Source organism: Pseudomonas sp. FW215-R2 (assembly GCF_058789255.1).
This window is the reverse complement of record NZ_JBYTBO010000008.1, coordinates 1-56,867: the sequence shown is the minus strand read 5'-3', so window position 1 is coordinate 56,867 and position 56,867 is coordinate 1. Positions and strand designations below refer to the sequence as shown.

The following is a 56,867-nucleotide window of genomic DNA, read 5'->3' as shown; positions in this document are numbered from 1 at the left end:
GTGACCAAGGCCTGCAACCAGATGATCGTCGCGTGCAATGCGCTGATGATTGCCGAAGTGGTCGCGCTGGCCGAGCAGTCCGGGGTCGACGCCAGTCTGATCGCCGAGGCACTGGCCGGTGGTTTCGCCGATTCGAAGCCGCTGCAGATCCTCGCCCCGCAAATGGCCGAAAGCCGTTTCGAACCGGTGAAATGGCACGTGCGCACGCTGCTCAAGGATCTCGACACGGCGGTGAAGTTTTCTCGCGAAGTGGGCTCGGCCACGCCGATCAGCGGATTGGCCGCACAACTGATGCGCCTGCATGGGGCGCAGGGCTTTTTGGCGAAAGATCCATCAACACTGGTGAAAATGTACCGCGAGCCAGCGTCAGCGGATTGACCGTGTGGGAGTGTTTGCGCTGATTGATCTCTTCCAGGACCGGGCGCAGTTCGTCCAGCGGCACCGGACGGCTGAGCAGGTAGCCCTGAATGAAGTCGCAGCCCGAACGTTCGAGGAATTCGTATTGCTCCAGGCTTTCCACGCCTTCGGTGACCACCTGCAAGTGCAGGGTGTGGGCCATGACAATGATCGCCTGGACGATTTCCATGTCGGCGGTGGCTTTGGGAATATCGAGGATAAATGAGCGGTCGACTTTCAGTGTGTTGAGCGGCAGTCGCTTGAGGTAGGCCAGCGACGAATAACCGGTGCCGAAATCATCGATCGACAACGACACGCCCAGGGCGCGGATCTGCCGCAACAGCACCAGCGTGTTGGCGATGTTGCCCATCAGGGCGTTCTCGGTCACCTCCAGCTCCAGCCGTTCGGGGGAAACGCCGGCGCTGCGCAAGGCGTGTTCGATTTCATTGGCCAGTTCTTCCCGGGCCAGATTCAGCGGTGAGCAGTTCCAGGCGATCTTCAGGTCATCACAGCCATGGCGCGACAATTCGCCAAGGTCTTCACAGGCCTTGCGCAACACCCAGTTGTCCAGTTCGGCGATCAGGCCGTTGTTTTCGGCGATGGCGATAAAGCGATCCGGGGTCAGCAGGCCGTGCACCGGGAGCTGCCAGCGAATCAGCGCTTCAAGCTTGGTGACCTTGCCGGTCTTCAGTTCGAAGATCGGCTGGTAATACAGCATCAGCCCGTTCTCTTCGCGCAGGGCAAGACGTAGTTCTTCTTCCAGTTGCAGCTCCAGGCTTGCGCGGTTTTTCAGGTTGGAATCGAAAAAGTGTACGCCGTTGCGTCCAGCACCTTTGGATTGATAAAGCGCCAGGTCCGCGTGCTTGAGCAGTTCATCACAGGTGGTGCCGTCTTCGGGAAACAGGCTGATGCCGATGCTGGTGGTCATCACCATGCGCCGCCCGGCCAGTTCGATCGGCTCCTTCATCTTGAGCATGATGCGCTGGGCCAGGTTGCGTGCTTCTTCGCGGTCGCGCAGGCCGATCAGGATGCAGAATTCGTCGCCGCCGAAACGGGCGACCACGTCTTCATGGCCGCGCACCGAACCTTTGATGTGCTGGGCGATGACTTTGAGGAGCTCGTCGCCGGCATCATGGCCGAGGCTGTCGTTGATGCGTTTGAAGTGATCGATGTCGAGAAACATCACCGCGAGCATGCCGCCCTCGGTGGATTTCTGGCTGAGCTTTTCAGCGAAGAGCTGGTTGAAACCGCGACGGTTGATCAGGTTGGTCAGGGCGTCGTAATTGGCCGCCTGCTGCAGCGACATCCGCGCCTGATCGAGCTGGCTGAGCAACATGTTGACCCGGCGCAGGTCCTGTTCCTTGTTCTGCAGTTTCTTGTCGGCCAGGGCTGCGCTGATGGCGCTGCCGAGGATCAGCAGGGTGATAAAGGCGACGGTGAGCCCCAGTTGCAGATGGCTGGAGTCGACCTTCAGTGTGGGAATGCTCCCCTCCGGGAGGACCAGATGCAACGCCGCCATGCCGGTAAAGTGCATGCTGATGATGCCGGCCCCGAGAATCAATGTGGCCACATATTTGAGCATCTGGTTGTGCAGGCCGCTGCCTTCACGCAAATTCCCGGCCACCCACAGGGCGGCGAAACTGGCACCGATTGCAATCAGGATCGACAGTCCGAACAGGGTCGGGTCGTAGTAGGCCGTGGCCGCCGATTGCATGGCGGCCATGCCGACGTAGTGCATGCCGGCGATGCCCAGGCCGATGACGATGGCGGTCTTGAGGTATTGCAGCAGACTGGGCTGCGGCTCACTCAGCGTGTGCATGGCCAGCCAGGAGGCCAGCACGGCGATCAGCAGGGAAAACAGGGTGATGGACTGGTCGTACTGGATGTCGATCGGCGTCTGGAACGCCAGCATGCTGATGAAATGCATGGCCCAGATGCCACCGGCCAGGCAGGTGGCCCCGATCCAGCGCCAGATCCTGCGTGATCCGGGGTCTTCGGCATGGCCGACGCGTTCCGCCATGTCGAGGGTAGCGAAGCTTGCGGCGCAGGCCACCAGATAGGCGATCAGCACCAGAAAGGGATTGTGTGTGCAATTGAGAATGACCTGCCCGCTCTCCGGCAGCTCGGCAACAAACTGCAAACCAAGCCACTCCATAGCATGCCCCGTCTCTGAGTGCTTCCTTACTGCGTCATCAACGCAGGCGAATGAATGCAGTATAGAGGCCGATTTCGGGGCGCAAGCGGTGGTGGCACATTGGCTCTAATGATTTTGGCATGAGCGTCATAGCGATTGGCGCTAAGCCTCGCATGCTCGGTAGCTCAGGCGACTTCGTTCCAGTGCGGTTGCAATGGCGGCAGGCCAAAACGGGCACGCGCCTTGTCGCAGTCGGTGTTCTGCTCGCCGTTTTCCCACGACGCCTCGAACTCGCGGCAAGGGCTGGAACGCTTGTCGTAGATCGTGCAGGCCACCGATTTTCCGACGTCGCCTTCCAGCGCGGTGCAGCGCGGCGCCTTGCGGTCGGTACCGATCATCGCGACCCGGCTGGGCGTGATCTGGGTGACCAGTTCATCGGGTACGGTCCCGCCGGAGGATGCGCATTCCCCCCAGAAAAATGAAACACGAAAATGGGAACAGCAGGCACCGCAACTCAGACACGGACTGACTTCGGACATTAGGGGGGCATCAAAGGGATTGATCGGCAGGATCCGGACGGATCCGGCGGCCATTCTAGGCTTTGCCACGGCGTTGGGAAGGGGGGCGTGAAAGTATTTTTTCATTGCCGGATTTTTCCGCAAAACCCCCGGTTTTCGGGGGATTCGAAGCATTTCAAGGGCTTACGTTTCGTTACACGGCCATGGCCCGTCATCAGGCTGACGAATGATCACAGACAGTCCCGACGAGCGTGACTAGATTGCAGGTTCCGGGCTCGGATGCGTCGGCAGTGAAGCCCTATAACAATAAAAGAGACGGACCCATGCAGAACTCGACCCAAGCGGCGAATGCCTGGCGCATTCTGTTCCTGCTGTTCCTCGCCAACCTGTTCAATTTCTTCGATCGCACCATCCCCGCGATCATCATCGAGCCGATCCGCATGGAATGGCACCTCAGCGACTTTCAGCTGGGGATCGTCGGCACCGCATTCACCATCGTCTATGCCATTGCCGGCCTGCCGCTGGGGCGCATGGCCGACACCGGCTCGCGCAGCAAGCTGATGGGCTGGGGGCTGGCGACCTGGAGCGCGTTGACGGCGGTCAACGGCCTGGTCGGCAGTTTCTGGAGTTTCCTGCTGGTACGCATGGGCATCGGCATCGGTGAGGCCAGTTACGCGCCCGCCGCCAACTCGCTGATCGGCGACCTGTTCCCGGCGCACCGTCGCGCGAGGGCCATGGGCATCTTCATGCTGGGCTTGCCGTTGGGCCTGCTGCTGGCGTTTTTCACCATCGGCGCGATGGTCAAGGCGTTCGACAGCTGGCGTGCGCCGTTCTTTATTGCTGCCGTGCCGGGGTTGCTGCTGGCGGTGTTCATGTTTTTCATCAAGGAACCCAAGCGCGGCGCGGCGGAGACCGTGCAAGTGTCGCAGGAGAAAGTCGACAAGCCGATCCGCCGGATTCTCGCGGTGCCGACTTTTCTGTGGCTGGTGATGGCCGGGTTGTGCTTCAACTTCGCCACCTATGCTTGTAACTCGTTTTTGGTGCCGATGCTCCAGCGCTATTTTCTGATGCCGTTGCAGGAAGCGGCAGTGGCCACGGGGCTGATCGTCGGCGTGACCGGACTGATCGGCCTGACGCTCGGCGGCTGGATCGCCGACAAGATCCATCAGCGCGTGGCTAACGGGCGGCTGCTGTTTGCGGCGTTCAGCCTGATCATTTCCACCGTGTGCACCGCTTGGGCACTGCACGCCGGGCGGATCGAGATCGGTGTGTTTGTCGCGCTGTTCAGTGTCGGCTGGCTGTTTGCCTATAACTTCTACACCTGCGTCTACACGGCGATTCAGGACGTGGTCGAACCGCGCCTGCGGGCCACGGCGATGGCGCTGTTCTTTGCCGGGTTGTATTTGCTGGGCGGTGGTCTGGGGCCGGTGGTGGTCGGTGGTTTGTCCGATCACTTTGCCAAGTCGGCCATGATTTCGGCGGGCGCCGAGCAGATGACCGAGGCGTTCAAGGCGGTCGGCCTGCATGACGCGATGTATCTGATCCCGGTGGCACTGTTCCTGACCATGGTGTTTCTGTTTCTGGCGGCGCGGTGTTTTGTGCGGGATGCGAAGCGGATGAAGGAGGGCTTGGTGGCGGTGGTTGAGCCTGAGGGTGCAGCGGTCACGGCCTAAGGTTTGATCGTTCCCACGTCGAGGCGTCGAACCGTCCGCGTGGGAATGCAGCCCGGGACGCTCTGCGTCCCATTCGAGAGCTGGAACGCGGAGCGTCCCTTGAGGCATTCCCACGCGGAGCGTGGGAACGATCGGCGGGGCAGACAAACAAAAAGGCCCGCATCGCTGCGGGCCTTTTCATGTGTGGCGGTGGAGCAGGCTGGATCAGCCCGCTACCAGCACCCGGATCGCTTCCAGTCGCAGCGCCGCCTTGTCGAGCATGGCCAGGCCTTGCTCGCGCTGTTTGCGCAGGGCAACCAGTTCGCTGTCGCGCACGGTCGGGTTGACCGCTTGCAACGCGGTCAGGCGTGCCAGTTCTTCGTCGGTGTCGGCCGCCAGACGACGGCGGGCCTCGGCCACGCGCTCGGCGTGACGCGGGGTGATTTTTTCTTCACCGGCGTTGATCCGTGGCGTCAGCTGATCGCGCTGGGCCTGGATGAACTTGTTGGCGCTGGCGCGTGGCACGCTTTCCAGTTGATCGTTCAGGGTTTCGAACGCCACACGGGCCGACAGGTCGTTGCCATTGGCATCGAGCAGGCAGCGCAGGGCGGCCGGTGGCAGGTAGCGGCCCAGTTGCAGGGCGCGCGGAGCCACCACTTCGCTGACGTACAGCAGTTCCAGCAGGACAGTGCCTGGCTTGAGTGCCTTGTTCTTGATCAGCGCGACGGCGGTGTTGCCCATCGAACCGGACAGCACCAGATCCATGCCACCCTGCACCATCGGGTGTTCCCAGGTGATGAACTGCATGTCTTCGCGCGACAGCGCCTGGTTGCGGTCGTAGGTGATGGTCACGCCTTCGTCGTCGCCCAGCGGGAAGCTGGCGTCGAGCATTTTCTCGCTCGGCTTGAGGATCAGGGCGTTTTCCGAATGGTCTTCGCTGTCGATGCCGAACGCGTCGAACAGGGTTTCCATGTAGATCGGCAGGGCGAACTGATCGTCTTGTTCGAGGATGTCCTCGACCAGCGCTTCACCTTCACCGGCACCGCCGGAGTTGAGTTCCAGCAGGCGGTCACGACCGGTGTGCAGCTCGGCTTCCAGACGCTCACGCTCGGTGCGTGCTTCGTCGATCAGCGTCTGCCACTCGCCATCGTCAGCCTCTTCAAGCAGCGGCAACAGGCGCGGGCCGAACTGATGCTGCAAGGCGTTGCCGGTCGGGCAGGTGTTGAGGAACGCGTTCAGTGCTTCGTGATACCACTGGAACAGACGCTCTTGCGGGCTGGTTTCCAGGTACGGCACGTGCAGTTCGATGATGTGTTTCTGGCCGATCCGGTCCAGACGACCGATGCGCTGCTCCAGCAGGTCCGGGTGCGACGGCAGATCGAACAGCACCAGGTGGTGGGCGAACTGGAAGTTGCGACCTTCACTGCCAATTTCCGAGCAGATCAGCACCTGCGCGCCAAACTCTTCGTCGGCGAAGTAGGCGGCGGCGCGGTCACGCTCAAGGATGTTCATGCCTTCATGGAACACCGTGGCCGGGATGCCGGAACGTACGCGCAGGGCGTCTTCCAGGTCCATCGCGGTTTCGGCGTGGGCGCAGATCACCAGTACCTTGGTGCGCTTGAGCATTTTCAGCTGATCGATCAGCCACTCGACGCGCGGGTCGAATTTCCACCAGCGTTCTTCTTCGCTGGCATCCGGCTGGGCCTGGAAGCTGACTTCCGGGTACAGCTCGGCGTGATCGCCCAGTGGCAGTTCGAGGTATTCGTCCGGGCATGGCAGCGGGTACGGGTGCAGTTTGCGCTCCGGGAAACCCTGCACGGCGGCGCGGGTGTTACGGAACAGCACGCGGCCGGTGCCGTGACGGTCGAGCAGCTCACGCACGAGGCGGGCGCTGGCTTCGGTGTCGCCATCGTTGACGGCGGTCAGCAGGGCTTCACCTTCGTTGCCGAGGAAACCGTGGATGGTCTTGTGTGCGGCAGGCGACAGGCGCCCCTTGTCCAGAAGCTCCTGAACGGCTTCGGCCACCGGGCGATAGTTCTCGCTTTCGGCGCGGAAGGCGGCCAGGTCATGGAAACGGTTCGGGTCGAGCAGGCGCAGACGGGCGAAGTGGCTGTCCTGGCCGAGTTGTTCCGGGGTGGCGGTGAGCAGCAGCACGCCGGGAATGACTTCAGCCAGCTGTTCGACCAGCGAGTATTCCGGGCTGACTTTTTCTTCGTGCCAGACCAGGTGGTGTGCTTCGTCGACGACCAGCAGATCCCAGCCGGCAGCGAACAGGGCGTCCTGGGCCTTTTCGTCGTCGACCAGCCACTCCAGCGCCACGAGGGCAAGCTGGGTGTCTTCAAACGGGTTGACGGCATCGCTTTCGATGAAGCGTTCTTCGTCGAACAGCGCGACCTCAAGGTTGAAGCGGCGGCGCATTTCCACCAGCCACTGGTGCTGGAGGTTTTCCGGCACCAGGATCAGCACGCGACTGGCGCGACCCGACAGCAGTTGGCGATGGATCACCAGGCCGGCTTCGATGGTCTTGCCCAGACCCACTTCGTCCGCCAGCAGAACCCGTGGCGCGATGCGGTCGGCGACTTCACGGGCAATGTGCAACTGGTGAGCGATTGGCTGTGCACGCACGCCACCCAGGCCCCACAGCGCAGACTGCAACTGGCGGCTGGTGTGTTCCAGGGTGTGGTAGCGCAGGGAGAACCACGACAGCGGGTCGATCTGTCCGGCGAACAGACGGTCGCTGGCCAGACGGAACTGAATGAAGTTCGACAGCTGGGTTTCCGGCAGGGTGACGGCTTCGTTCTCGGCGTTCAGACCGTGATAGACGAGCAGGCCATCGGCATCCTCGACTTCGCGCACGGTCATCTTCCAGCCTTCGAAGTGGGTAATGGAGTCGCCCGGCGAGAATCGCACGCGGGTCAGGGGCGCATTCCTTAGCGCGTACTGGCGGGTTTCGCCAGTGGCCGGGTAAAGCACGGTCAACAAGCGGCCGTCCTGTGCCAGAACGGTGCCTAAACCAAGCTCTGCTTCGCTGTCACTGATCCAGCGTTGCCCCGGTTGATACTGCTGCGCCATGCTGCCTGACTCCCACCTTGAAAAAGCGGGCTATCTTAACGGAATGAGGCCCTGAGGCCAAAGGATTAGGCGTCGCGTGCGGCTATTAAATGCCGACGGCCAACTGAAGGAAGATTAGGTCATGCGTCGGTTTTACGAGCGATTGCGGCACAACCGAGTGCCGATCCGGTCACAAGTTTGCGACCGATGGCTCAAGGCGCCGATGCCGCAGCCGATAGCCTGCTGACAGGAGACCCTTCATATGCTGCCACCGATGCTCCCCTTGAGCGCCGTGCCGATCACTTCCCAGCAGGACCCGATCCGCCAGCGGCCGGACATTCCTCCGGTGGTGCCGGTGCAGGAAAGCTCCAACGAAAGCACGATCGACCTGCAAAAGCGCGATCCGGAAGAAGACGGTTATCTGCTGCGCGAAGAGCAGCGCCGCCAGCAGGAGCGTGATCGTCGTCGCCGTGAAGCCGACGACGACCCCGAAGCGCACCTCGCCGTACCGGGCACCGAACTCAATGCCGACAACACCGTGCCGGTAGTGCCGCTGATGGAAGACCAGCCGCGTCAGGGCTTGTGGGTCGACATCGAGATCTGAGGCTGCGCGGCCAGTTCAGCCAGATTCGTCAGCAATATGTCGATTTCTTCTGCGGTATTCAGATAACTCACCGACACCCTCGCAATCGAGTTCAGCCCGCGCGCCTGCATGTCCAGCGGTGTGTAGGCCACGCCATTGGCGCCGATGTTGATTCGCCGCTCGGCCAGCGCCTGCTTCAGCGCCACGCAATCCCAGCCATCCAGAGTGAAGGCGATCAGTCCGGATTGTTCGTTGGCCGACCCCAGATCTAGCAGTGTCAGCCCGGGAATCTCCTTCATACGCCGGCGCAGTGGTTGGCTCAGTTCAACGATCCGCTTTCGGATTGCTGTTGCTCCGATGCGCTGATGCTCCTCCAGCGCATTGGCCAATCCGGCGAGTAGCGCCAATGACACTTCACTGGTTTCAAAGCGGCGGGCGTCGTCGCGCAAGGTAAAGCGCTGGCCATCCCACGGTGCCGACAGCACGTCGCGCTGCACCGGCAACAGTCGTTGCAGGAATTCTGGCCGGATATACATCAACGCCGTACCGCGCGGCCCGCGCAGGAACTTGCGCGCCGCACCCTTGAGCATGTCGCACTGCAAGGCCTGGACGTCACAGGGCAACTGCCCCAGGGCCTGTCCGGCGTCGACGAAATAAGGAATGCCGTGGCGACGGGCTATCGCTCCGATCTGCGCCGCCGGGTTGATCAGGCCACCATTGGCCGGTAGCCAGGTCAGGGCGATCAGGCGCACATGGCGGTCAATCATCTGCGCCAGAGCTTGTGGATCGACGGCGCCACGGGCATCGCAAGGGATCACTTCCAGTCGCGCACCGGCCTTCACCGCTTCGGCCATGCAGGCCAGGTTGCCGGCCCATTCATGGCGACCGACCAGAATCCGCTCGCCCGAGTGCCACGGCCCCAGTGCATTGAATGCCTGACTCCAGGCCGCCGAGCCGCTACTGGCAAAGGCGATGTCTTCGGGTTGGGCGTTGAGCAGGGCGGCTGCGGCACTGCGCGCGCGTTCCTGCACTTGTATGTCCGCCGTCTCCATCGGCCCGCCGAGCGCTTCGCGTTGCAGTTGCCCGATCACCGCGTCGAGGGTGGCCTGACTCGGCAGTGAGGCCCCGGCGTGATTGAAATGGATCACCTGCGCGCAGCCGGGCGTGGCGTCGCGCAGGCGCAGGACTTCGTCGACGTTCACGGCTTGAGCTCGAAGATCGCGTCGACTTCCACCGCCACGCCGGCCGGCAGGCTCGACACCCCGACGGCGGTGCGCACATGGCGGCCCTTGTCGCCGAGGACGTTGACCAGCAGGTTCGAGGCGCCGTTGGCGATCACGCCCTGGCGCGGGAAGTCCGGGGTGCTGGCGATAAACGCGCCGAGCCGGATGATCCGCACCAGTTTTGACAGGTCATCGCCCAAGGCATCGGCGAGTTGGGCCAGCAGGCCTAATGCGGCAAGTTCGGCGGCGTTGACACCTTCTTCGTCGGAGATCGCTTCGCCGAGGCGCCCGAGGAATGCAGGTTTGCCATCGAGCATGGGAATCTGCCCGGCGATGTACAACTGATTCTGACTGATCACGTGGCTGACGTAGTTGGCCACCGGCTGGCTTGGCGCAGGCAGTTGCAGGCCGAGTTGCTGGACGCGTTGTTTGATTGAGTCGCTCATGCGGAGTCCTCCTGAGTGAGGACTCCAGCATGTTGGCGCAGGAGGGTGGGCGACAAACGGATAGATTTGATTCGACGTATCCAAAAAACTCATGCGTCGACGATTTGCTCCAGCCATTGGCTGAACGCCTGTGCCGCGGGGTTTGGTGGGCGCTCCGGAGTGACCAGCCAATAGCCGATTTCGCCGGACATTGGTGGGGTATCGAAGGCCGGCACCAGTGCGCCTTCCTTGAATCGACGATCAATCAGGCATTGGCGACCCATGGCGATGCCCTGGCCGGCCACCGCCGCTTCGACCACGATGTTGTAGTCGTGGAGCATGACGCTGGGCACTTGCGCCAGGTCGATGCCGCTGTGTTGCTGCCAGTCGATCCATTCGAACGGCTGGTGCGACTTGGCCATCAACAGCGGGCCGTTCTGCATGCCGCGGGCCTTGAAGGCCGGGCTGCACACCGGCGTCAGGGTTTCCGTCATGAACCGGCGTGCCTGGACTTTCGGCCAGCCGCCCTTGCCGTAGCGGATTGCCAGGTCCACCTCGCCGCCGTCGACATCGGCCAGTTGCACGGCGGGCAGCAGTTCGACGTGGATGTTCGGGTATTTGGTGTTGAAGTCCGCTAGGCGCGGCGCCAGCCACAAGGTCGCGAAGGAAGCCAGCAGGCCGATGCGCAGGGTGGTGGGGCGCTCGCCGCGCAAGTCGTGGGTGGCGGCGGCAATCGCGGCGAGGGCGGGCTCGATCTGTCGGTAGTATTGTTCGCCGGCCGGCGTCAGGTCGATCGCCCGGGTGCGTCGCACGAACAGCGGCTGATCGAGGAACTCCTCGAGTTTGTGCACCTGATGGCTGATCGCACTTTGCGTCACCGACAGTTCGTCGGCAGCCTTGATGAAGCTCAAGTGACGGGCCACGGCCTCGAAGGCGCGCAGGGCCATCAGCGGCGGCAGATCCTGATGCAAGGGCACGGCAGACATCCTCGGAACAGTGCAAAGCGCAGAGTGTGCGGGCAAAAGCGCTGGCCGGTACACGATTTGTTGTATAGCGCCTGCGTCGATGGCTGGTCAGCGCCGGCGCGAGGCCGCATTATTGGCGCAGTCCTGTCGGTGATCCGGCAGTTGTGATTCAGTCCAAGCGATGCACCGAACGCCATGAGCCAAGACGACAAATTGATCGACCTCAGCACCGAACGCGCCAAGCGGGTTCATGACCTCAACGAGAAGCGCCTGAATGAAGTGCGACAGGCGTTCGAGCAGGCCATGCCGTTGGGTAAACCGAAGAAAAAGTCGAAAAACAAACCGAAAAAGCGTTGATCTCCCCTGCATCCGTTGATGCAGGTCAGTTATTTCCCCTCCTTTCTCCCGCGTGTTGACCGGCATTGATCCCGGTCAATTCCTGCGCCTGCCTGATTGGTTAACTTAGTTCCATCGCAGCAGAGCAGGGGCCAGGAGGCCAGTCATGTTTTTCGATAACGTGGTGTTTGCCGGGGTCCTGACCGTGGGCCTGATGGTTCTGTTTTTTGCAGGGTTTGGATTTTTTATCTGGAAGGATGCGAACAAGCGCAAGAAGCCTTGATTCTTCCGGGTTTGATGAGCACGCAAGGCATTTTGGGCAACTTCGGTTGCCCTTTTTTTTGCCTTCTTGGCGGCCTCTGGGCCGACCATGCTTTGGGTGTTCTTTGTGAATATCCGTTGCTTCGGGTGCTGCCGCTGGCGGTTTCGCCCTTACGGCGAGTCACTTTGGCAAACGCCCCAAAGTAACCAAAACGCTGGGCCCCGGCGTTCGGCACCTCGCTGAGGCTCGGCGTTCCTTCGCTCCGGGATTCATCCGGGGGCATCGCCTCCGGTTTGCTTCGCTGCACCTCCTCTCGATGTGTTCGACTCCGTCGAACGGCGCTACGCGCCCATCCCCGGATAAATCCCTCCACTCAGCCTGCCGAAGGGGCCGGCACGTCAAAAGCGGTACTCGAGCTAACGCTCATCGTGTTGAGTGGTGGGAAGCGGAAGCTAACAGCTTGATCGTTCCCACGCTCTGCGTGGGAATGCAGCCCGGGACGCTCCGCGTTCCATTTCTGGAAGCAACAAAAAAAGGCGTGATCCTCTCGAATCACGCCTTTTTCATTACCACGATCTATCAGCTACCCAGCGCCTTCGACGCCAGCCAGAACAAACCAGCCGACAGGGCCACGGTGGCCGGCAGGGTCAGGACCCAGGCCAGCAGGATGGTTTTCACCGTGCCGCCTTGCAGGCCGCTTTTGTTGGCGACCATGGTGCCGGCCACGCCCGAGGAGAGGACGTGGGTGGTGGACACCGGCAGGCTGAAGATGTTGGCCAGGCCGATCAGGCTGGCGGTGGTGATCTGGGCCGACATGCCTTGCGAGTAGGTCATGCCTTGCTTGCCGATCTTCTCGCCGATGGTCAGTACCACACGTTTCCAGCCAACCATGGTGCCCAGGCCCAGGGCCAGGGCGACCGCCAGAATCACCCAGAATGGGGCGTATTCGGTGGTGGTGGTCAGGTCTTTGCGCAGTTTGTCCAGGTCGGCTTTTTCACGAGCGGCGAGGCCTGGCAGTTTGCTGACTTTCTTCGCGGTGTCGTCCAGGCAGAGCAGGTAGCGACGCACTTCGATGCGGCTTTCCGACGACAGCGAGTGGTAGTCCGCTACACCTTTGAGGGTGTCGAGCAGGGCGTTGATGGTCGGTTCGGTCTGTTGCGGGTTGCAACGGAATTTCTCCGGCAGGTCGCCTTCCACGCTTTTGCCCAGTGCCAGGAATTCGCCCAGGGTATCGGCGTTGCGCTTGTAGAACTGGCTCAGGTGCAGGGTCGCATCGCGAGTACGTTCGATCTGGTAAGTGGTGCTGTTCAGGTCGAGTACGAACTGCGCAGGCACGATACCGATTAGTACCAGCATGATCAGGCCGATGCCTTTCTGGCCGTCGTTGGAACCGTGCACGAAGCTCACGGCCATGGCCGAGATCACCAGGACCAGACGGTTCCAGAACGGTGGGTGCTTCTTGTCGTCGATCTTGCGGCGCTGTTCAGGCGTCTTGTGCATTTTCGACAGCGGGCGCCACCATTTCAGGCCGATCAGGATCAGCGCGGCGATCAGGAAACCGGCCATCGGCGAGAACACCAGCGAGGCGCCGATGTCGATCGCTTTCTGCCAGTTGACGCCGTCGGCCAGTGGAATCTCGTTGATCAGGGCGTTGGCCAGACCGACACCGAGGATCGAACCGATCAGGGTGTGGGAGCTGGAGGCCGGGATACCGAAGTACCAGGTGCCCAGGTTCCAGGCGATGGCGGCGGCGAGCAGCGAGAACACCATTGCCAGACCATGGCCGGTGTTCACATTGATCAGCAGTTCTACCGGCAGCAAGTGGACGATGGCATACGCCACGCCGACACCGCCCAGCAGTACGCCGAGGAAGTTGAACACGCCCGAGAAGAACACCGCCAGGTGAGGCGGCATCGCTTTGGTGTAGATAACAGTGGCTACCGCGTTAGCGGTGTCATGAAATCCATTGATGAACTCGAAGGCGAGGACAAATGTCAGGGCGAGCAGGAGGCTCACAAGCACCCAGGCATCCAGTCCGCTGAATAAATCGATCATGAAGGTTTTCTGACCCGGTCATAAGGGGGCGCGATTATGCCAGAAAAGACTGGAAATCGATCCCCTACCTGCTCATCGGTAACCTTCTTCGCCAAATTAATTTGTATCAAGGTGCATTACCCAAGCTTTTTACAGGGTTTTGCAAGGTGTTGATTCAATTGGAAAAAATGCGAAGCGTCGGCGGATTGGCCGGTGTGCGAGAGGGGGCAGAAGCGTGTATGAAATATCTGAGAAACGTGTCTGACATGCTCCAAACCTGTGCAATACAGGGGAGTTGGCCGCTGCCCGCGGGTAGCGGGCGCGCAAGGCATCGTCAGTCCACCGTGCTTGTAACCCGGTGAGTACGCTTACCCTCGAAAGTCTCAAAGGAAGGCGTCAAGGCTCTTCGGCTTTGAGTTCCTCTTCCATTTTTTTCAGTTCTTGCTGGAAGACCTGATCCTGAACGGTGGGGCGTTTACGCCAGGCTTTGCGTTCCGGTTCGGGCTGGGCGGCGTAGGTGGTGACTTCCCCGCCGTAAACTTCCTTGTAACGTTGTTCCTGGCGCTCAAGTTCCGCGCGCAGTTCGTCTTTCGTCACAGTGCTACCTGTATGAGTTGAGATAAATGTCTGGTGAAACGCACTGCAACGAATCGATTGAACCGGTTCGCCAACAAGCCACGGCCTGAACAGGCAGCGGTGTTATCGGCAGGGCGGTCAAGACTTCCATGTTACAGGCGGCTACGGCACCAGATTAAAACTGACGCAGCATCAGTTTCCTGTTTCAGCGAGCGCGCTGGCGGTGCATGGGTGATGATCATCAGGCGCTGGCCGGGGCTGAAGGCAATGGACATCGCCTCAGCGAATGGCGTCGACGGCAAATAAAAGTGCGGCGCCACTGAGGTGCATTATAGCGGCCGATTCGGGATTGACTATCTTTGCCAAGTTAAAAACGGTTCCGGATGTGTGATTGTTTTGTGACTCGCAACTTTTACCCATAGTTGCATCGTTGTTGTCGGGTGTTGTGTTTCTGGCGCCATTTAGCCGAACAACTAAGGCGCCGGGTGCATGAGGTGATACCGAGTTTAAAACGGTCGTGAGCGATTCCCGCCGGGACGCAGGGATCGTTGCGATTATCGGTCGACGGTTCGATAATCGCCCGGTGTTGGCGATCTGGCGCTTGTGCATCTGTCTGCGAGCCGCTTGTATAGCCGTCGATCCGTACAGGAAAAAGGACCTGACATGAACGATCAAATGCGCAATTCCTTTACGTCGGTGGCGCCGCCGATCGTTGCTTCACCGGCCAAACGCATCCAGGCCCTGACCGGCGATCCGGACTTCATGACCTCTCTGGCCCGTGGCCTGGCGGTGGTCCAGGCGTTTCAGGAGCGCAAGCGTCACTTGACCATCGCCCAGATCAGCCACCGTACGGAAATTCCCCGTGCCGCCGTGCGCCGTTGCCTGCATACGCTGATCAAGCTCGGCTACGCCACCACCGACGGCCGTACTTATTCGTTGCTGCCCAAAGTGCTGACCCTCGGTCACGCCTATCTGTCTTCGACGCCGCTGGCGGTTTCCGCCCAGCCTTACCTCGACCGCATGAGCGAGCAACTCCACGAGGCCTGCAACATGGCCACGCTGGAAGGTGACGACATTCTCTACATTGCCCGTTCGGCCACCACCCAGCGCCTGATTTCGGTAGACCTGTCGGTGGGCGGGCGTCTGCCGGCGTATTGCACGTCCATGGGGCGGATTCTGCTGGCGGCGCTGGACGACACGTCACTGCGCGAATACCTCGACCACGCCGAACTGGTGGCCAAGACCAGCCGTACGCTCCACACCCCCGACACCTTGCTCGAGTGTTTGCAGGAAGTGCGGCAGCAGGGCTGGTGCATCGTCGATCAGGAACTGGAGCAAGGCCTGCGTTCGATTGCGGTGCCGGTGTACGACGCCTCCGGCCAGGTGGTGGCCGCGCTCAACGTCAGCACCCACGCCGGTCGCGTCAGCCGTACCGAACTGGAGCAGCGTTTTCTGCCGGGCCTGTTGAGTGCCAGCCGCGACCTCAGCGCGCAGTTGTTCGCCTGATGAAGCTGTTCGATAAACGCACAGAGTTGCGTTTATCGAATTGACGCTAAAACCCCCGGATCATTAATGTCGCGGCAGCGTCATCCGGCGCTGTTGTGAATGAGCCCGCCGGATCGTCGACTCCCATAATAATGACAAGAGGCAACATCCCATGCGCACGTTCCCCGACTGTCGCCGCTCCCGTTCCTGTTGCCGGTTTTAGCGCAACGCCTGATTCCCTCCTTATATGCTTGTGTCCGTGCCAGTCTTTGGCCGGTCGCCGTTCGACTGCGTTTTTTGCGTGGAATAAAAATAATGAACCAGCCTCAGTCCGCTGTGGGTAACTGCCTCGACGTGCAGTCCTTCATCAACGCTCAACCGATCTCGCGCTATCAGTGGCGCGTGGTGATTCTGTGTTTCCTGATTGTGTTCCTCGATGGCCTCGACACCGCGGCCATGGGGTTTATCGCACCGGCCCTGTCCCAGGACTGGGGCATCGACCGCGCCAGCCTCGGCCCGGTGATGAGCGCCGCGTTGATCGGCATGGTCTTCGGCGCACTGGGCTCCGGGCCGTTGGCTGACCGCTTCGGGCGAAAGGTCGTACTGGTCGGTGCGGTCTTTCTGTTCGGTGCTTTCAGCCTGGCGTCGGCCTACGCCACCAACGTCGAGCAATTGCTGGTGCTGCGCTTCCTGACCGGTCTGGGACTGGGCGCGGGCATGCCGAACGCCACCACGCTGCTGTCGGAATACACCCCGGAGCGCAAAAAGTCGCTGTTGGTGACCAGCATGTTCTGCGGTTTCAACCTCGGTATGGCCGGCGGCGGGTTTATCTCGGCCAAGCTGATTCCGGCGTTCGGCTGGCACAGTTTGTTGCTGATCGGCGGGATTCTGCCGCTGATCCTCGCCGTGGTGTTGCTGGTCTGGCTGCCGGAGTCGGCGCGTTACCTGGTGGTGCGTAATCGCGGTACCGACAAAGTCCGCAAGACCCTCGCACCGATCGACCCGGCCACCGTCGCCCAGGCGGCGAGTTTCAGCGTGCCGGAACAGAAAACCGTCAAGGCACGCAACGTATTCGCGGTGATTTTCTCCGGCACCTACAGCACCGGCACGCTGTTGCTGTGGCTGACCTACTTCATGGGCCTGGTGATCGTGTACCTGCTGACCAGTTGGCTGCCGACCCTGATGCGCGACAGCGGTGCGAGCATGGAGCAAGCGGCGTTCATCGGCGCGTTGTTCCAGTTCGGCGGGGTGTTGAGCGCGGTCGGCGTAGGCTGGGCGATGGACCGCTTCAATCCGCACAAGGTCATCGGCATTTTCTACCTGCTGGCCGGGGTGTTTGCCTACGCGGTCGGGCAGAGCCTGGGCAACATCACGCTGCTGGCGACGCTGGTGCTGGTGGCGGGCATGTGCGTCAACGGCGCGCAATCGGCGATGCCGTCGCTGGCAGCGCGGTTTTACCCGACTCAAGGCCGGGCGACCGGTGTCTCGTGGATGCTCGGGATCGGCCGCTTCGGTGCGATTCTCGGGGCGTGGATGGGCGCGACCCTGCTGGGCCTGGGCTGGGATTTCGAACAGGTGCTGACAGCGCTGGTGTTCCCGGCCGGGCTGGCCACGGCAGCGGTGGTGATCAAGGGCCTGGTCAGTCACGCGGACGCGACCTGATATCCACTCCGCTCACTCCCGTACCGGGTGCGGGAGTGATCATTAGGTTGATAACAATCTGTTCGATAAGCGAACACTCAGTCGATTATCGGATTGTTTGGCGAAAATCAGCGGCTTAATCTTCAGTGACTCCGGCGCACAACCTCGCGCCTTTTTATCACTGGCGATCCACTACAAAAACGGGAGCCCGCTCCATGGCTGAGATCCTTTCGCTGCACGACGCGGTGAAGCAATTCGTCAACGACGGCGACACCGTCGCGCTCGAAGGCTTCACTCACCTGATCCCTACGGCGGCAGGTCATGAAATCATTCGTCAGGGCAAGAAAGATCTGACCCTGGTGCGGATGACGCCTGACCTGATCTACGACCAACTGATCGGCGCCGGCTGTGCACGCAAGCTGATCTTCTCCTGGGGCGGCAACCCTGGCGTGGGTTCGCTGCACCGTCTGCGCGACGCGGTCGAGAAACAATGGCCGCACGCGCTGGAAATCGAAGAACACAGCCACGCCGACCTGGCCAATGCCTACGTCGCCGGCGCCTCCGGCCTACCGTTCGCGGTACTGCGGGCCTACGCCGGTTCCGACCTGCCGAAGGTCAACCCGCTGATCAAGTCTGTGACGTGCCCGTTCACCGGTGAAGTGCTGGCAGCGGTGCCGTCGGTGCGCCCGGACGTGACCGTGATCCACGCCCAGAAAGCCGACCGTCAGGGCAACGTGCTGCTGTGGGGCATTCTCGGTGTGCAGAAAGAGGCCGCGCTGGCCGCCAAGCGTTGCATCGTCACCGTCGAAGAAATCGTCGACAACCTCAACGCGCCGATGAACGCCTGTGTGCTGCCGACCTGGGCCCTGAGCGCGGTCTGCCATGTGCCCGGTGGCGCGCATCCGTCCTACGCCCACGGTTACACCGAGCGTGACAACCGCTTCTATCAGGCGTGGGACCCGATCGCCCGCGACCGTGAGACGTTTACCGCGTGGATCAACGAATACATCCATGGCTGCGCTGACTTCAGCGAGTTCCAGGCCAAATTGGCCGCTGCCTCGGAGGCCAAGTAATGACTTACACCACTAATGAAATGATGACCGTCGCCGCGGCCCGTCGCCTGAAGAACGGCTCGGTGTGCTTCGTCGGCATCGGCCTGCCGTCGAAAGCCGCCAACCTGGCGCGGCTGACCTCTTCGCCGGACGTGGTGCTGATCTACGAGTCCGGCCCGATTGGCGCCAAACCCAGCGTACTGCCGCTGTCGATCGGTGACGGCGAACTGGCGGAAACCGCCGACACCGTCGTGCCAACCGGTGAGATTTTTCGCTACTGGCTGCAGGGCGGACGCATCGACGTCGGTTTCCTCGGCGCAGCGCAGGTCGACCGTTTCGGCAACATCAACACCACCGTGGTTGGCGATTATCACCAGCCGAAAGTGCGTCTGCCGGGTGCCGGTGGCGCGCCGGAGATCGCCGGCTCCGCGAAAAGCGTGCTGATCATCCTTAAACAGTCGGCGCGTTCGTTTGTCGACAAGCTCGATTTCATTACCTCGGTCGGCCATGGCGAGGGCGGCGATTCGCGCAAACGTCTGGGCCTGCCGGGCGCCGGCCCGGTCGGGATCATCACTGACCTGTGCATCATGGAGCCGGAAGAGGGCACCCACGAATTCGTGGTCACCGCACTGCACCCCGGTGTGACCCGCGAGCAAGTGGTCGCCGCCACCGGTTGGGCGATCCGTTTTGCCGACAGCGTTGCCACCAGCGCCGAACCCACCGAGGTCGAGCTGACCGCCCTGCGTGATCTCGAAGCCCGCACCGCCGCGGCCCACGGCCAGGCACCGGGAGAAGCATGATGCGCGACGTTTATATCTGCGATGCGATTCGTACTCCCATCGGTCGTTTCGGTGGCGGTCTGGCGGCTGTTCGCGCCGACGACTTGGCCGCCGTGCCGATCAAGGCCCTGATGGAGCGCAATCCGTCGGTGGACTGGAGCGCCATCGACGAAGTATTCCTTGGCTGCGCCAACCAGGCCGGCGAAGACAACCGCAACGTGGCGCGCATGGCGCTACTGCTGGCCGGTCTGCCGGACAGCGTTCCGGGTGTCACCCTCAATCGTCTCTGCGCGTCGGGCATGGACGCCATCGGCACGGCGTTCCGCGCCATCGCCAGTGGCGAAATGGAGCTGGCGATTGCCGGCGGTGTCGAGTCGATGTCCCGCGCGCCGTTCGTGATGGGCAAGGCTGACGCGGCGTTTTCGCGCAACATGAAACTGGAAGACACCACCATCGGCTGGCGTTTCATCAACCCGTTGATGAAGGCGCAGTACGGCGTCGACGCGATGCCGCAGACCGCCGACAACGTCGCCGACGACTACGAAATCTCCCGCGAGGATCAGGACGCTTTCGCCTTGCGCAGTCAGCAACGGACGGCCGCCGCTCAGGCTGCCGGCTACTTCGCCGAGGAAATCGTCGAAGTGCGGATCGCCCACAAGAAAGGCGAAACCGTGGTCAGCCAGGACGAACATCCCCGTGCCGACACCACGATTGAAGCCCTAACCAAGTTGAAACCGGTCAACGGCCCGGACAAGACCGTCACCGCCGGCAACGCTTCGGGCGTGAATGACGGTGCCGCCGCGCTGATTCTGGCTTCGGCTGAAGCAGTGAAAAAACACGGTTTGACCGCTCGGGCCAAAGTGCTGGGCATGGCCAGCGCCGGGGTTGCGCCACGGGTGATGGGCATCGGCCCGGTGCCGGCAGTGCGCAAACTCACCGAACGCCTCGGCGTGGCGGTCAGCGATTTCGATGTGATCGAACTCAACGAAGCGTTTGCCAGCCAGGGTCTGGCGGTATTACGCGAACTGGGACTGGCGGACGACGCGGCCCAGGTCAACCCGAACGGCGGCGCGATTGCCCTCGGTCATCCGTTGGGCATGAGCGGCGCGCGCCTGGTGCTGACCGCCCTGCATCAGCTGGAAAAGACCGGTGGCAAGAAAGGTCTGGCGACCATGTGCGTCGGTGTCGGCCAGGGTCTGGCCCTGGCCATCGAACGCGTCTGACGCAAGCCGTGACGAACAAGAACAGAGGAAAGCGAAATGACTGACAAGCCTGGTTACCGCCGCCCGCAGGAAGGCACCCAGCCGCCGTACCTGCACCCGAATTATCAATCCACCAATTTGCGCTCGCCGTCCAAGCCGTTGGTGTTCCTGCCGCATTCGCTGTCGGAAATCACCGGCCCGACCATCGGCGCCGAACGAGTGGCCGACACCGATAACGATCTGACTGCCCAGCATCAAGGCGAACCGCTGGGTGAGCGGATCATCATTCACGGCCGTGTGCTCGATGAAGACGGTCTGCCGGTACCGGGGATTCTGGTGGAGATCTGGCAGGCCAACGCCGCCGGTCGCTACAACCACGCCCGCGACCTGCACGACGCACCGCTGGACCCGAACTTCACCGGCACCGGCCGCACCGTGACCGACGCCGACGGCTGGTATCAGTTCCAGACCATCAAGCCTGGCGCCTATCCGTGGGGTAACCACCACAACGCCTGGCGCCCGGCGCACGTGCATTTCTCGCTGTTCGGGCCGAGCATCCTGACGCGTCTGGTCACGCAAATGTATTTCCCCGGCGACCCATTGCTGCCGTATGACCCGATCTACAACTGCGTGCCGGACACCTCGGCCAAGGAACGCCTGATCGCCGCTTTCGATCTGGAAAAAAACATTCCGTCCTACGCCCTCGCTTATCGCTGGGACATCGTGCTGCGCGGCCGCGAAGCCACGCCGATGGAGAAATGAGATGACCCTGACTGCGACCACGTCCCACACCGTCGGGCCGTATTACCACATCGGCCTGACCTGGCTGAACCGCGAGAACCTCGCCAACGAACTGACCCTCGGCCAGCGCGTGGCGATCACCGGACAAGTGGTGGATGGCAACGGCGATGTCGTCAACGACGCCATGCTCGAAGTCTGGCAGGCCAACGCCGCCGGCAAATACGATCACCCGGAAGACGAACAGGCCAAACCGCTGGACCCGAATTTCGAAGGTTTCGGCCGGGTGCCGGTGGATGCCGAAGGGCGCTTCCGTTTCACCACGATCAAACCGGGCACGGTCGAAGGCCTGAAAGGCTCGACCCAGGCGCCGCACCTGGTGGTGCTGGTGTTCGCGCGCGGGTTGGTAAAGCACTTGCTGACGCGGATTTATTTCGAGGGCGATCCGGCGAACGTCAATGATCCGCTGCTCGAATGCGTACCGGCCGAGCGCCGCACCACGTTGCTGGCCAAGCCGGATGCGGCGGGCGTTTATCAGTGGAATGTGATCCTGCAGGGCACTGACGCGGAAACCGTGTTCTTCGATTATTGAAAGAACACTGCACCTTCCCGCGCAGAGTACTGATCGTTCCCACGCAGAGCGTGGGAACGATCAACGTCGAGGCGCCGAATGCGTTTGCGTGGGAACGATCAATACAGGATGTGGAACGGGATTGTTGCGAAGTGTGTCTAGACTCTCACTGTCCCTATCGAGTGAAAAACAATGACAACCACCACAGCTCATTACACCGGCGAGGAGCGCAGCAAGCGCATATTCGCCATTGTCGGCGCCTCGTCCGGCAACCTGGTCGAATGGTTCGACTTCTATGTCTACGCCTTCTGCGCGATCTACTTCGCCCCGGCGTTTTTCCCCTCCGACAACCCCACGGTGCAGCTGGTCAACACCGCAGGCGTGTTCGCGGCCGGGTTCCTGATGCGACCGATCGGCGGCTGGATCTTCGGCCGGGTGGCGGACAAGCACGGGCGCAAGAACTCGATGCTGATCTCGATTCTGATGATGTGTTTCGGCTCGTTGCTCATTGCCTGTCTGCCGACCTACAACAGCATCGGGGTCTGGGCGCCGGTGCTGTTGCTGTTCGCGCGCCTGTTGCAGGGCTTGTCGGTGGGCGGTGAGTACGGCACCACCGCGACCTACATGAGCGAAGTGGCACTCAAGGGCCAGCGCGGTTTCTTCGCTTCCTTCCAGTACGTGACCCTGATCGGCGGTCAACTGCTGGCGGTGCTGGTGGTGGTGATCCTGCAGCAATTCCTCTCTGAAGATGAACTGCGGGCCTACGGCTGGCGGATTCCGTTCGTGGTCGGGGCGGTGGCGGCGCTGATTTCGTTGTTCCTGCGTCGCGCCTTGAAAGAAACCACCAACAAGGAAATACGCGAACACAAAGACGCCGGCAGCATCCGTGCGCTGTTCCGCGATCACAAGGCTGCGTTCATCACCGTCCTCGGCTATACCGCCGGTGGCTCGCTGATTTTCTACACCTTCACCACGTACATGCAGAAGTACCTGGTGAACACCGCCGGCATGCACGCCAAGACCGCGAGCTTCATCATGACCGGCGCGCTCTTCTTATATATGTGCATGCAGCCACTGTTCGGCATGCTCGCCGACAAGATCGGCCGGCGTAACTCGATGCTCTGGTTCGGTGCCCTCGGCACGCTGTTCACTGTGCCGATCCTGTTGAGCCTGAAAAGCGTCAGCAGCCCGTTCCTGGCCTTCGTGCTGATCACCGTGGCGCTGGCGATCGTCAGTTTCTACACCTCGATCAGCGGCCTGGTGAAAGCCGAAATGTTCCCGCCGGAAGTCCGCGCCCTCGGCGTCGGCCTGGCCTACGCGGTGGCTAACGCGATCTTCGGCGGTTCGGCCGAATACGTGGCCCTGAGCCTGAAAGCCGGGGGCATGGAAAACGCCTTCTACTGGTACGTCACGGTGATGATGGCGGTGGCGTTCCTGTTCAGCCTGCGTCTGCCGAAACAGGCCGCCTACTTGCACCACGATCTCTAAACCGAAGTGCGCGGGCCACAACGGCCCGCGCCTGCAAGGACTGTTTATGACTCAGCGACCGGGCAATCAATTGTTCGATGCCTATTTCACTGCCCGCGATATGCGCGACGTGTTCTGCGATCAGGGCCGGGTGCAGGCGATGCTCGACTTCGAAGCGGCGCTGGCCCGGGCCGAAGCGCGGGTCGGGGTGATTCCGGCGAGTGCTGTGGCATCCATCGAAAACGCCTGTCGCGCCGAGCTGTTTGATTTCGCCGCATTGGGCGAAGCCATCGCCACGGCGGGCAATTCGGCGATTCCGCTGGTCAAGGCGTTGGGCAAACGGATTGCCGCAACCGATGTCGAGGCCGAGCGCTATGTGCATCTGGGTGCCACCAGCCAGGACGTGATGGACTCCGGGCTGGTGCTGCAATTGCGTCAGGCGCTGGAACTGATCGAAGGGGAGCTGGCGCAACTGGCCGACGCCCTCGCGGCCCAGGCGCAACGCTACTCGGCGACGCCACTGGCCGGACGCACCTGGCTGCAACATGCAACACCGGTGACCCTCGGCATGAAGATCGCCGGTTGGCTCGGTGCAATCACTCGCAGCCGACAGCGTCTGCGCGAACTCAAGCCGCGCCTGCTGGTGCTGCAATTCGGCGGCGCCTCGGGCACCCTCGCCGCGCTGGGCGAACAGGCATTGCCGATTGCCCATGCGCTGGCCGAAGAACTGCAACTGACCCTGCCGGAACAACCGTGGCACACCCAGCGTGATCGCATCGTCGAGTTCGGCGCGGTGCTCGGTCTGATCGCCGGCAGCCTCGGCAAATTCGGCCGCGACATCAGCCTGTTGATGCAGACCGAAGCGGCAGAAGTATTTGAACCTTCAGCGCCGGGCAAGGGCGGCTCCTCGACCATGCCGCACAAGCGCAACCCGGTAGGTGCAGCGGTGCTGATCGGCGCGGCGACCCGTGTACCGGGTCTGGTCTCGACGCTGTTCAGCGCCATGCCTCAGGAGCACGAGCGCAGCCTCGGCTTGTGGCACGCCGAATGGGAAACCTTGCCGGACATCTGCTGCCTGGTGTCGGGCGCGCTGCAACAGGCGCGGCTGCTGGCCGACGGTCTGGAAGTCGATGCCGCGCGCATGGCCCGCAACCTGGAATTGACCCAAGGCCTGGTGCTGGCCGAAGCGGTGAGCATCGTCCTTGCGCAACGGGTTGGCCGCGACACCGCGCATCATCTGCTCGAACAATGCTGTAAACGGGCGGTGGCCGAACAACGCCATCTGCGTGCGGTACTCGGCGACGAACCGCAAGTGACCGCCGAACTCAGCGCTACCGAACTGGATCATCTGCTCGATCCCGCCCATTACCTTGGCCAGGCGCGGGTCTGGGTCGAGCGTGCGGTGGCCGAACATCACGCGTTATCTGTCTGAAGGAGAGGGCTGTGGCTTTCGTTCAACTCGCCGATGGCGAACTGCATTACTCATTGGAAGGCCCGGTCGATGCGCCGGTGCTGGTGCTGTCCAACTCGCTGGGTACCGATCTGCACATGTGGGACGCCCAGATGCCGGCGTTCACCGAGCACTTTCGCGTGCTGCGTTTTGACACCCGTGGTCACGGCCAGTCGCTGGTGACACCGGGCCCGTACAGCATCGAGCAACTGGGCCGCGACGTGCTGGCGCTGCTGGATGCACTGCATATCGAACGTGCGCACTTCTGTGGTCTGTCGATGGGTGGCCTGATCGGCCAGTGGCTGGGGATCAACGCCGGCCAGCGTCTGAACAAACTGATCGTCTGCAACACGGCGGCGAAAATCGGCGATCCGTCGGTGTGGAATCCGCGCATCGAAACCGTGCTGCGCGACGGCCCGGCGGCGATGGTCGCGTTGCGCGATGCATCGATTGCCCGTTGGTTTACCCCAGACTTTTCTGCCGCCCATCCGGCAGTGGCCAAGCAGATCACCGACATGCTGGCCGCGACCAATCCTGAAGGTTACGCCGCCAACTGCGCGGCGGTGCGCGATGCGGATTTCCGTGAACAGTTATCGTCGATCAAGGCACCGCTACTGGTGATCGCCGGTACTGAAGACGCAGTGACGCCGCCGTCCGGCGGACATTTCATTCAGGAGCACGTGCGCGGCGCCGAGTACGCCGAGTTTTATGCCGCACACCTTTCCAACGTTCAGGCCGGCGACGCGTTCAGCGACCGCGTGCTGACATTTCTGCTGGCCGCTTGAGGGGATATCCGTGGACGAGAAACAACGTTATGACGACGGCATGCAAGTGCGCCGTGCGGTCCTCGGCGACGCCCATGTCGATCGCAGCCTGACTACGCTGACCGAGTTCAACTCGGAATTCCAGGAGATGATCACCCGTCACGCCTGGGGCGATATCTGGACCCGTCCGGGCCTGCCGCGCCACACCCGCAGCCTGATCACCATCGCCATGCTGATCGGCATGAACCGCGAAGGCGAACTCAAGTTGCACCTGCGCGCAGCGGCCAACAATGGCGTGAGCCGTGGCGAGATCAAGGAAGTGATCATGCAGAGCGCGATCTACTGCGGAATTCCGGCGGCGAATGCGACCTTTCATCTGGCCGAGTCGGTGTGGGATGAGTTGGGTGTCGAATCCCGAGAGTGAAAGCGTTCCAGCGGACGCCATCGCGAGCAGGTCCGCGATGGCGGTCGTGGCTCTGATCAATCAAACCCAGGGAAGCGAAGAGGGTGGGTCACCTGAGTCCTTCAGGTGCTCCCTCTCTACTCGGCGGCTGGCGGCGTGCCATTAATCCTGACGGATGGCACAGCGACCTAGAGCAGGCTGATCGGGTAACTGATGATCAACCGGTTCTCGTCGAACTCGTTGTTGCTGAAGTCGCGACGCATGGTCGAGTTGCGCCATCTGACGTTCAGATTCTTCAGCGTGCCGCTCTGCACGGTGTAGCCCAGTTCCGATTCGCGGCCCCATTCCTTGCCGTCGGTGATGGTGCCGGTGTGCACATTGTCGCCGCTGATGTAGCGGTTCATCAGGGTCAGGCCGGGCACGCCGAGGGCGGCGAAGTTGTAGTCGTGGCGCAGTTGCCAGGAACGTTCCCGGGCGTTGTCGTAGCTTGAGTTGTAGCTGTCGTTGGCGAGGGTGCCGCCGCTGGTGCCGTTGACCCGCATCCAGGCGCTGTCGCCCGTGAGTTTTTGCAGGCCGACGTAGAAGGTGTTGCCGCCGTATCGCGCGGAGAACATCCCCGACCAGGTCTTGTTGTCGAGCTCGCCGGCCCGGGCGCTGCCGTCGTCCTTGCCGTAGAAGAAACCGAGGTTGGCGCCCAGGGTCCAGTCGCCCAGCGGCTGGCTGTGGATCAGATTGACGTACTGCTGGCTGTAGATGTCCTTGAGTTCGGCGTTCCACAGGCCGATCTGTGTGCGCTTGTCGTTGAATACATATTCGCCGCCCTGAAAGTTGAAGCGGTCGGAGGTGAACGCGGCTTTGCCGAACATCGACATGTCGCTCATGCTGCTGTCGTCACGGGGGCTGTTGGCGCGGAACTGGCCGCCATACAGGGTCAGGCCGGCGATTTCCTTCGAGGTGATCTGTCCGCCGCGAAAGGTCTGCGGCAGCGAGCGGCCGTCGTCCGAACGCAGGATCGGCAATACCGGCATCCACTCGCCGACCTTGATTTCGGTCTGCGACAGCTTGGCCTTGAACGCCACGTTGGTGCGACCAAAGTTGTCCGCCGGGCGACCGTCATGATCCAGCGGCAACAGTTGCGTGCCGCCGGTGCCTTTGCCGCCATCGAGTTTCACCGAGTACAGCCCCAACACGTCCATGCCGAAACCGACGGTGCCCTGGGTGAAACCGGACTTGGCGTCGAGGATAAAGCTTTGCGTCCACTCTTCGGCCTTGCCCTGAGCCTTGGTCGGGTTGGTGAAATTGCGATTGATGTAGAAGTTGCGCAGGTTCAGGTCGGCCTTGGCCCCTTCGACGAAACCGGCTTCTTCGGCCACGACGGGCAAAGCGGCGCCGGCCAGTGCCAGGGCGATCAGGCTGAGTGCGTAAGGTGTTGTGAAACGTGTCATGGGCTCGGGTCTCTCTAATTGTTTGGGATGAAGCAGTTCGCAGCCGCAACCGGAGGTTGCAGACAAGAAACGGACTCGATGAAACGAAGGGCGGGATCAGCCCGAGCGGGGAGGACGCGTGGTCATGGGGATGAACCTGTTTTTATTGGTTTTGTTGGTGTGGGCAATGGTGAGGGGGATCGGCACGGGGATTCAATCGGGGTAAACAGGGTTTTGTGCGATTATCGAACGCTAATCGGCGAGGGTTTTATTTTCCGTTCTCAGCGCATTCTTAATGAAATCCCGTGTTTATGTTTCGTATTAACGAGTTGTTCCGGCGGCGTTCTATTAATGGCGATTGTGGATGTGCTTATTTCTTTAGTTGTAGGAAATTACCTACAGTAATTGTTGTAATAAAGGCTCTCTCAATCATCGTGGGTTCAACTTAATAATTGGCGTTATCGCTTATCGTGAAAAGGTTTAACGGGAAGCTGCGTTGTAACTGGCAAAGGAAACAGGCATTGCTATATTCAAAATTCTCGAAAGGGGCAGGGAGGTTTGTTGTCGCTCTCGAGAGAATTAATTATTGATAACAAGGAGAGATAACATGCCTGCAAAAGTGAATCAGGAACGTCTCGCGACGGTGGTCGGTCGTGCCCTTATTGATAAGGACTTTGCGGAACAGTTGCACAAGGATGCTGAAGGCGCGGCCAAGGGCATTGGTGTGCACTTGAGCGCAACCGAACTGAGCGCCGTCAAGAATATTGATGTGGCAAAACTGGGCACCGCGGGGGCGGGTATTCGCGACAAACTGGGAACGGCTGCGATCTTTGACCAGCAACAACAGATTCAGGCACGGATGGACTGATGCCCGGGGGGCTGTTTGGCGTGTCGTGGAGCGGCGATCCGGCTCTGTGCGCGCCAAATGGCCCGATTGCAAAGTGCATGCAGAGGGAGTGAGCGACGTATGTCAGTCACCTTGATTCCCATGGACGACGCGGACTTTGTGACGTTCACCGAAAGGGCGGTCGAAGAGTACGCCCAGGGCATGGTCGCCTCGGGAGAGTGGAGCCAGGCAGAGGCCTCACACCGATCCGCCACGGCTTTCGCGCAGTTGCTGGACAAGGGACGGCTGACCGAAAACCATCAGCTCTGGGTGATCCGGGACAGCCAGCGACGCATCGGCGAGTTGTGGATCGCCCGTCGACATGTCGGCACGAAGCCGATTGCCTTCATCCTGGATATCTACATCGAGCCTGGCGAGCGCCGTCAGGGGCATGCCCGGCAATCGATGCTGGCCGCCGAAAACTGGGCGCGCCAGAACGGCTGCGAGGAAATGCGTCTGCATGTGTTTGGCCGCAACCTGCCGGCGCGTGGTCTTTATGAACAATTGGGCTATGACATCGCCAGTCTGACCATGGCGAAACCATTGCCGCCTGCCTGAAAGGATGGTTGAAAAATGGATATTGGAAACCACGGCGAATTTGATTCGACGGTTGATGACTTGTTTAAAGGGAACACATTTCTTGCTGATGCCAGATATTCAAGATTTGAAATATTACTTGAACATGTCAGTCGCAATCGTTTCACCATCTTCATGGTTTTATATGCCGAATTATTCAAGTTATTTTCCGGGGAGTCGCGGTGCTCGGTGTTTTTCGAACAGGCGGTGGAACTTGTATTGCTGCCACCCCGTGAGCAGGCTTCGATTATCAATGACCCGGTTTTTCAGATATGGACCGGGCAGGCGTTTCGTTTAACCAATCACTTTCTGGTCGGAAAGTCAGAGAGTACTGCCGAACTGGAAAAGACATTATTCGAGTTTCCCGAGATGCTCGACAGGGTCAAGGCCCGGAGCAAGTCGGTCGTGGTTCAGAACGACCCGCCGGTCTACCGGTTCGACGCCGATCCGCTGATCATGCAGGCCACGCCGCCCAGTTATGAATTCCCGGAAGACGAAGCGACCCGCAAGCGTCTGGAGCGCGGCGGTGTTTCCAGTCGGTTCTTCGCTGACGTGGTAAAGATTGCCTTGTTGCGGATCGAGCACACCTGGCCGGCCTGCCGCGAACAGATGAAGTCTCTGATCAAATCCATTTGTTACCTGCCGGACGGTACCTTTCGCAGTTGTTCGGCTTCGCGCTACACCGGCGTCATCCTTCTGGCGAGCCGGGACGACTCGATCCTCGATCTTGAGGAATCCCTGGTGCATGAGGCGACTCATCAGTTGCTTTATCACGTCGTCGAGGTGTCGGCGGTCGTCGACCCCGATGCTTCGCAGGAGGCGTCATTCAGCTTGCCGTGGTCGGGCCAGAAGCGTGACCTGTATGGCTACTTTCATGCGTTTTACGTGTACATCGCGCTGGTCAAGTACATGGAACGGGTGCGGTCGCGTTCCGACGAGGAATTGCAGCGGGCGCAGAACCGTCTGTTGTTCATTCTGCGGGGGTTGATCCGGGCCTTGCCGGACCTTCAAGGCAGTGAGGATTTCACGCCCCACGGGCGCCAGTTGCTGGAAAACCTTGCCGCCGAGGTGCGGGCCATGGAGAGCAAATACGCCGGGCGGCTGGCCGCTGCGGTGCCACTGACCACGACGCCGCCGGTATTGGGTGCAACGGCCTGAGCCCGGGAGGCAATCATGACGATGTTCGATGCTTCGCGGTTTCCCGAGGCCGGGGTAGGGCTGGAGTATCACTTGCCCCGGCACCGGGTTGCGGATCATGCAGTCGATCCGACTCTGGAGCGGATCCTCGCCGAAGGCCTGCCATATTTCGATTACCTGGAGTTTCAGCCGACCCACAGCATCCTCGAGCCGCGACTGCTCGAAGTCGGGGAGCAGACGCCCAGTCTGTTGCATTCCTCCAGCCTGTCTCTCGGCAGTGTGGGCATCGCGATGGATCGCGAGTTTCTGCAGATGACCCGACGGCTGTGCGACAGAACCCGATCACCCTGGCTGGCCGAGCACATTTCCTGGTCGCGGTTTCACGGCGGCGACACCCAGCACTTCATCTTGCCGACCCTGGCAGCGGAAGTGGCCGACACGGTGGTTGCCAACGCCCTTGAACTGCAAGCGCTGACCGCGACACCGCTGGTGCTGGAAAACGCGCCACGTCTGTTTTCATTGGCCGACGCCCCCGAGCAGTCGGAAGGCGAATTCATTTCAAGCGTGGTGCAGCGCAGCGGTGCGGGGTTTCTGCTGGATCTGGACAGCGCCATCACCACCGCCAAAGCGCTGGGTTACGACTTCAAGGATTACTTGCGTTCGTTGCCGCTGGATCGGCTGATTGAAATCCACACCGGGCATCCGCGTCGGGACTGGGACTTGTTGGCGCAGCTGTTTGCGGTGTCCCCGGTCAGGGCGGTGACGCTGGAGTGGGACATCGCCGACAGGGCCGACGATGCGCAACTGGAGGTCCTGATTCGCGACATCAAGCGTCTCAAGCCCAGGGATATGTTCTGGCAGGGCCGCGAGCCGCCGCCAGCGCCGGACACTCAGGCCCTCGAGCCCGGCTCGTTGCTCAAGCTCAGGGAAAGCGTGTGGTTCAGTGTCGGGTCTTCATCCTTTGTGCTGCGAGATCGGCAGTCGGGCCTGAGTCTGGATTTCTGCCTGACGTTGCTGCCGTTGTTGAACCACTTCATGACCCCGCATTCGCTTGAGAGTGCGCTGATGCTGCCGGGCGTCTTGAATAGCCCGGAGCAGGGCAGTCATCTGGCTTTTTTGCAGGCGCTGGTGAGTCACGGGATTGTGCAATCTGTCGCAGGTTCGCGGGACAGGGTGCACAGGCAACCGCTCAAGCTCTGGTCGCGCTGGGAGGCGGCGCTGGAGTTTTACCTCAGCACCCGCACCGGTTTGCAGACACCCTATGTCAGCGTCGTCGAGCTTGAGGCCGAGCTTGAACAGAAGGCCTCGCAGCAGCGTCAGCCGTCATCCTTCAAGGACTATCACTCTCATCCTTTCATTGCCCTGGAAAACCCGCTGCTGGTGCCCGGCGAGACCCTCGCCGAAACGACACTGCTTGATTCGCTGTGCGCCCGGCGTACGTCTCGGGCGTTCAGCGGCAAGCCGTTGACCCCGACGCAATTGTCCCTGCTGCTCTATTACACCTGGGGCGTGACGGCGATGGAACCGAACGGTATGGGCGACTATTTTCTGAAGAAAACCTCGCCCTCCGGCGGCTCGCTGCAAGCCACCGAGGTGTACGCGGTGCTGATGAATGTGCAGGGTTTCGAGCGGGGGCTTTATCACTACTCCGTACGTCGTCACGGACTGGAATTGCTGTCGCGGGAGGATCCTAGAACCTGGATCAGCGAGGCCAGCGGCGGGCAACCCTGGGTGAAGGACGCGGCCGCGGTGTTCGTGTCCACCGCGCGGGTCGAGCGGTTGTCCTGGAAGTACGAGTTCAGCCGGGCACTGAGGGTGGCGTTGATGGATGCCGGGCACCTGAGCCAGACGTTTTCACTGGTGGCCACCGCGCTGAACCTCGGGTGTTTCACCACGGCGGCTCTGCGCGATGAAATGTTCGAAAACCGCCTGGGGCTCGATTATCTGGAAGAACCGGTGTTTCTGCTCAACGGTGTCGGCGGCTGAATGCGTTGCGCGATAAACAAAAAGCCCACCGAATGGTGGGCTTTTTGTTTATCGCGAGACGATCAGAACAACTTCATCTTCGGCGCTTCTTCTTTCAGCGGCTCGTTCTGCGCGGTTTGCGCATTCCAGCCACCACCCAGTGCCTTGTACAGGTTGACCGCACTGGTCAGTTGCGCAAGGCGGTCGGTGATCAGGGCCTGTTGGGCGCTGAACAGCTGACGCTGGGCATCGAGGAAGGTCAGGTTGCTGTCGACGCCAATGCGGTAGCGACGTTCGGCCAGACGGTAGTAATCCTGGTTGGCCTGAACGAAGTCACGCTGCGCCTGCAACTGCTCGGTGTAGGTCTGGCGCGCGGCCAGGCCGTCGGCGACTTCCTGGAAGGCCGTTTGAATGGACTTCTCGTAGTTCGCCACGCCAATGTCCTTCTGGATCTTGGCGTAGTCGAGGCTGGCGCGCAGGCTGCCGGCATTGAAGATCGGCAGGTTGATCTGCGGCTGGAACAGCCACGTGCCCGAACCGCCCTTGAACAGGCCGGACAGGTCCGGGCTCAGGCTGCCCGCGTTGGCGGTCAGGCTGATGCTCGGGAAGAACGCTGCACGGGCCGCGCCGATGTTGGCGTTGGCCGCCTTCAGGTTGTACTCGGCCTGAAGGATGTCCGGACGACGTTGCAGCAGATCCGACGGCAGACCGGCCGGCACATCGCTGAGCAGGTCATCCGACAGCGGTTTGGCCGCTTGCAGGTTGGCCGGCACGCCGGTGCCGAGCAGCAGGGTCAGGCTGTTTTCGTCCTGAGCCACCTGGCGGGTGTAGCGTGCCAGTTGTGCACGGGCGTTTTCAACCGAGGTGCGCGACTGCGCCAGGTCCAGCGCCGAAGCCACACCGACTTCGTTGCTGCGGCTGGTCAGCTTGTAGCTTTCCTCGAAGGCACCGAGAGTGTCCTGAGTCAGCTTCAGCAGTTCCTTGTCGGCCTGCCAGGTCAGGTAGGCGTTGGCCACGCTGGCCACCAGGCTGATCTGGGTGCTGCGGCGCGCTTCTTCGGTGGCGAAGTATTGTTGCAGCGCTTGTTCGCTCAGGCTGCGAACCCGACCGAACAGGTCCAGTTCGTAGGCGCTGATGCCGACGGTGGCGGTGTACGAACTGGTGATGTTCGCTTCACCGGTCTGCGACGCACGGGCCGGAACCCGCTGACGGCTGCCGCTGGCATTGGCCGACACTGCCGGGAACAGATCAGCACGCTGGATGCGGTACTGAGCGGCATAGGCGTCGATGTTCAGCGCCGCGACACGCAGGTCGCGGTTGTTTTCCAGGGCGACCTGGATCAGCTGTTGCAGGGCAGGGTCATGGAAAAACTGCTTCCAGCCTTGCTCGGCAGCGGCCTGCGCCGGTGCCTGGGCCGGCGAGTACGCCGGGCCCTGTGGGAATTGCGCGGCCACCGGTGCTTGCGGCTGCTGATAATCCGGTATCAGCGAGCAACCGCTCAGCACGAAGGCGGCGACTGCGATGGAGAGTAGCGACTTGCTCATTGGCCAGCCTCTTTAGGAGTTTCTATGGCGTCATCCTTGCCGGCGTTTTTGCGCTGGCCCATGGACGACACAGTGACGAAGAACAGTGGGACCCAGAAAATCGCCAGGATCGTGGCCGTGAGCATACCGCCAATCACGCCGGTACCGATCGCGTGTTGACTGCCCGAGCCTGCGCCGGTGGAGATCGCCAACGGTACAACACCGAGGACGAAGGCCAGCGACGTCATGATGATCGGTCGCAGACGCATGCGGCAGGCTTCGATCGCTGCATCGCGCAGACTGCGCCCTTGCTCGTGCAGCTCCTTGGCGAATTCGACGATCAGAATGGCGTTTTTAGCCGCCAGACCGATGGTCGTCAACAGACCTACCTGGAAGTACACGTCGTTCGACAGGCCGCGCAGGCTGGTGGCCATCAGCGCACCGATGATCCCCAGCGGCACCACGAGCATGACCGCGATCGGAATCGACCAGCTTTCATACAGCGCCGCCAGACACAGGAACACCATCAGCAGCGACAGAGCGTACAGCGCTGGCGCTTGCGAGCCGGACAGACGTTCCTCGTAGGACAGACCGGTCCAGGAGATACCGACACCTGGCGGCAGCTTGGCGGCAATCGCTTCGACTTCGGCCATCGCTTCACCGGTCGAGTAGCCCGGCGCCGGAGAACCGAGGATCTCCATCGCTTCTACACCGTTGTAGCGCGCCAGTTTCGGCGAACCGTAGATCCACTCGCCCTTGGCGAACGCGGAGAACGGAACCATGGTGCCGGCGCTGTTGCGCACGTACCACTTCTTCAGGTCTTCAGGGCTCATGCGAGCACCGGCCTGACCTTGCACGTAAACCTTCTTCACACGACCGCGGTCGATGAAGTCGTTGACGTAGCTACTACCGAAGGAGATCGACAGGGTGCTGTTGATGTCGGAAAGGCTCAAGCCCAGGGCACGGGCCTTCTCGTCGTCGATTTCCAGATGGTATTGCGGCTCGTCGTTCAGGCCGTTCGGACGGACCTGGTAGAGCACCTTGCTCTGCGCGGCCATGCCGAGGAACTGGTTACGGGCTTCCATCAACTTGTCGTGACCGATACCGGCGCGGTCCTGCAGGAACACGTCGAAACCGGTGGCGTTACCCAACTCCAGTACGGCCGGCGGGGCGAAGGCAAACACCATCGCATCGCGGAAACTGAAGAAGTGCTGCTGGGCGCGTTGAGCCAGGGCAAACACGCTGTTGTTCGCGTCACGCTCGTGCCATGGCTTGAGCATGATGAACGCCAGACCCGAGCTCTGGCCGCGACCGGCGAAGTTGAAGCCGTTCACGGTGAACACCGAGGCTACCGAACTGGATTCTTTATCCAGCAGGTAGGTACGCATTTCATCGATCACCACCTGCGTGCGTTCGGCACTGGAACCGGCAGGCGTCTGTACCTGGGCGAACAGTACGCCCTGGTCTTCTTCCGGCAGGAACGCGGTCGGAATGCGGGTGAACAGCCAGATCATGCCGACCACGATCAGAATGTAGGCCAGCAGGTACGGCGCCTTGCGCTGCAGGATGTTGCCGACACCGCGCTCGTAGCTGCGAACGCTACGGTCGAAGTTGCGGTTGAACCAGCCGAAGAAGCCGCGTTTCGGCGTGCCGTGCTCGCCTTTCGGAATCGCCTTGAGCATGGTGGCGCAGAGTGCCGGGGTGAAGATCAGCGCGACCATTACCGACAGGGCCATGGCCGAGACGATGGTGATCGAGAACTGACGGTAGATCACACCGGTGGAACCGCTGAAGAACGCCATCGGCAGCAGTACCGCCGACAGTACGAGGGCGATACCGACCAGTGCGCCCTGGATCTGGCCCATGGACTTCTTGGTCGCTTCCTTCGGTGACAGGCCTTCTTCGGCCATCACCCGCTCGACGTTTTCCACCACGACGATGGCGTCGTCCACCAGCAAGCCGATGGCCAGCACCATACCGAACATGGTCAGGGTGTTGATGCTGAAACCGGCGGCCGCGAGGATGCCGAACGTACCGAGCAATACCACCGGCACGGTCATCGTGGTGATGACAGTGGCGCGGAAGTTCTGCAGGAACAGGAACATCACCAGGAACACCAGCGCGATCGCTTCGACCAGGGTTTCAACCACACCCTTGATCGATTCGGTCACCACCGGGGTGGTGTCGTACGGGAACACCACTTCCATGCCTTGCGGGAAGAACGGCTTGAGGTCGTCAATCGTCTTGCGCAGGGCCTTGGCGGTGTCGAGGGCGTTGGCACCGTTGGCCAGTTTCACCGCCAGACCGGAAGCCGGTTTGCCGTTGAACTGGGCCGCGATGCTGGAGTTCTCACCACCCAAGCCGACGTCGGCGACATCACCGACACGTACTTGCGAGCCATCCTGGTTGACCTTCAGCAGAATCGCCTTGAACTGCTCGGCCGTCTGCAGGCGGGTCTTGCCGATGATCGTGGCGTTCAGTTGCTGGCCTGGCAGCGCCGGCAGACCGCCGAGCTGACCGGAGGAAATCTGCACGTTCTGCGCCGAGATCGCGGCGCTGACATCGGCCGGGGTCAGGTTGTACTTGTTCAGCTTGGCCGGGTCGAGCCAGATGCGCATCGCGTACTGGGCACCGAAGACCTGGAAGTCACCGACACCGGCAGTCCGGGAGATCGGGTCCTGCATGTTCGACACGATGTAGTTGGACAGGTCGTCCTTGGACATGCTGCCGTCACGCGACACCACGCCGATCACCAGCAGGAAGTTCTTCACTGCCTTGGTCACGCGGATACCCTGTTGCTGCACTTCCTGCGGCAACAGCGGGGTGGCCAGGTTCAGCTTGTTCTGGACCTGGACCTGCGCGGTGTCGGAGTTGGTGCCTTGCTCGAAGGTCGCGGTGATGGTCATGCTGCCGTCGGAGTTACTTTCCGACGACACATAACGCAGGTTGTCGATACCGTTGAGCTGTTGCTCGATCACCTGCACCACGGTGTCCTGAACCGTTTGTGCCGAAGCACCCGGGTAGGTCACGGAAATCGCAATGGCCGGTGGCGCAATGCTCGGGTACTGGTTGATCGGCAACTTGAGGATCGATAGAGCCCCGACCAGCATGATCACCAGGGCAATTACCCAGGCGAAAATCGGACGGTCGATAAAAAATTTCGACATGAGTTACTCCCCTTTGCCGCCGTAGGCTTTGTCAGCTGCCTTGGCGGGTGCCGGGTTCTTGGCTACGTTGGTCGCTTCGGTCGGATTGACCTGAACACCAGGGCGGACGAATTGCAGCCCTTCGGTGATCAGGCGATCGCCGGCTTTCAGGCCGTCTTCGATCAGCCACTGGCTGCCGACGGTACGGCTGGCCTTGAGCTGACGCAGTTCGACCTTGTTGTCCGCACCGACGACCAGCGCGGTCGGCGTGCCCTTGAGGTCACGGGTCACGCCTTGTTGCGGCGCCAGGATGGCGGCGGCGTTGACACCGGCCTGCAGCTGGGCGCGAACGAACATGCCTGGCAACAGGGTGTGATCCGGGTTCGGGAACACGGCGCGCAGGGTCACGGAGCCGGTGGTCGGGTCGACCGACACTTCGGAGAATTCCAGCTTACCGTCGAGCTTGTACTGGCTGCCGTCTTCCAGAGTCAGTTTGACGGCGGCGGCGTTGTCGCCGGCCTTCTGCAGACGGCCGCTTTCCAGCTCGCGGCGCAGTTCCAGCAATTCGACCGAAGACTGAGTGACGTCGACGTAGATCGGGTCCAGTTGCTGGATGGTTGCCATCGCATCGGCCTGGCCACTGCTGACCAGTGCGCCTTCGGTGACCGAAGAACGACCGATACGCCCGGAGATCGGCGCGTAGACCTTGGTGTAACGCACGTTGATCTGCGCGCTCTGCAGCGAAGCTTCCGATTGCAGGCGGTTGGACACGGCCGTGTCGTATTCCTGACGGCTCACGGCCTGCTCGTCGACCAGTTGCTTGTAGCGGTCGGAGATCGACTTGGTCGAACGCAGGTTGGCTTCGGCGCTTTTCAGGGTCGCTTCATAGACCGACGGATCGATCTGATACAGCTGCTGGCCGGCTTTGACATCGCCGCCTTCCTTGAACAGACGCTTGAGAATGATGCCGTTGACCTGCGGACGGACTTCAGCAATGCGGAACGCACTGGTGCGCCCCGGCAGTTCCGACGTGAGGGTAAAGGCCTGTGGTTGCAGGGTGACGACGCCGACCTGAGGAGGTGGTGCGGCGGGAGCCGCCTCTTCCTTTTTACATCCGCTGAGCAGCGATGCCAGGGCGACGGCAGTGACCAGAGCGGTAACAGCTGGCTTGAATTGCATGAAGATCCTCGGGTCAGGCGCGCGAAAAGCGCACAAGAAGTGTGGAAGGGTAAAAATAGGGTACCGGGTGGATAAGTAGCTTGCTAAGGAATATACTTACGTTCATGGTTGTTTGTAAATACCTTTGCCGCGTACCCACCTGGTTACAAAAGTCGTCGCAAGGTCTGAAATTGTAGGCCGGGGGAGTCGATCCGCGAGAGATCCACCCCTTTTTATTCAGCGGATATTCAGCCATCCCTGAAACATCCTGTTTGAGGTTTTACTGCCATGGTCCGTCGTACCAAAGAGGAAGCTCAAGAGACACGAAGCCAGATACTCGAAGCGGCCGAGAAAGCTTTTTATGAGCGGGGCGTTGCGCGCACGACGCTGGCGGACATCGCGACGATGGCCGGCGTGACGCGCGGCGCCATCTACTGGCACTTCAGCAACAAGGCCGACCTGTTGCAGGCGATGCTCGATACGCTGCACGAGCCGCTGGACGAGCTGGCCAAGGCCAGCGAAAGCGAGGACGAGCCAGACCCGCTGGGCTGCATGCGCAAATTGCTGATTCATTTGTTTCATCAAGTTGCGCTGGACCCGAAAACCCGGCGTATCAACGAAATTCTGTTTCATAAGTGCGAGTTCACCGATGAAATGTGCGACCTGCGCCAACAGCGTCGGACGGCCAGCCTCGATTGCAATGTGCGGATCGCGCTGACGTTGAGTAATGCAGTCAATCGTGGGCAGTTGCCGCAAGACCTCGACACCGCCCGTGCGGCCATCAGCATTCACGCCTTTATCGATGGCATCCTGTATCAATGGCTGCTGGCCCCGGACAGTTTCGAGCTGTATGCCGAAGCCGAGCGCTGGGTCGATACAGGGCTGGATATGCTGCGCTGGAGCCCCAGCCTGCGCAAATGAAACAAAATGCGTATTTGGATCAGGTTATGTCAACGAAGGAGGCGGATGAAGATCCCTGTTCGTTCGCCTCGCCGCAGTGGATTGCTTTTATATACCTCAACCCATCGAGTTGATACGTAGCGAACTACGTATTTTGTAGGGATTTTGTGTCGAGCCTGTGAACGAATGTGAGCGGCCCACCTGTCCCGCGACCCATGAAAAAGCCCCCGATTCTCACGAGTCGGGGGCTTTTTGCGTTTCTGCAGTGTGGCTTACAGCGTCGGGTAGTCGAGGTAGCCGACCGCGCCTTTGCCGTAGAAGGTTTCCGGGTGCGGTTGGTTCAGCGGTGCATCGGCCTTCAAGCGTGCCGGCAGGTCCGGGTTGGCGATGAACGGCACACCGAATGCCACAGCGTCAGCCTTGCCCTCGGCCAGCCACGCGTTGGCGCTGTCCTTGGTGAAGCGTTCGTTGGCGATGTAAGCGCCGCCGAAGGCTTCTTTCAGTTGCGGGCCGAGGCTGTCGGCGCCTTCTTTCTCACGGGAGCAGATGAAGGCGATGCCACGCTTGCCCAGTTCACGAGCGACGTAGGTGAAGGTCTCGGCGAGGTTGTCGTCACCCATGTCATGGGAGTCGGCGCGCGGTGCCAGGTGCACGCCGACACGGCCGGCGCCCCAGACTTCGATGGCCGCATCGGTCACTTCCAGCAGCAGGCGGGCACGGTTTTCCAGGGAGCCGCCGTAGTTGTCGGTGCGCTGGTTGGTGCTGCTTTGCAGGAACTGGTCGAGCAGGTAACCGTTGGCGCCGTGGATTTCCACGCCGTCGAAACCGGCAGCCTTGGCGTTTTCTGCGCCGACGCGGTAGGCGTCGACGATGTCGGCGATCTCAGCGGTTTCCAGTGCGCGTGGCGTCGGGAAGTCGGCCAAAGGGCGAACCAGGCTGACGTGGCCTTTAGGCTGGATGGCGCTCGGTGCAACCGGGGTTTCGCCGTTCAGGTACGACGGGTGGGAAATTCGCCCGACGTGCCACAGTTGCAGGACGATTTTGCCGCCGGCGGCGTGAACAGCCTTGGTCACGTTGGTCCAGCCGCGCACCTGGTCGTTGGACCAGATGCCCGGGGTGTCCGGATAGCCGACGCCCATCGGGGTCACCGAAGTGGCTTCGCTGAGGATCAGGCCGGCCGAGGCGCGTTGTACGTAGTACTCGGCCATCAGCGCGTTCGGTACGCGGCCTTCGTCGGCGCGGCAGCGAGTCAGCGGCGCCATGATGATGCGGTTGGACAGTTCGAGATCGCCCAGTTTGATCGGATCGAAAATTGTTGCCATGAGATACAACCCTCGTGAAGTAAGTGAGTGAATCAGTTAGCGGTGGCCAGCTCGGGATTGCCGTTCCGGCGGAAGGTGATCAGGGTTACCAGCAGTGCCAGGATCGCGAGCGCCGCAGCAGCAAGAGGTACGCTGGTCAGGCCGTAGCCGTGGGCGATGACGCTGCCGCCGACCCAGGCGCCGAGGGCGTTGCCGACGTTGAAGGCGCCGATGTTCAGGGTCGACACCAGGTTCGGTGCGGCCTGGCCGTAGGTCACGACGTTCACTTGCAGGGCTGGCACGGCGGCGAAACACGCGGTGGCCCAGAGGAACAGGGTGATTTCGGTCGGGATCAGCGCGATGCTGGTCCAGGTCAGTACGGTGGAGGTCACGGCCATGGCGATGAACACGCCGATCAGCGTCGCGGCCAGGCCTTTGTCGGCCATCTTGCCGCCGATGATGTTGCCGACGGTCAGGCCCAGGCCGATCAACATCAAGGTCCAGGTCACGCCACGGGGCGAGACGCCGGTGACATCGCCCAGCAGCGGTGCGACATAAGTGAACAGGGTGAACACCGAGGCGGCGAACAGTGCGGTCATGCTCAAGGACAGCCAGATCCCGGCGCCTTTGAGCGCGGCCAGTTCGGCGCGCATGTCGAGTTTTTCTTCGTCACGCTTGGCCGGCAGGAAGCGGATCAGGCCGATCAGCGCGATCACACCGATCACGGTCACTGCCCAGAAGGTCGAGCGCCAGCCGGCTTCCTGACCGAGTGCGGTGCCCAGCGGTACGCCGAGTACGTTGGCCAGGGTCAGGCCGGTGAACATCAGGGCCACGGCCGAGGCGCGTTTGTTCGGCGCCACCAGGTTGGCCGCGACCACCGAACCGATGCCGAAGAACGCACCGTGGCAGAGGGCGGTGACGACTCGGGCGAACATCAGCACTTCGTAGTCAGTGGCGATGGCGCAGAGCAGGTTGCCGATAATGAAGATGCCCATCAACGCGACCAGTGCAGCCTTGCGCGGCAGTCTTGCGGTGGCCATCGCCATGAACGGTGCACCAATCGCCACGCCCAGGGCGTAACCGGTCACCAGCCAGCCGGCGCCGGGAATCGACACACCGAGGTCGGCCGCCACATCGGGCAGCAGGCCCATGATGACGAACTCGGTGGTGCCGATGGCGAAGGCGCTCAAGGCGAGTATGAGGAGCGAGAGGGGCATCGTTGGGTCCTTTTGGCTGGCTGACGTTAAGGGTCAGAGCTCTTTGCTGAGGGTGCTGAGGAACGCCTGGATCACGTCCTCGTTGCGTTTGAAAAAGTGCCACTGGCCGGCTTTCTGGCTGCTGATCAGCCCGGCGCGTTGCAGGGTGGCCAGGTGCGCGGAGACGGTCGATTGCGACAGGCCGCAGCGTTGATCGATCTGCCCGGCGCAGATGCCGTACTCGTGGTTGTGGATCTGTTCCGGAAACTGGGCTTTCGGGTCTTTCAGCCAGTTGAGGATGTCTCGCCGTACTGGGTGTGCCAGGGCTTTTATTATTTCGTCGAGGTCAATGTTCATGGCTGGTTGCTCGTGATGTATGTAGCGCTATATCGCGATGAGGCGAACTTTAAATCGGTATTTCGCGATATACCAATATGAATTCGATCTGACGACCGCATAAATCGGTATATCGGGTTATAACGATATGTGAGGTGTAAACAAACGCGGGCGCGGTGCTAAGCTGCGCCCATGAACTATCTCGCACATTTGCACCTCGGTGGCCAGCGTCCCGGTCAATGGCTCGGCAGTCTGTATGGCGATTTCGTCAAAGGACGGCTGCAAGGGCAGTTCGATCCGGAGATCGAAGCGGCGATTGCCCTGCATCGTCAGATCGATGTGTTCACCGATCGCCACCCGTTGGTGGACGCTTCATTGGCGCGTTTTTCCACGACCCGTCGCCGTTACGCCGGCATCGTCCTCGACGTGTTTTTCGACCATTGCCTGGCCCGGGACTGGGCGCTCTACGCCGACCGACCGCTGGCGCAATTCACCACTGACGTATACCGAGTGCTGTCCAGCGAGCGGCAATTGCCCGAGCGCCTGGCGAAGATCGCCCCGCACATGGTGGCCAATGACTGGTTGGGTTCGTATCAGGAATTTGAAGTGCTGGAGCAGGTGCTGCGCGGGATTTCCCGGCGCCTGAGCAAACCTGAAGAACTGGCGGGGGCGATGCAGGAATTGCGGCGTTTGTACGAACCGCTCAGTGACGACTTTCGCTTGTTCTACCCACAGCTGCAGGACTTTGCAGGCCGGCAGCTGTAGGCAGATGTTGACGATCAGGCAGCGATCAGCTCGCCTGCACGACGCGGTTCGGCCGGTTTGGCCACCTCGCCGAACAACGCTTTCTGCACCGCTTGCTGGGCTTCGTACGCCAGCGCCGCGCGTTCCCGGCCCTGGCAGGCAATCGGTTTGAGCAGGTGAACTTCCACATCGCCGCAATCGTTGCTGAACAGGCGCATCAGGTGTGACAGCAGATCGTCGTCGCCAATGAACGGTGCCAGCGAATCAATCTCGCCATTGCGCAGATAACGGATCGCCACCGGTTGCAGCTTCACTTCCGAATCAATCGCCGCCGACAGCAGACGACCATGAAAGGTACGCAGCGAACGGCCATCCGTGGTGGTGCCTTCCGGGAACATCAGCAGCGGATGATCGGTTTGCAGGTGACGGGTCATCTGCTTGCGGATCAACTGGCTGTCGCCCGAACCGCGACGGATGAACAGGCTGCCGGCCTTCGCCGCCAGCCAACCGGCCACCGGCCAGGTGCGCACTTCGGCCTTGGACAGAAACGACAGCGGCGTGAGCATCCCGAGCAGCGGAATGTCAGTCCACGACACATGGTTGCTGACCCACAGCATCGGCTGCTTCGGCAGCTCGCCGTGGACGGTTACGCGAAAGGGCAGGGCATTGCTCAGGCGCGCCATGAAAAACCGCGACCAGCGCTGCCGGCGTTGCATCGAATGGGCCAGACCCAATCGCTCGAAAACCCCGAAGACACTGGCCATGCTCAAACCCAGCGTCACCACCAGCAGCACCCGCGCGATCCGCGCGTACACCCGCAGCCGGCTCATCACACGGCCGCCTTGAAGTGCTTGGCGTAGCGCGGGCAGAGTTCGTCGCGCTTGAGCAGGATGAACACGTCGGCGACCTGGAAGTCTTCGTCCCAGCACGGCTCGCCGCAGATCTTCGCGCCCAGGCGCATGTAGGCCTTGAGCAGCGGTGGCATTTCGGCAATCACGTTCGACGGAATATCCAGGGTTGGCAGCGGGTTCTTCGGCTCGGCACGCAGGTGTTCGGTGCACAGGTAACGTTCGCGCAGGCGCTGCATGATCGCGTGGGCCTGCACGCCGCCGTCCTGCATCGGGATGCTCGCGCAACCCATCAGATAGCTGTAGCCGCCCTGATTGAGGACTTCGGCCAGTTCGCCCCAGAGCACGGCGATGGTGCCGCCGTTGCGGTAGGCCGGGTCGACGCAGGTGCGACCGATTTCCAGGATCGGGCCTTGCAGACCGGCGAGGCCGTGCAGGCTGAATTCTTCTTCGCTGTAGAACTTGCCCAGGCTGCTGGCGGCGGTGTGATCGAGCAAACGGGTGGTCGCCACCAGGCGGCCGGTGTTCAGGTCACGCACGCCGATGTGGCTGCAGTGAACATCATAGTCATCCATGTCCAGACCCAGTTCCGCGCCTTTCAGCTTGGCGTTGAACTCGCCGCTGAACACGTTGAAACGCAAGGCCTGGGCTTGCTGCAAGGCCTCGGCGCCGATCAGGCGTTCGGCTTGCAGATGGCGTTCATTGCCGGTGTCGCTGATGCGGGCGATCTGAGTCATTTGAATCTCCGTACGGGCCTTTAACCCGTCGTGGGTTACAGCCGATCGACTTTCTTTATGCAGCCGTGTTGTGCAAAGTCAGGCTATGTAGCCCCGGTGTCATCGCCATGAATGTTTGGTGATGCTTATATGACAGCCCACGAGGAGCCTCTGATGACCTGGTCGACCCTGCTTGAATGTCGCGAACGCCTGCCCGCCGTTGCCGATCTGGCGGAGGGTTTCGCCACGCTGCTGCATCAACTGGGCAGCGTTACGCCGTTCGAACTGGCGGTGGCGGGAGGGCGGCGGATGGCGACGCCGGGGCTGGCGTTTCTGGTGGGCTATCAGGCGGCGTTGCGGATGCTCTGGCCGAGCGCGCCGCCGAGCCTGGGTGCTTTGTGTGCGACCGAACAGCGCAGCCTGCGACCGGCGGACATGCAGACCCGGCTCACGGATCTGCGCCTTAGCGGGCAAAAGGATTTCGTCACCGCCGGCGATGCAGCGGACTGGCTGTTGATCGCCGCCCGCAGTGAGCAACCCGGCGAATCGCCGCGCCTGAGCCTGGCGGTGGTGTACCCCGGCGAGTCCGGCGTGCGCGTGGAAAAGCTCCCGCCGTTGCCGTTGATGCCGGACATCAGCCATGGCCGCTTGTACCTCGACGAGGCTCTGTGTGAGTTGCTCGCCGGGGACGGTTGGGATGCCTACGTCAAACCGTTCCGCAGCCTTGAAGATGTCTATGTGCTCAGCGCAATGACCGCGTGGCTGTACGGCGTCGGTCAGGACAACGGCTGGCCGCAGCCGCTGCAATTGCGCTTGCTGGCGCTGTTGGCCGGTTGCGCGGAAGTCAGTCGTCAGCCGCCGAACAATCCGGCGGGGCATGTGTTGCTCGGTGGCTTGTTTGCGCAGTTCGACGGGCTTAAAGCGGAAGTCGATCAGGCGCTGCTCGAAGGCAATCCGGAATGGGCAGCGATGTGGCAGCGCGATCAGTCGGTCATGCAACTGGCCGCAGGTGCGCGGGCCAAGCGTCTGGCCAAGGCGTTGGCGGCAAGTCAAAACACATCTGTCATGAACGCCGGCTAGTCTTGTCAGGTTCATCCCCAGAGCCCTCACCATGTTCAAAGGCCTGTCCCTGTTTCTGCTGCTGATCAGCTTCACGGTTCAGGCCGAACAATGGCCGGGCGAGCAGTGGCCGAGTGGCCCGAAACTCACCGGCCCGGCCGTCGATGCAATGGAGGCCTACGCCTTCCCGACCCGCGATGACAACACCCGCCAGGGCATCCGCACCGACGCCTTGCTGGTGATCCGCGACGGTCAGCTCATCTACGAACGCTACGCCGCTGCGACCACCGCCGACACGCCGCACCTGACCTGGTCGATCAGCAAAAGCCTGATGGCCACGGTGTTCGGCGTGGCGTACGGCGAAGGCTTGTTCAAGCTCGATGATCCCGTCGCGAAGTTTTACCCGGTGCTGGAAAAACACCCGGCCATCACGATCCAGGATCTGCTGCACTGGGCCTCGGGCATCGACTGGCAGGAAGACTACGAATACGCCCCGCTGAAATCCTCGGTGGTGGCGATGCTCTACACCCGTGGCCACCGCGACATGGCCGCCTTCACCGCCGACCACGACAGCTACGCACCAGCGGGTCAGGCGTTCCGCTATTCCAGCGGCGACAGCAATCTGTTGGCAGCGGCGCTGAAAACCATCGTCGGCCCGCAGCGGTATCCCGACTATCCATGGACGGCACTTTTCGATCCCTTGGGCATCCGCCATGCCACCTGGGAAACCGATGCCACGGGCACCTTCGTCGCGTCTTCATACGCTTACCTGACGGCGCGGGATCTGGCGCGAATCGGCCTGCTGATGGAACGGGACGGACGCTGGAACGACCGGCAGCTGTTGCCCAAGGATTGGGTCGCCTTCAATCGCCAACCCTTCGCCGGCTACAAGGCTAATCAGGACGAAGCCGTGCCTGGCGGCCAGTGGTGGCTCAATCGCCCGGCAGACGGTGCCCCCTCGCCATGGCCCGACGCACCCCCCGACACCTTTGCCGCCCTCGGCCACTGGGGCCAGGCGCTGTACGTGATCCCGAGCGAAAAACTGGTGATCGTGCGCTACGGCGATGACCGCGACGGCAGCTATCGCCACAACGAATTGCTCAAGCGTGTGCTCGGGGCGGTGCGGCCATGAAGTTGTTCAGACGAATCCTGCTGGTGCTGCTGGTCGTGCTGCTGGGCTGGGGCTGGCACGAGCGCGAAAACCTGTGGGCCTTCCCGGACATCATCAGCGCCTACACCGCCAAGGAATATTGTTCGTGCCGCTACGTCATGAACAACGACGCCGAGTATTGCCGTGGCTACGTGAAGCAATGGTTGCCCAGCGAACTGACCGATGACCGAACGCAAAAACTGGTTACCGCCAGCGGCATGGGGCGCAGCAACAGCGCCCGGTGGCAAGGCGAACGCCAAGGCTGTCGCCTGCAACCCTGATCCGGTTCCACCCTGCGGAACCACATTCGATTGTCCTCTCGCGTGTCTCGCGGTTATCTGGCGGTGAGCACGACCTGCCGTTCATGTGTCGTGAAACAACACCGAACAACAAGACCGGGAAACACCCGCGCGAGGAGAACCGTCATGCCCCGACATCAGCACATTCTGGCCTGGCTCAACGACGTGGCTGGCGACCTGCACGCCACCCGCCAGGACATTCACGCCCACCCTGAACTCGGTTTCGAGGAAAGCCGCACCTCGGCGCTGGTCGCCCGGTCGCTCGAAGAGTGGGGCTATGAAGTCCACACTGGCGTCGGCAAGACTGGCGTGGTCGGGGTGCTGCGCAACGGCAGCAGTTCACGCAGGCTCGGGCTGCGGGCCGACATGGATGCGCTGCCGATCATCGAGAACACCGGCGTCGCTTACAGCAGCCGTCATCAGGGCTGCATGCACGCCTGCGGCCACGACGGGCACACCGCGATGCTGCTCGGCGCGGCGCGTTATCTGGCGGCGACCCGTCAGTTCGACGGCACCCTGACGCTGATTTTCCAGCCCGCCGAAGAGGGGCAGGGCGGGGCCGAAGCGATGCTCGCCGATGGCCTGCTCGAACGCTTCCCGTGCGATGCGCTGTTCGGCATGCACAACATGCCGGGCCTGCCGGCGGGGCACCTGGGCTTTCGCGAAGGGCCGATGATGGCTTCGCAGGATCTGCTCACGGTGACCATCGAAGGCGTCGGCGGCCACGGATCGATGCCGCATCTGGCGGTGGATCCGCTGGTGGCGGCAGCGAGTGTGGTGATGGCTTTGCAAACCGTGGTCGCGCGCAACATCGATGCGCAGCAGGCGGCGGTGGTGACGGTCGGCGCATTGCAGGCTGGCGAAGCGGCAAACGTGATTCCGCAACAGGCGATCCTGCGCCTGAGCCTGCGGGCGCTGAACGCTGAAGTTCGCGTACAGACACTGGACCGCGTGCGCTCGATCATCGAAGCCCAGGCCGAAAGCTTCGGCTGCACCTCGACCCTCGAACACCGTCCGGCCTATCCGGTGCTGGTCAACCACGCCGCCGAAACCGAGTTCGCCCGTCAGGTCGGCGTCGAACTGGTCGGCGCCGATGCCGTGGATGGCAACACACCAAAACTGATGGGTAGCGAGGACTTCGCCTGGATGCTCCAGCGCTGCCCCGGCGCCTACCTGTTCATCGGCAACGGCGTGGCGCGGCCGATGGTGCATAACCCGGCCTACGACTTCAACGACGACATTCTGCTGACCGGCGCGGCGTATTGGGGCGCGCTCACCGAGAGCTGGCTCAAGCCGGCCTGATTTCTTCACTTTTTGCTGCCGCTGAAGCGCAGGTGCGCACGTGCCTGCGTGGTCAACCCACAGCTTCTGGAGAATCCCCATGCAGATTTCGAACGCAGGCGTTTCGCGCACCCGGCAAGTGGTCGCCGCCGTCATCGGCAACGCCCTGGAATGGTACGACTTCATCGTTTACGGCTTTCTGGCGAGCATCATCGCCCGGCAGTTTTTCCCGTCCGACGACGACTACGCCTCGCTGCTGATGGCGCTGGCGACTTTCGGCGTCGGCTTTTTCATGCGCCCGGTGGGCGGCATCCTGCTGGGCATCTATTCCGACCGTAAAGGGCGCAAGGCTGCGATGCAGATGATCATCCGCCTGATGACCGTGTCCATCGCCCTGATCGCGTTCGCGCCGAATTACGCCGCCATCGGCATGGGTGCGCCGTTGCTGATTGTGGTGGCGCGGATGCTTCAGGGCTTTGCCACGGGCGGTGAATACGCCAGCGCCACGGCGTTTCTGGTGGAGAGTGCGCCGGCCCATCGCAAGGGTTTGTATGGCTCGTGGCAACTGGTCGGGCAATGCCTGGCGGTGTTCAGCGGTGCGGCGATGGTGGCGCTGGTCACGCACCTGTTTTCCCCCGAAGCGCTGGACAGTTGGGGTTGGCGGATTCCATTCGTGCTCGGTCTGCTGATCGGCCCGGTGGGGTTGTGGATTCGCAAACACATGGAAGAACCGGAAGAGTTTCTCGAGGCGCGCAAGAAGGCCAAAGGCGCCGCACCGGGCTTGTGGCAGGTGCTGCGTGAGCATCGCCGCAGCCTGCTGGTATCGATGGGCCTGGCCTGCGGCGCTACGGTGTCGTTCTACGTGGTGCTGGTGAACATGCCGACTTTCGCCCACAAGAACCTCGGCCTGCCGCTGGATCAGGTGCTGCTGGTGCAGATGCTCGCGGTGGGGCTGATGACCGTGGTGATTCCGCTGTCCGGTGCCCTGTCCGATCGCCTCGGTCGGCGGCCGGTGCTGATGGCCTTCACCCTGGCATTTTTCGTCATGGTCTATCCGCTCTATGTGTGGGTCGCGGCGGCGCCTTCGATCGAGCGCTTGCTGGTGATGCAACTGCTGCTGTGCACGGCGATTGGCGGGTTCTTCGGCCCGGCCCCGACGGCGCTGGCCGAGCAGTTCCCGATTGAAGTGCGCTCCACTGGCGTGTCGGTGGCCTACAACGTAGCGGTGATGGTGTTCGGTGGTTTCGCGCCGCTGATCGTCACCTGGCTGAGCAAAGTTCTGAACACCCCGGTGGCGCCGTCGTTCTATGTCTTGTTCGCTTGCCTGCTGACCCTGCTCGGTACTTACTGTTTGCAAGAGGCCCCGCGTGCGAAGAAATCCGTTGCGCTCAACCTGGGAGTGAAACCGTGAGTCCGTTAGCCATTGATCCGATTGTCGTCCTCGATGCCGATGCGCTGTCCCGGGCGATCCATGCCCGCAAGGTGTCGTGCCGCGAAGTGATGCAGGCCTACCTGACGCACATCGAACGCTTCAATCCGGCGGTCAACGCGCTGGTCTCGCTGCGTCCGCAGGACGTGCTGTTGCGCGAAGCCGATGAATGCGACCGGCAACTGGATCGCGGCGAGTCCCGGGGCTGGATGCACGGCATGCCCCAGGCGATCAAGGACCTGGCGGCCACCGCCGGGTTGCGCACCACCCTGGGCTCGCCGCTGTTTGCCGAGCAAGTGCCGCAGCACGACGCGATCAGCGTGGCGCGGGTGCGGGATTGCGGGGCGATCATCATCGGCAAGAGCAACGTCCCGGAGTTCGGCCTCGGTTCGCAGACCTACAACAGCGTGTTCGGCACCACCACCAACGCCTACGATCCGAACCTGATCGCCGGCGGCAGCAGCGGCGGGGCGGCGGTGGCACTGGCCCTGCGCCTGCTGCCGGTGGCCGATGGCAGCGACATGATGGGCTCACTGCGCAACCCGGCGGCGTTCAACAACGTGTTCGGTTTCCGCCCGTCCCAGGGCCGCGTGCCCCATGGGCCGGCGCCGGAAGTGTTCGTCCAGCAACTGGCCACCGAAGGGCCGATGGGGCGCACGGTCACCGACGTCGCGCGATTGCTCTCGACCCAGGCCGGTTACGATCCGCGCGTACCGCTGTCGCTGGCCGATGAGCCTCGGGATTTCGGGCTGGACCTGCAACAGGACTTCACCGACATGCGCCTCGGCTGGCTCGGTGATTACAACGGCTATCTGCCGATGGACGATGGCGTGTTGAGCCTGTGCGAATCGGCGCTGACGGATTTCAGTGCGTTGGGCTGTCAGGTCGAGGCTTGTCAGCCGGAGTTTTCCATGGAGCGCTTGTGGCAGACCTGGCTCACGCACCGCCATTTCCTGGTGCAGGGCAGCCTCGGCGCGGCGTATGCCGACCCGCAAAAACGGGCGCTGCTCAAACCCGAAGCGCAGTGGGAAATCGAGGGTGGTTTGCGTCTGACCGCTGCCGAGGTCTATCAGGCATCGGTCGCGCGCAGCGAGTGGTATCGCGCGGTGAGCGAGTTGTTCGAGCGTTACGATTTCCTGCTGCTGCCCACCGCCCAGGTGTTCCCTTTTGATGCACAGCAACCGTGGCCGCGAGTCGTCGGCGGGCAGACCATGGACACCTATCATCGCTGGATGGAAGTGGTGATCGGCCCGACACTGGCGGGGTTGCCGAGCATCAGCGTGCCGGTGGGTTTCAACCCGGCCGGGTTGCCGATGGGCCTGCAAATCATCGGCCCTGCCCAGGCGGATCGGGCGGTGCTGCAACTGGCCTATGCTCATGAGCAACTGACGCGCTGGGTCGAGCGGCGACCGCCGGCATGCCTGCAATCGGCCTGAGCGGCCCGCATCTTGCTGCACGAAGTGATCTTTCACCCGCATCCACGGAGGTCGAACACATGGGCAGCAAGGCAGACACCGGCAGCGTGCGCTCGGTCGAACGGGCGCTGGCCATCGTCGAGTTGCTCGGCGAGCATCAGGCGTTGGGACTCGAAGAGTTGCACTACCTGACCACCCTGCCCAAAGCCACAGTGTCGCGGATGCTCGCCACCTTGCAGGAGCAGGGCTGGATCTATCGTGGCCTCAGCGACCGTCGCTACCGGTTGTGCGCCAAGCGGCTGTTCGGTGATCGTCAGCAACGCTTCAAGCGCCATCTGGTGGAAAGCGCCGCGCCGATGCTGCTCGAACTCAGCGAGCGCACCGGGCTGGTGGCGGATCTGTCGTGCTTCGACGGCGAGCGGGTTGAAGTGATGGAAAGCGCGATCCCGCAAGTGCTGCGCAAACGCTATCCGAACAACTGTCAGATCGTCGGTCATCACGCGAGCCTGTTTCATTCGGCGATGGGCCGGGCCTGTCTGGGAGAGCTCGACAGCCAGGACGTGCGGCGCCTGGCCGAGCGCGAACAGTTGGCGGATGACGGGGCATTGCAGGCCACCGAGCAAGCCCTGCATCAGGGCTTCGGTCAGCGCACCGAAGGTTATTGGGAATACCCGGTGCGCCTGCCGTTCCTGATTCGCGCGGTGGCGTTGCCGATTCGTGCGCAGGGGCAACTGGTCGGCAGCATGGCGCTGCATTGGCCGATGGATCAGGCGCCGGTGGAGCGGGTGCTGAGCCTGCACCTCAACAGCCTCGCGGCGACTATTGGCCAGGTGCAGCAGGCGTTGGTCTGAGCCTTTGCACAGACTGACAGTTTGCAATAGCGCCACGGCCAGTTAAGGTTCGTGCAGGTTTATCGGCCCCACGAGTCTTCAATGTTCAACCGTTCTCTGTGCAACGCCTTCGCCGGCCTGCTGCTGGGCGCCGCTGCGCTGCCGGCCCAGGCCAACTGGTATCTGGACGGCGAGTCGTCGCGGCTGTCATTCGTCAGCACGAAAAACGCCAACGTGTCCGAAGTGCAGCGCTTTCTGGTGCTGCACGGCAAGGTCGATCCCGATGGCCGCGCCGAAGTCGAGGTCGAGCTGGACTCGATCAACAGCGGCATCCCGCTGCGCGACGAACGCATGCGCAAGGAACTGTTCCAGATCGAGCAATTTCCCGAGGCGACCATCACCACGCAAATCGACCTGCGCCCGATCAACGATCTGGCCCCCGGCGCGCAACTTGAGTTGCGCCTGCCGCTGACCGTCAACCTGCACGGCAAACAGCACGAATACCCCGCTGAACTGCTCGCCACTCGGCTTGATGACCGACGCTTTCAAGTGGTGACGCTGGAGCCGCTGGTGATCAGCGCCGAGGATTTCGATCTGCTGCCAGGGCTGGAAAGCTTGCGCAAAATGGCCGGCCTGTCGGCCATCAGTCTATCGGTGCCGGTGGGTGCGGTGCTGATCTTCACGGCGCGCTGACATGCGCGGCGCAGTGTTCCCGTGGCGTGACGGCAACCGCTTCGAACTGTTGATCGACGGCCCGCAATTCTTCCCGCGCATGCTTGAGGAAATCGCCCGCGCCCGTGAGCAGATTGAACTGGAGCTGTATCTGGTAGAGGCCGGCGCCTGTGCCGAAACCGTGGTTCAGGCGTTGGTGCTGGCAGCCGAGCGGGGCGTGCGGGTGCGTTGCCTGTTCGATGATTACGGCAGTCTCGCGTTCACCCTCACGCTACGTCGGCGGCTGACCGGTGCCGGGGTCGAGCTGCGTTTTTACAATCGGCTGAACTGGCGGCGCTGGGTCGGCAATTTCTATCGCGATCATCGCAAGCTGTTGCTGGTCGATCAGCGTCTGGCGGTGGTCGGCGGTACCGGGGTGACCGACGAATTCTGGACCCCGGGCCACGACACCAGCGAATGGCACGAAGTGATGGTGCAGATCACAGGCCCCTTGGTGCTCGACTGGCAATTGCTGTTCGACCGCCAATGGATCGCCAACCGCCATCGCCGGGCCTGGAAGCCTCACGCGAATTTCGGCCTGCCGCGTTTGCCGCGTGTGCCCGACACCGGTGAGGGCATGGGCCGTGTGGCCTACGCCGACGCCCGCCAGCATCGCGACATTCTGCAATCACTGTTCCGCGCACTGAACAGCGGCCAGAAGCGCATCTGGCTGGCGACGCCGTACTTCCTGCCGACCTGGAAAATCCGCCGCTCCCTGCGCAAAGCCGCCGCCCGTGGCCTCGATGTGCGCCTGCTGCTGACCGGGCCGCGTACCGATCATCCCTCGGTGCGTTACGCCGGGCATCGCTATTACCCGCGCCTGCTCAAGGCCGGGGTGAAGATCTTCGAATATCAGCCGTGTTTCCTGCACCTGAAAATGGTGCTGGTGGACGATTGGGTGAGCATCGGCTCATGCAATTTCGACCATTGGAATTTGCGCTTCAACCTTGAGGCGAATCTGGAGGCGCTGGATCCGTCACTGACAGCAGCGGTGGTGGCGAGTTTCGAGAAGGACTTCGGCCTGAGTCAGCAGGTGAGTCTGGAGGAATGGCAGCGCCGGCCGTTGTGGCGGCGAGTGAAACAGCGGATCTGGGGATGGGTGGATCGGGTGGTGGTCAACCTGCTGGATAGACGCGGCTAGTCGCCAACCCCCGATTGATCGTTCCCACGCTCTGCGTGGGAATGCCTCAATGGACGCTCTGCGTCCGCTTTGGGACGCGGAGCGTCCCGGGCTGCATTCCCACGCGGAGCGTGGGAACGATCGGTTAGCTTTAACAGTTACAGCAATTCAAAGCTCTGCTGCGTCACGTCCTGGGAATCCAGGCCGATCTGCACGTTGAACTTGCCAGGCTCTGCCGCGTACTTGAGCTGGGCGTTGTAGAACTTCAGGTCATCTTCGGTGATGGTGAAGTGCACGACTTTCTGTTCGCCGGCCTTGAGCATGATCTTCTGGAAGTTCTTCAGCTCCTTGACCGGACGGATCATCGAACCGGTGACGTCCTGGATGTACAGCTGCACCACGGTTTCGCCGTCACGCTTGCCGGTGTTTTTCACCGTGACACTGGCGTCGAGCTTGCCGGTGGTGTTCAGGGTGGTCGACGACAGCGCCATGTCGCTCAGGCTGAAATCGGTGTAGCTCAGGCCGTAACCGAACGGGAACAGGGGCCCGGTGGTGTCATCGAAATACTGCGAGGTGTAGTTGCCCGGTTTGCCCGGCGTGAATGGCCGGCCAATGCTCAGGTGGTTGTAGTAAGTCGGGATCTGACCCACGGAACGCGGGAAGGTCACCGGCAGTTTGCCCGACGGGTTGTAGTCGCCGAACAGCACGTCGGCGATGGCGTTGCCGCCCTCGGTGCCGCTGAACCAGGTTTCCAGAATCGCGTCAGCCTGTTCCTTTTCCTGAAGGATCGTCAGCGGACGGCCGTTCATCAGCACCAGCACCAACGGCTTGCCGGTGGCTTTCAGGGCGCGGATCAGCTCACGCTGGTTTTCCGGGATGTTCAGGTCGGTACGGCTCGACGATTCGTGGGACATGCCACGGGATTCGCCCACGGCTGCAACGATTACGTCAGCGTCCTTGGCGGCTTTCACCGCTTCGTCGATCAGCACGTTGGCCGGGCGCGGGTCATCGACCACTTCCGGCGCATCGAAGTTGAGGAAGTTCAGGTAGTCGAGGACCTTCTTGTCGCTGGTGATGTTGGCGCCACGGGCGTAGATCAGGTTCGACTTGTCGCCGATCACGCTGCTCATGCCGTCGAACAGGGTGACCGATTGCGCCGGACGGCCAGCAGCGGCCCAGCTACCCATCATGTCGATCGGGGCCTTGGCCAGCGGACCGACCAGCGCGACTTTGGCGGTTTTCTTCAGCGGCAGGGTTTCGTTCTGGTTCTTCAGCAGCACCAGGCTGCGACGGGCGACGTCACGGGCGTCGGCGCGGTGCAGGCGGCTGTCGGCGTAGGTGTCGGCCGGATCGTCTTCGGCCTTGCCGATGCGCAGGTACGGGTCCTTGAACAGGCCCATGTCGTACTTGGCCCCGAGCACTTCACGCACGGCGTTGTCGATGTCTTTCTGTTCGATCTCGCCGGACTTGAGCAGCCCCGGCAGTTCTTTGCCGTACAGGGTGTCGTTCATGCTCATGTCGATGCCGGCCTTGATCGCCAGCTTCGCCGCTTCACGACCGTCGGCTGCCACGCCGTGCTTGATCAGCTCGAAGATCGCGCCGTGGTCGCTGACCGCCAGGCCCTTGAAGCCCCATTCCTTGCGCAACAGGTCGTTCATCAGCCAGGTGTTGGCGGTGGCCGGGATACCGTTGATCGAGTTCAGCGCGACCATCACGCCACCGGCGCCGGCATCAATCGCAGCGCGGTACGGTGGCAGATAGTCCTGGTACATCTTCACCGGGCTCATGTCGACGGTGTTGTAGTCGCGACCACCCTCGACCGCGCCGTACAGGGCGAAGTGTTTGACGCTGGCCATGATGCTGTCGGCCGCGCTCGGCGTGTCGCCCTGATAGGCCTTGACCATGACTTTGGCGATGCGCGAGGTCAGGTAGGTGTCTTCACCGAAACCTTCGGAGCTGCGGCCCCAGCGCGGGTCGCGGGAAATATCGACCATCGGCGCGAAGGTGATGTCGAGGCTGTCGGCTGCGGCCTCTTTGGCGGCAACGCGCCCGGACTGGCCGATGGCGTCCATGTCCCAGCTCGATGCGAGGGCCAATGGAATCGGGAAAATCGTACGGTGGCCGTGGATCACGTCGTACGCGAAAAACATCGGGATCTTCAGGCGGCTGCGCATGGCAGCGTCCTGCATCGGCCGGTTTTCCGGGCGGGTGATCGAGTTGAAGGTGCCACCGATGTTGCCGGCGGCGATCTCTTTGCGGATCAGTTCGCGAGGCATCTCCGGGCCGATGCTGATCAGGCGCAACTGGCCGATCTTCTCGTCGAGGGTCATTTGTTTCATCAGGTTACTGATGAACGCATCCTTGTTTTCCAGGGGTACCGGGGTCGTGGCGGCCAGTACTTGATGACTGGCCAGGCTGACGAACAGGCCCAGCAAACACAGCTTCTTCATGAATAGTTTTCTCAAGGGCCTAAACGGCGTTGCAATGCCGGCCAGCCAAAATTTAGGGAGCGACTATTGTTGTTCGGGTGCTGATTCAGAAAACGACAGCCGAATGTACATCGTCAGTTTCGACGACGTGATCGCGCAGGGCCTCTTTTTAGCCCATCGGCCCGCCGCAATCCAGTGGCGCGGGCGATTATGCCCCAACCGCCGGCTGAGAATGTTTCGCGATTCATTTTTCATGAAATGTGCAAGGGAGCACCCGTCCGATGAATGTCAGTCCTGTCTACCGCTCGCGTTTGCAGGTCGCCACCTTGCTGGTGCTGGCCACGCTGTTGACCGCCTGCGGTATCAACAACATCCCCACCCTCGACGAACAGGCCAAGGCGGCCTGGGGCCAGGTGCAGAACCAGTATCAGCGCCGCGCCGACCTGATCCCCAATCTGGTGGAAACCGTGAAGGGTTATGCCAAGCACGAGGAGGAAACCCTGACGGCGGTGGTCGAGGCCCGGGCCAAGGCGACGTCGATCCAGGTCGATGCCAGCACCCTCGACAACCCGGAAAAGCTCAAGCAGTTCCAGCAGGCCCAGGATCAACTGACCGGTGCCTTGAGCCGATTGATGGTGGTGTCCGAACGTTATCCGGACCTGAAGGCCAACCAGAACTTCCTCGCCCTGCAATCGCAACTTGAGGGCACGGAAAACCGCATCGCCGTGGCCCGCCGGGATTTCATTCTGGCGGTGCAGAAATACAACACCGAGATCCGCACCTTTCCCGGTCGCCTGTGGCACAGCGTGATGTACAGCGATCTGCCGATCCGCGAGACCTTCGAAGCCACCAGCCCCGGCGCGGACAAGGCCCCGGAAGTGAAGTTCTGAGCCGGGGATGCCCATGCGCGTGTTGAAGATGGGCCTGGTGCTGATGCTGTGGCTGTTCGCCGTCAGCGCCCGGGCCGAGTTGACCTTTCCGGCGCTGACCGGGCGGGTGGTGGACGACGCGCAGATGATCGAGCCGTCGGTGCGCGCGCAACTGAACCAGCAGTTGCAGGCCCACGAACAGGCGACTGGCGAGCAGTTGGTGGTCGTGACGTTGCCGAACCTGCAAGGCACTACCATCGAGGACTACGGCGTTGAACTGGGCCGGCACTGGGGCATCGGCCAGAAGGACAAAAACAACGGCGCACTGTTGATCGTCGCCCGGGACGAGCGCAAATTGCGCATCGAAGTCGGCTACGGGCTGGAGGATCGCCTGACCGATGCCCAGAGTTCGGTGATCATTCATCAGGTGATCACGCCGTCGTTCAAGGCCGGCAATTTCAGCAAGGGCATCAGCGACGGTGTGGCGGCGATGCTGGTGGTGCTGGGCGGCAATCCACTGGACGAACCTTCCACGGTGTATGAATCGGCCGGCGATCCGTCGGACGATTTCGTCTCGCGGCACCCGGCGTTGTTCGTATTTCTGGTGATGTTGTTCATCCTGACTGTTTTTATCTGCCAGATGCTCGGTATCCTTCCCGCCGGCCGGGGCGGCTCCGGAGGAGGGGGTGGCTTTGGTGGCGGTGGTTTTGGC

51 protein-coding genes (1 of these 51 running past the window's edge) are annotated in these 56,867 nt (G+C 61.8%); 33 read left to right on the top strand and 18 right to left on the bottom strand.

Annotated features, from left to right (window positions below):
- Nucleotides 1-378: the final stretch of an NAD(P)-dependent oxidoreductase gene (locus AC3WRD_RS13025; RefSeq protein ID WP_173861368.1), read on the top strand. It extends 519 nt beyond the left edge of the window; the window shows 378 of its 897 coding nt (coding positions 520-897); its start codon lies beyond the left edge, outside the window; it ends in the stop codon at nt 376-378.
- Here the strand turns inward: AC3WRD_RS13025 and AC3WRD_RS13020 are convergent.
- Both AC3WRD_RS13020 and AC3WRD_RS13015 read right to left on the bottom strand, forming a co-directional pair.
- The gene (locus AC3WRD_RS13020; RefSeq protein ID WP_102621485.1) at nt 269-2,551 is read right to left on the bottom strand and encodes a putative bifunctional diguanylate cyclase/phosphodiesterase; all 2,283 of its coding nucleotides are present in this window, start codon (nt 2,549-2,551) and stop codon (nt 269-271) included. The genes AC3WRD_RS13025 and AC3WRD_RS13020 overlap by 110 nt on opposite strands.
- 164 nt (nt 2,552-2,715) lie before the next feature.
- Nucleotides 2,716-3,069, bottom strand: coding sequence for a YkgJ family cysteine cluster protein (locus AC3WRD_RS13015; protein WP_102621484.1), 354 nt, complete (start codon nt 3,067-3,069; stop codon nt 2,716-2,718).
- 302 nt (nt 3,070-3,371) lie between these two features.
- On the opposite strand from AC3WRD_RS13015, the gene AC3WRD_RS13010 reads away from it, so the two are divergent.
- Nucleotides 3,372-4,721, top strand: coding sequence for a spinster family MFS transporter (locus AC3WRD_RS13010; protein WP_102621483.1), 1,350 nt, complete (start codon nt 3,372-3,374; stop codon nt 4,719-4,721).
- A 204-nt stretch (nt 4,722-4,925) separates the two neighbouring features.
- Here the strand turns inward: AC3WRD_RS13010 and rapA are convergent, their stop codons facing one another.
- Nucleotides 4,926-7,772, bottom strand: a complete 2,847-nt coding sequence (gene rapA, locus AC3WRD_RS13005; protein ID WP_096819498.1) for an RNA polymerase-associated protein RapA — start codon at nt 7,770-7,772, stop codon at nt 4,926-4,928.
- A 241-nt stretch (nt 7,773-8,013) separates the two neighbouring features.
- On the opposite strand from rapA, the gene AC3WRD_RS13000 reads away from it, so the two are divergent.
- Nucleotides 8,014-8,355, top strand: coding sequence for an aspartate-semialdehyde dehydrogenase (locus AC3WRD_RS13000; protein ID WP_096819497.1), 342 nt, complete (start codon nt 8,014-8,016; stop codon nt 8,353-8,355).
- Here the strand turns inward: AC3WRD_RS13000 and AC3WRD_RS12995 are convergent.
- The 3 genes from AC3WRD_RS12995 to AC3WRD_RS12985 all read right to left on the bottom strand — a co-directional run bounded on the left by AC3WRD_RS12995 (nt 8,325) and on the right by AC3WRD_RS12985 (nt 10,959).
- Nucleotides 8,325-9,536: an aminotransferase class V-fold PLP-dependent enzyme gene (locus AC3WRD_RS12995; RefSeq protein WP_102621482.1), complete on the bottom strand. Its 1,212-nt coding sequence runs from the start codon at nt 9,534-9,536 to the stop codon at nt 8,325-8,327. The two genes, AC3WRD_RS13000 and AC3WRD_RS12995, sit on opposite strands and share 31 nt — an antisense overlap.
- Nucleotides 9,533-10,003, bottom strand: a complete 471-nt coding sequence (locus AC3WRD_RS12990) for a RidA family protein (protein ID WP_102621481.1) — start codon at nt 10,001-10,003, stop codon at nt 9,533-9,535. Before AC3WRD_RS12990 ends, AC3WRD_RS12995 begins: the two co-directional genes overlap by 4 nt.
- A gap of 89 nt (nt 10,004-10,092) precedes the next feature.
- Nucleotides 10,093-10,959: a LysR substrate-binding domain-containing protein gene (locus AC3WRD_RS12985; protein WP_102621480.1), complete on the bottom strand. Its 867-nt coding sequence runs from the start codon at nt 10,957-10,959 to the stop codon at nt 10,093-10,095.
- A gap of 183 nt (nt 10,960-11,142) precedes the next feature.
- Between AC3WRD_RS12985 and AC3WRD_RS12980 the strand changes: the two genes are divergently transcribed.
- Nucleotides 11,143-11,304, top strand: coding sequence for a hypothetical protein (locus AC3WRD_RS12980; RefSeq protein ID WP_096819493.1), 162 nt, complete (start codon nt 11,143-11,145; stop codon nt 11,302-11,304).
- Between the two features lie 145 nt (nt 11,305-11,449).
- Nucleotides 11,450-11,566, top strand: coding sequence for a cytochrome c oxidase subunit CcoM (gene ccoM / locus AC3WRD_RS12975; RefSeq protein WP_007959205.1), 117 nt, complete (start codon nt 11,450-11,452; stop codon nt 11,564-11,566).
- A gap of 558 nt (nt 11,567-12,124) precedes the next feature.
- Here ccoM and AC3WRD_RS12970 read toward each other — a convergent pair.
- Nucleotides 12,125-13,600 (bottom strand): inorganic phosphate transporter, encoded by a 1,476-nt coding sequence (locus AC3WRD_RS12970; RefSeq protein WP_096819492.1) that lies wholly within the window; start codon nt 13,598-13,600, stop codon nt 12,125-12,127.
- A 375-nt stretch (nt 13,601-13,975) separates the two neighbouring features.
- Nucleotides 13,976-14,176, bottom strand: coding sequence for a hypothetical protein (locus tag AC3WRD_RS12965; RefSeq protein ID WP_007957826.1), 201 nt, complete (start codon nt 14,174-14,176; stop codon nt 13,976-13,978).
- Between the two features lie 642 nt (nt 14,177-14,818).
- Here AC3WRD_RS12965 and pcaR point away from each other — a divergent pair.
- From pcaR to pcaC, 11 genes are all read left to right on the top strand, one after another.
- A complete protein-coding gene (gene pcaR, locus AC3WRD_RS12960) occupies nt 14,819-15,661 on the top strand; it encodes a pca regulon transcriptional regulator PcaR (RefSeq protein ID WP_096819491.1) in 843 nt (280 codons plus the stop codon).
- Between the two features lie 294 nt (nt 15,662-15,955).
- Complete coding sequence (gene pcaK, locus AC3WRD_RS12955; RefSeq protein ID WP_102621478.1) at nt 15,956-17,302, top strand: 4-hydroxybenzoate transporter PcaK; 1,347 nt, start codon at nt 15,956-15,958, stop codon at nt 17,300-17,302.
- Nucleotides 17,303-17,496: 194 nt separating this feature from the next.
- Complete coding sequence (locus tag AC3WRD_RS12950; RefSeq protein WP_003222404.1) at nt 17,497-18,354, top strand: CoA transferase subunit A; 858 nt, start codon at nt 17,497-17,499, stop codon at nt 18,352-18,354.
- Nucleotides 18,354-19,133 carry a CoA-transferase subunit beta gene (locus AC3WRD_RS12945; protein WP_096819489.1) on the top strand — a complete coding sequence of 260 codons (780 nt, stop codon included), beginning with the start codon at nt 18,354-18,356 and terminating at the stop codon, nt 19,131-19,133. The genes AC3WRD_RS12950 and AC3WRD_RS12945 overlap by 1 nt, the downstream gene beginning before the upstream one ends.
- Nucleotides 19,130-20,335, top strand: a complete 1,206-nt coding sequence (gene pcaF, locus AC3WRD_RS12940; RefSeq protein WP_173861369.1) for a 3-oxoadipyl-CoA thiolase — start codon at nt 19,130-19,132, stop codon at nt 20,333-20,335. The genes AC3WRD_RS12945 and pcaF overlap by 4 nt, the downstream gene beginning before the upstream one ends.
- Before the next feature lie 36 nt (nt 20,336-20,371).
- Entirely contained in the window at nt 20,372-21,076 is a 705-nt protein-coding gene (gene pcaH, locus AC3WRD_RS12935; RefSeq protein WP_102621476.1) for a protocatechuate 3,4-dioxygenase subunit beta, read from the top strand.
- Between the two features lies 1 nt (nt 21,077).
- The gene (pcaG, locus tag AC3WRD_RS12930; RefSeq protein WP_064593979.1) at nt 21,078-21,644 is read left to right on the top strand and encodes a protocatechuate 3,4-dioxygenase subunit alpha; all 567 of its coding nucleotides are present in this window, start codon (nt 21,078-21,080) and stop codon (nt 21,642-21,644) included.
- 171 nt (nt 21,645-21,815) lie between these two features.
- Nucleotides 21,816-23,111, top strand: coding sequence for an MFS family transporter (locus tag AC3WRD_RS12925; protein WP_096819486.1), 1,296 nt, complete (start codon nt 21,816-21,818; stop codon nt 23,109-23,111).
- 46 nt (nt 23,112-23,157) lie between these two features.
- Nucleotides 23,158-24,522, top strand: coding sequence for a 3-carboxy-cis,cis-muconate cycloisomerase (locus AC3WRD_RS12920; RefSeq protein ID WP_102621475.1), 1,365 nt, complete (start codon nt 23,158-23,160; stop codon nt 24,520-24,522).
- A gap of 11 nt (nt 24,523-24,533) precedes the next feature.
- Nucleotides 24,534-25,325 carry a 3-oxoadipate enol-lactonase gene (pcaD, locus tag AC3WRD_RS12915; RefSeq protein ID WP_102621474.1) on the top strand — a complete coding sequence of 264 codons (792 nt, stop codon included), beginning with the start codon at nt 24,534-24,536 and terminating at the stop codon, nt 25,323-25,325.
- A gap of 10 nt (nt 25,326-25,335) precedes the next feature.
- On the top strand, nt 25,336-25,728 hold the full coding sequence (gene pcaC, locus AC3WRD_RS12910) for a 4-carboxymuconolactone decarboxylase (protein ID WP_025110738.1): 393 nt from the start codon (nt 25,336-25,338) through the stop codon (nt 25,726-25,728).
- Between the two features lie 167 nt (nt 25,729-25,895).
- Here the strand turns inward: pcaC and AC3WRD_RS12905 are convergent, their stop codons facing one another.
- The gene (locus AC3WRD_RS12905; RefSeq protein WP_102621473.1) at nt 25,896-27,152 is read right to left on the bottom strand and encodes an OprD family porin; all 1,257 of its coding nucleotides are present in this window, start codon (nt 27,150-27,152) and stop codon (nt 25,896-25,898) included.
- Between the two features lie 586 nt (nt 27,153-27,738).
- Here AC3WRD_RS12905 and AC3WRD_RS12900 point away from each other — a divergent pair.
- The 4 genes from AC3WRD_RS12900 (at nt 27,739) to AC3WRD_RS12885 (ending at nt 31,716) form a co-directional block, all read left to right on the top strand.
- Nucleotides 27,739-27,999, top strand: a complete 261-nt coding sequence (locus AC3WRD_RS12900; protein WP_096819482.1) for an Os1348 family RiPP precursor — start codon at nt 27,739-27,741, stop codon at nt 27,997-27,999.
- Between the two features lie 99 nt (nt 28,000-28,098).
- The gene (locus AC3WRD_RS12895) at nt 28,099-28,575 is read left to right on the top strand and encodes a GNAT family N-acetyltransferase (protein ID WP_102621472.1); all 477 of its coding nucleotides are present in this window, start codon (nt 28,099-28,101) and stop codon (nt 28,573-28,575) included.
- 15 nt (nt 28,576-28,590) lie between these two features.
- Complete coding sequence (locus AC3WRD_RS12890; protein WP_102621471.1) at nt 28,591-29,751, top strand: aKG-HExxH-type peptide beta-hydroxylase; 1,161 nt, start codon at nt 28,591-28,593, stop codon at nt 29,749-29,751.
- Between the two features lie 15 nt (nt 29,752-29,766).
- On the top strand, nt 29,767-31,716 hold the full coding sequence (locus AC3WRD_RS12885) for a multinuclear nonheme iron-dependent oxidase (protein WP_102621470.1): 1,950 nt from the start codon (nt 29,767-29,769) through the stop codon (nt 31,714-31,716).
- Nucleotides 31,717-31,778: 62 nt separating this feature from the next.
- Here the strand turns inward: AC3WRD_RS12885 and emhC are convergent, their stop codons facing one another.
- From emhC to emhA, 3 genes are read right to left on the bottom strand one after another with little or no spacing between them, the layout of a single operon-like run.
- Nucleotides 31,779-33,239 (bottom strand): efflux RND transporter outer membrane subunit EmhC, encoded by a 1,461-nt coding sequence (gene emhC / locus AC3WRD_RS12880; RefSeq protein WP_102621469.1) that lies wholly within the window; start codon nt 33,237-33,239, stop codon nt 31,779-31,781.
- Complete coding sequence (emhB, locus tag AC3WRD_RS12875; protein WP_102621468.1) at nt 33,236-36,385, bottom strand: efflux RND transporter permease subunit EmhB; 3,150 nt, start codon at nt 36,383-36,385, stop codon at nt 33,236-33,238. Before emhB ends, emhC begins: the two co-directional genes overlap by 4 nt.
- A 3-nt stretch (nt 36,386-36,388) precedes the next feature.
- The gene (gene emhA / locus AC3WRD_RS12870) at nt 36,389-37,543 is read right to left on the bottom strand and encodes an efflux RND transporter periplasmic adaptor subunit EmhA (RefSeq protein ID WP_085712979.1); all 1,155 of its coding nucleotides are present in this window, start codon (nt 37,541-37,543) and stop codon (nt 36,389-36,391) included.
- Between the two features lie 267 nt (nt 37,544-37,810).
- On the opposite strand from emhA, the gene emhR reads away from it, so the two are divergent.
- Nucleotides 37,811-38,443 carry an efflux system transcriptional repressor EmhR gene (gene emhR / locus AC3WRD_RS12865; RefSeq protein ID WP_102621467.1) on the top strand — a complete coding sequence of 211 codons (633 nt, stop codon included), beginning with the start codon at nt 37,811-37,813 and terminating at the stop codon, nt 38,441-38,443.
- Nucleotides 38,444-38,694: 251 nt separating this feature from the next.
- Here the strand turns inward: emhR and AC3WRD_RS12860 are convergent, their stop codons facing one another.
- From AC3WRD_RS12860 to AC3WRD_RS12850, 3 genes are read right to left on the bottom strand one after another with little or no spacing between them, the layout of a single operon-like run.
- Nucleotides 38,695-39,744, bottom strand: a complete 1,050-nt coding sequence (locus AC3WRD_RS12860) for an alkene reductase (protein ID WP_102621466.1) — start codon at nt 39,742-39,744, stop codon at nt 38,695-38,697.
- Between the two features lie 32 nt (nt 39,745-39,776).
- On the bottom strand, nt 39,777-40,940 hold the full coding sequence (locus AC3WRD_RS12855; protein ID WP_096819473.1) for an MFS transporter: 1,164 nt from the start codon (nt 40,938-40,940) through the stop codon (nt 39,777-39,779).
- 33 nt (nt 40,941-40,973) lie between these two features.
- Nucleotides 40,974-41,276: an ArsR/SmtB family transcription factor gene (locus AC3WRD_RS12850; RefSeq protein ID WP_007957866.1), complete on the bottom strand. Its 303-nt coding sequence runs from the start codon at nt 41,274-41,276 to the stop codon at nt 40,974-40,976.
- A gap of 171 nt (nt 41,277-41,447) precedes the next feature.
- On the opposite strand from AC3WRD_RS12850, the gene AC3WRD_RS12845 reads away from it, so the two are divergent.
- On the top strand, nt 41,448-42,020 hold the full coding sequence (locus AC3WRD_RS12845) for an acyl carrier protein phosphodiesterase (protein WP_096819472.1): 573 nt from the start codon (nt 41,448-41,450) through the stop codon (nt 42,018-42,020).
- A gap of 14 nt (nt 42,021-42,034) precedes the next feature.
- Here AC3WRD_RS12845 and AC3WRD_RS12840 read toward each other — a convergent pair whose 3' ends face one another.
- Entirely contained in the window at nt 42,035-42,829 is a 795-nt protein-coding gene (locus AC3WRD_RS12840) for a lysophospholipid acyltransferase family protein (RefSeq protein ID WP_102621465.1), read from the bottom strand.
- Nucleotides 42,829-43,584: an L-ornithine N(alpha)-acyltransferase gene (gene olsB, locus AC3WRD_RS12835; protein ID WP_102621464.1), complete on the bottom strand. Its 756-nt coding sequence runs from the start codon at nt 43,582-43,584 to the stop codon at nt 42,829-42,831. The genes AC3WRD_RS12840 and olsB overlap by 1 nt, the downstream gene beginning before the upstream one ends.
- A 153-nt stretch (nt 43,585-43,737) precedes the next feature.
- Here olsB and AC3WRD_RS12830 point away from each other — a divergent pair, with 153 nt between their 5' ends.
- The 9 genes from AC3WRD_RS12830 to AC3WRD_RS12790 all read left to right on the top strand — a co-directional run bounded on the left by AC3WRD_RS12830 (nt 43,738) and on the right by AC3WRD_RS12790 (nt 52,878).
- A complete protein-coding gene (locus tag AC3WRD_RS12830) occupies nt 43,738-44,643 on the top strand; it encodes an acyl-CoA dehydrogenase middle domain-containing protein (protein WP_102621463.1) in 906 nt (301 codons plus the stop codon).
- Nucleotides 44,644-44,674: 31 nt separating this feature from the next.
- Nucleotides 44,675-45,754, top strand: coding sequence for a serine hydrolase domain-containing protein (locus AC3WRD_RS12825; protein WP_102621462.1), 1,080 nt, complete (start codon nt 44,675-44,677; stop codon nt 45,752-45,754).
- Nucleotides 45,751-46,053, top strand: a complete 303-nt coding sequence (locus AC3WRD_RS12820; protein WP_096819467.1) for an amidase — start codon at nt 45,751-45,753, stop codon at nt 46,051-46,053. Before AC3WRD_RS12825 ends, AC3WRD_RS12820 begins: the two co-directional genes overlap by 4 nt.
- A 144-nt stretch (nt 46,054-46,197) precedes the next feature.
- Nucleotides 46,198-47,373: a M20 aminoacylase family protein gene (locus tag AC3WRD_RS12815; protein ID WP_102621461.1), complete on the top strand. Its 1,176-nt coding sequence runs from the start codon at nt 46,198-46,200 to the stop codon at nt 47,371-47,373.
- 79 nt (nt 47,374-47,452) lie between these two features.
- Nucleotides 47,453-48,763, top strand: coding sequence for a citrate-proton symporter (locus AC3WRD_RS12810; protein WP_102621460.1), 1,311 nt, complete (start codon nt 47,453-47,455; stop codon nt 48,761-48,763).
- The gene (locus AC3WRD_RS12805) at nt 48,760-50,217 is read left to right on the top strand and encodes an amidase (RefSeq protein WP_102621459.1); all 1,458 of its coding nucleotides are present in this window, start codon (nt 48,760-48,762) and stop codon (nt 50,215-50,217) included. The genes AC3WRD_RS12810 and AC3WRD_RS12805 overlap by 4 nt, the downstream gene beginning before the upstream one ends.
- 59 nt (nt 50,218-50,276) lie before the next feature.
- Nucleotides 50,277-51,047: an IclR family transcriptional regulator gene (locus AC3WRD_RS12800; RefSeq protein ID WP_102621458.1), complete on the top strand. Its 771-nt coding sequence runs from the start codon at nt 50,277-50,279 to the stop codon at nt 51,045-51,047.
- An 81-nt stretch (nt 51,048-51,128) separates the two neighbouring features.
- The gene (locus tag AC3WRD_RS12795; protein ID WP_102621457.1) at nt 51,129-51,719 is read left to right on the top strand and encodes a YceI family protein; all 591 of its coding nucleotides are present in this window, start codon (nt 51,129-51,131) and stop codon (nt 51,717-51,719) included.
- A 1-nt stretch (nt 51,720) separates the two neighbouring features.
- Nucleotides 51,721-52,878, top strand: coding sequence for a phospholipase D-like domain-containing protein (locus AC3WRD_RS12790; RefSeq protein WP_102621456.1), 1,158 nt, complete (start codon nt 51,721-51,723; stop codon nt 52,876-52,878).
- A 137-nt stretch (nt 52,879-53,015) separates the two neighbouring features.
- On the opposite strand, the gene bglX is transcribed toward AC3WRD_RS12790, so the two are convergent.
- Nucleotides 53,016-55,307 carry a beta-glucosidase BglX gene (gene bglX, locus AC3WRD_RS12785; RefSeq protein WP_102621455.1) on the bottom strand — a complete coding sequence of 764 codons (2,292 nt, stop codon included), beginning with the start codon at nt 55,305-55,307 and terminating at the stop codon, nt 53,016-53,018.
- Between the two features lie 260 nt (nt 55,308-55,567).
- On the opposite strand from bglX, the gene AC3WRD_RS12780 reads away from it, so the two are divergent.
- On the top strand, nt 55,568-56,176 hold the full coding sequence (locus AC3WRD_RS12780) for a LemA family protein (RefSeq protein WP_096819459.1): 609 nt from the start codon (nt 55,568-55,570) through the stop codon (nt 56,174-56,176).
- Nucleotides 56,177-56,189: 13 nt separating this feature from the next.
- A partial coding sequence (locus AC3WRD_RS12775; RefSeq protein WP_102650848.1) for a TPM domain-containing protein occupies nt 56,190-56,867 on the top strand: 678 nt, incomplete at its 3' end.

Bases quoted from the DNA above. Each gene is read 5' to 3' on its own strand.
- AC3WRD_RS12950 (WP_003222404.1), top strand. From the start codon at position 17,497: ATGGCTGAGATCCTTTCGCTGCACGACGCGGTGAAGCAATTCGTCAAC.
- AC3WRD_RS13010 (WP_102621483.1), top strand. From the start codon at position 3,372: ATGCAGAACTCGACCCAAGCGGCGAATGCCTGGCGCATTCTGTTCCTG.
- AC3WRD_RS12895 (WP_102621472.1), top strand. From the start codon at position 28,099: ATGTCAGTCACCTTGATTCCCATGGACGACGCGGACTTTGTGACGTTC.
- emhR (WP_102621467.1), top strand. From the start codon at position 37,811: ATGGTCCGTCGTACCAAAGAGGAAGCTCAAGAGACACGAAGCCAGATA.
- AC3WRD_RS12920 (WP_102621475.1), top strand. From the start codon at position 23,158: ATGACTCAGCGACCGGGCAATCAATTGTTCGATGCCTATTTCACTGCC.
- pcaK (WP_102621478.1), top strand. From the start codon at position 15,956: ATGAACCAGCCTCAGTCCGCTGTGGGTAACTGCCTCGACGTGCAGTCC.
- AC3WRD_RS12945 (WP_096819489.1), top strand. From the start codon at position 18,354: ATGACTTACACCACTAATGAAATGATGACCGTCGCCGCGGCCCGTCGC.
- AC3WRD_RS12855 (WP_096819473.1), bottom strand. From the start codon at position 40,940: ATGCCCCTCTCGCTCCTCATACTCGCCTTGAGCGCCTTCGCCATCGGC.
- AC3WRD_RS12780 (WP_096819459.1), top strand. From the start codon at position 55,568: ATGAATGTCAGTCCTGTCTACCGCTCGCGTTTGCAGGTCGCCACCTTG.
- pcaR (WP_096819491.1), top strand. From the start codon at position 14,819: ATGAACGATCAAATGCGCAATTCCTTTACGTCGGTGGCGCCGCCGATC.
- AC3WRD_RS12820 (WP_096819467.1), top strand. From the start codon at position 45,751: ATGAAGTTGTTCAGACGAATCCTGCTGGTGCTGCTGGTCGTGCTGCTG.
- rapA (WP_096819498.1), bottom strand. From the start codon at position 7,772: ATGGCGCAGCAGTATCAACCGGGGCAACGCTGGATCAGTGACAGCGAA.
- AC3WRD_RS12905 (WP_102621473.1), bottom strand. From the start codon at position 27,152: ATGACACGTTTCACAACACCTTACGCACTCAGCCTGATCGCCCTGGCA.
- AC3WRD_RS12795 (WP_102621457.1), top strand. From the start codon at position 51,129: ATGTTCAACCGTTCTCTGTGCAACGCCTTCGCCGGCCTGCTGCTGGGC.
- AC3WRD_RS12810 (WP_102621460.1), top strand. From the start codon at position 47,453: ATGCAGATTTCGAACGCAGGCGTTTCGCGCACCCGGCAAGTGGTCGCC.
- AC3WRD_RS12825 (WP_102621462.1), top strand. From the start codon at position 44,675: ATGTTCAAAGGCCTGTCCCTGTTTCTGCTGCTGATCAGCTTCACGGTT.
- olsB (WP_102621464.1), bottom strand. From the start codon at position 43,584: ATGACTCAGATCGCCCGCATCAGCGACACCGGCAATGAACGCCATCTG.
- AC3WRD_RS12830 (WP_102621463.1), top strand. From the start codon at position 43,738: ATGACCTGGTCGACCCTGCTTGAATGTCGCGAACGCCTGCCCGCCGTT.
- AC3WRD_RS12900 (WP_096819482.1), top strand. From the start codon at position 27,739: ATGCCTGCAAAAGTGAATCAGGAACGTCTCGCGACGGTGGTCGGTCGT.
- AC3WRD_RS12800 (WP_102621458.1), top strand. From the start codon at position 50,277: ATGGGCAGCAAGGCAGACACCGGCAGCGTGCGCTCGGTCGAACGGGCG.
- emhC (WP_102621469.1), bottom strand. From the start codon at position 33,239: ATGAGCAAGTCGCTACTCTCCATCGCAGTCGCCGCCTTCGTGCTGAGC.
- AC3WRD_RS13000 (WP_096819497.1), top strand. From the start codon at position 8,014: ATGCTGCCACCGATGCTCCCCTTGAGCGCCGTGCCGATCACTTCCCAG.
- pcaG (WP_064593979.1), top strand. From the start codon at position 21,078: ATGACCCTGACTGCGACCACGTCCCACACCGTCGGGCCGTATTACCAC.
- AC3WRD_RS12860 (WP_102621466.1), bottom strand. From the start codon at position 39,744: ATGGCAACAATTTTCGATCCGATCAAACTGGGCGATCTCGAACTGTCC.
- AC3WRD_RS12890 (WP_102621471.1), top strand. From the start codon at position 28,591: ATGGATATTGGAAACCACGGCGAATTTGATTCGACGGTTGATGACTTG.
- AC3WRD_RS12840 (WP_102621465.1), bottom strand. From the start codon at position 42,829: ATGAGCCGGCTGCGGGTGTACGCGCGGATCGCGCGGGTGCTGCTGGTG.
- emhB (WP_102621468.1), bottom strand. From the start codon at position 36,385: ATGTCGAAATTTTTTATCGACCGTCCGATTTTCGCCTGGGTAATTGCC.
- AC3WRD_RS13015 (WP_102621484.1), bottom strand. From the start codon at position 3,069: ATGTCCGAAGTCAGTCCGTGTCTGAGTTGCGGTGCCTGCTGTTCCCAT.
- ccoM (WP_007959205.1), top strand. From the start codon at position 11,450: ATGTTTTTCGATAACGTGGTGTTTGCCGGGGTCCTGACCGTGGGCCTG.
- AC3WRD_RS12850 (WP_007957866.1), bottom strand. From the start codon at position 41,276: ATGAACATTGACCTCGACGAAATAATAAAAGCCCTGGCACACCCAGTA.
- AC3WRD_RS12885 (WP_102621470.1), top strand. From the start codon at position 29,767: ATGACGATGTTCGATGCTTCGCGGTTTCCCGAGGCCGGGGTAGGGCTG.
- AC3WRD_RS12790 (WP_102621456.1), top strand. From the start codon at position 51,721: ATGCGCGGCGCAGTGTTCCCGTGGCGTGACGGCAACCGCTTCGAACTG.
- AC3WRD_RS12815 (WP_102621461.1), top strand. From the start codon at position 46,198: ATGCCCCGACATCAGCACATTCTGGCCTGGCTCAACGACGTGGCTGGC.
- AC3WRD_RS12990 (WP_102621481.1), bottom strand. From the start codon at position 10,003: ATGAGCGACTCAATCAAACAACGCGTCCAGCAACTCGGCCTGCAACTG.
- pcaH (WP_102621476.1), top strand. From the start codon at position 20,372: ATGACTGACAAGCCTGGTTACCGCCGCCCGCAGGAAGGCACCCAGCCG.
- AC3WRD_RS12970 (WP_096819492.1), bottom strand. From the start codon at position 13,600: ATGATCGATTTATTCAGCGGACTGGATGCCTGGGTGCTTGTGAGCCTC.
- AC3WRD_RS13020 (WP_102621485.1), bottom strand. From the start codon at position 2,551: ATGGAGTGGCTTGGTTTGCAGTTTGTTGCCGAGCTGCCGGAGAGCGGG.
- emhA (WP_085712979.1), bottom strand. From the start codon at position 37,543: ATGCAATTCAAGCCAGCTGTTACCGCTCTGGTCACTGCCGTCGCCCTG.
- bglX (WP_102621455.1), bottom strand. From the start codon at position 55,307: ATGAAGAAGCTGTGTTTGCTGGGCCTGTTCGTCAGCCTGGCCAGTCAT.
- pcaF (WP_173861369.1), top strand. From the start codon at position 19,130: ATGATGCGCGACGTTTATATCTGCGATGCGATTCGTACTCCCATCGGT.
- AC3WRD_RS12845 (WP_096819472.1), top strand. From the start codon at position 41,448: ATGAACTATCTCGCACATTTGCACCTCGGTGGCCAGCGTCCCGGTCAA.
- AC3WRD_RS12925 (WP_096819486.1), top strand. From the start codon at position 21,816: ATGACAACCACCACAGCTCATTACACCGGCGAGGAGCGCAGCAAGCGC.
- AC3WRD_RS12980 (WP_096819493.1), top strand. From the start codon at position 11,143: ATGAGCCAAGACGACAAATTGATCGACCTCAGCACCGAACGCGCCAAG.